General features: G+C 66.3%; 52 protein-coding genes and 1 tRNA gene (1 of these 53 running past the window's edge). 35 read left to right on the forward strand and 18 right to left on the reverse strand.

Going from position 1 to position 55,646, the window contains the following annotated elements:
- Positions 1–489: 489 nt before the first annotated feature.
- The 7 genes from V7Z98_RS16415 to V7Z98_RS16445 all read right to left on the reverse strand — a co-directional run bounded on the left by V7Z98_RS16415 (position 490) and on the right by V7Z98_RS16445 (position 6,762).
- Entirely contained in the window at positions 490–1,461 is a 972-nt protein-coding gene (locus V7Z98_RS16415) for a TerC family protein (protein WP_334159139.1), read from the reverse strand.
- A gap of 30 nt (positions 1,462–1,491) precedes the next feature.
- Positions 1,492–1,752, reverse strand: a complete 261-nt coding sequence (locus V7Z98_RS16420; protein ID WP_334159140.1) for a hypothetical protein — start codon at positions 1,750–1,752, stop codon at positions 1,492–1,494.
- A gap of 322 nt (positions 1,753–2,074) precedes the next feature.
- Complete coding sequence (locus V7Z98_RS16425; RefSeq protein WP_334159141.1) at positions 2,075–2,830, reverse strand: UDP-2,3-diacylglucosamine diphosphatase; 756 nt, start codon at positions 2,828–2,830, stop codon at positions 2,075–2,077.
- Positions 2,831–2,932: 102 nt separating this feature from the next.
- Positions 2,933–3,424 (reverse strand): peptidylprolyl isomerase, encoded by a 492-nt coding sequence (locus V7Z98_RS16430; protein ID WP_293265691.1) that lies wholly within the window; start codon positions 3,422–3,424, stop codon positions 2,933–2,935.
- A gap of 103 nt (positions 3,425–3,527) precedes the next feature.
- The gene (locus V7Z98_RS16435) at positions 3,528–4,112 is read right to left on the reverse strand and encodes a peptidylprolyl isomerase (RefSeq protein WP_293265693.1); all 585 of its coding nucleotides are present in this window, start codon (positions 4,110–4,112) and stop codon (positions 3,528–3,530) included.
- 101 nt (positions 4,113–4,213) lie between these two features.
- The gene (locus tag V7Z98_RS16440; protein ID WP_334159142.1) at positions 4,214–5,545 is read right to left on the reverse strand and encodes a L,D-transpeptidase family protein; all 1,332 of its coding nucleotides are present in this window, start codon (positions 5,543–5,545) and stop codon (positions 4,214–4,216) included.
- Entirely contained in the window at positions 5,545–6,762 is a 1,218-nt protein-coding gene (locus V7Z98_RS16445; protein WP_334159143.1) for a nuclear transport factor 2 family protein, read from the reverse strand. The genes V7Z98_RS16440 and V7Z98_RS16445 overlap by 1 nt, the downstream gene beginning before the upstream one ends.
- 315 nt (positions 6,763–7,077) lie before the next feature.
- Between V7Z98_RS16445 and cysS the strand changes: the two genes are divergently transcribed.
- Positions 7,078–8,466: a cysteine--tRNA ligase gene (cysS, locus tag V7Z98_RS16450; RefSeq protein WP_334159144.1), complete on the forward strand. Its 1,389-nt coding sequence runs from the start codon at positions 7,078–7,080 to the stop codon at positions 8,464–8,466.
- Positions 8,467–8,557: 91 nt separating this feature from the next.
- On the opposite strand, the gene V7Z98_RS16455 is transcribed toward cysS, so the two are convergent.
- Together V7Z98_RS16455 and V7Z98_RS16460 are read right to left on the reverse strand one after the other, a co-directional pair.
- Positions 8,558–9,715, reverse strand: coding sequence for an ABC transporter substrate-binding protein (locus V7Z98_RS16455; protein ID WP_334159146.1), 1,158 nt, complete (start codon positions 9,713–9,715; stop codon positions 8,558–8,560).
- Between the two features lie 279 nt (positions 9,716–9,994).
- Complete coding sequence (locus tag V7Z98_RS16460; protein WP_334159147.1) at positions 9,995–11,134, reverse strand: ABC transporter substrate-binding protein; 1,140 nt, start codon at positions 11,132–11,134, stop codon at positions 9,995–9,997.
- A gap of 236 nt (positions 11,135–11,370) precedes the next feature.
- On the opposite strand from V7Z98_RS16460, the gene V7Z98_RS16465 reads away from it, so the two are divergent.
- The gene (locus tag V7Z98_RS16465) at positions 11,371–12,717 is read left to right on the forward strand and encodes an MgtC/SapB family protein (protein ID WP_334159149.1); all 1,347 of its coding nucleotides are present in this window, start codon (positions 11,371–11,373) and stop codon (positions 12,715–12,717) included.
- Between the two features lie 60 nt (positions 12,718–12,777).
- Here V7Z98_RS16465 and dnaJ read toward each other — a convergent pair whose 3' ends face one another.
- The 3 genes from dnaJ to grpE form a co-directional block, all read right to left on the reverse strand.
- Entirely contained in the window at positions 12,778–13,911 is a 1,134-nt protein-coding gene (gene dnaJ, locus V7Z98_RS16470) for a molecular chaperone DnaJ (protein ID WP_334159150.1), read from the reverse strand.
- Between the two features lie 124 nt (positions 13,912–14,035).
- Positions 14,036–15,976: a molecular chaperone DnaK gene (gene dnaK / locus V7Z98_RS16475; RefSeq protein ID WP_334159152.1), complete on the reverse strand. Its 1,941-nt coding sequence runs from the start codon at positions 15,974–15,976 to the stop codon at positions 14,036–14,038.
- A 132-nt stretch (positions 15,977–16,108) separates the two neighbouring features.
- The gene (gene grpE / locus V7Z98_RS16480; RefSeq protein WP_293265708.1) at positions 16,109–16,678 is read right to left on the reverse strand and encodes a nucleotide exchange factor GrpE; all 570 of its coding nucleotides are present in this window, start codon (positions 16,676–16,678) and stop codon (positions 16,109–16,111) included.
- 226 nt (positions 16,679–16,904) lie between these two features.
- On the opposite strand from grpE, the gene V7Z98_RS16485 reads away from it, so the two are divergent.
- Both V7Z98_RS16485 and V7Z98_RS16490 read left to right on the forward strand, forming a co-directional pair.
- Positions 16,905–18,248: a serine/threonine-protein kinase gene (locus V7Z98_RS16485; RefSeq protein ID WP_334159153.1), complete on the forward strand. Its 1,344-nt coding sequence runs from the start codon at positions 16,905–16,907 to the stop codon at positions 18,246–18,248.
- A gap of 251 nt (positions 18,249–18,499) precedes the next feature.
- On the forward strand, positions 18,500–18,721 hold the full coding sequence (locus tag V7Z98_RS16490; protein WP_334159154.1) for a hypothetical protein: 222 nt from the start codon (positions 18,500–18,502) through the stop codon (positions 18,719–18,721).
- A gap of 65 nt (positions 18,722–18,786) precedes the next feature.
- Here V7Z98_RS16490 and V7Z98_RS16495 read toward each other — a convergent pair whose 3' ends face one another.
- The 4 genes from V7Z98_RS16495 to hrcA form a co-directional block, all read right to left on the reverse strand.
- Positions 18,787–20,406 carry a methyl-accepting chemotaxis protein gene (locus V7Z98_RS16495; protein WP_293265714.1) on the reverse strand — a complete coding sequence of 540 codons (1,620 nt, stop codon included), beginning with the start codon at positions 20,404–20,406 and terminating at the stop codon, positions 18,787–18,789.
- 111 nt (positions 20,407–20,517) lie between these two features.
- Positions 20,518–21,633 (reverse strand): VCBS repeat-containing protein, encoded by a 1,116-nt coding sequence (locus tag V7Z98_RS16500; protein WP_334159156.1) that lies wholly within the window; start codon positions 21,631–21,633, stop codon positions 20,518–20,520.
- 175 nt (positions 21,634–21,808) lie between these two features.
- Complete coding sequence (hemH, locus tag V7Z98_RS16505) at positions 21,809–22,921, reverse strand: ferrochelatase (RefSeq protein WP_334159158.1); 1,113 nt, start codon at positions 22,919–22,921, stop codon at positions 21,809–21,811.
- Positions 22,922–23,003: 82 nt separating this feature from the next.
- Positions 23,004–24,032 carry a heat-inducible transcriptional repressor HrcA gene (hrcA, locus tag V7Z98_RS16510; protein WP_334159159.1) on the reverse strand — a complete coding sequence of 343 codons (1,029 nt, stop codon included), beginning with the start codon at positions 24,030–24,032 and terminating at the stop codon, positions 23,004–23,006.
- Positions 24,033–24,188: 156 nt separating this feature from the next.
- On the opposite strand from hrcA, the gene V7Z98_RS16515 reads away from it, so the two are divergent.
- Both V7Z98_RS16515 and recN read left to right on the forward strand, forming a co-directional pair.
- Positions 24,189–25,133, forward strand: coding sequence for an NAD(+)/NADH kinase (locus V7Z98_RS16515; protein WP_293265722.1), 945 nt, complete (start codon positions 24,189–24,191; stop codon positions 25,131–25,133).
- Positions 25,134–25,185: 52 nt separating this feature from the next.
- A complete protein-coding gene (gene recN / locus V7Z98_RS16520; RefSeq protein WP_334159160.1) occupies positions 25,186–26,847 on the forward strand; it encodes a DNA repair protein RecN in 1,662 nt (553 codons plus the stop codon).
- A 78-nt stretch (positions 26,848–26,925) separates the two neighbouring features.
- On the opposite strand, the gene fur is transcribed toward recN, so the two are convergent.
- Entirely contained in the window at positions 26,926–27,387 is a 462-nt protein-coding gene (fur, locus tag V7Z98_RS16525) for a ferric iron uptake transcriptional regulator (RefSeq protein ID WP_293265726.1), read from the reverse strand.
- A gap of 242 nt (positions 27,388–27,629) precedes the next feature.
- Here fur and V7Z98_RS16530 point away from each other — a divergent pair, with 242 nt between their 5' ends.
- From V7Z98_RS16530 to V7Z98_RS16555, 6 genes are all read left to right on the forward strand, one after another.
- Positions 27,630–28,115 carry an outer membrane protein assembly factor BamE gene (locus tag V7Z98_RS16530; protein WP_293265728.1) on the forward strand — a complete coding sequence of 162 codons (486 nt, stop codon included), beginning with the start codon at positions 27,630–27,632 and terminating at the stop codon, positions 28,113–28,115.
- 110 nt (positions 28,116–28,225) lie between these two features.
- The gene (gene dapB, locus V7Z98_RS16535; protein ID WP_293265730.1) at positions 28,226–29,035 is read left to right on the forward strand and encodes a 4-hydroxy-tetrahydrodipicolinate reductase; all 810 of its coding nucleotides are present in this window, start codon (positions 28,226–28,228) and stop codon (positions 29,033–29,035) included.
- 221 nt (positions 29,036–29,256) lie between these two features.
- Positions 29,257–30,429, forward strand: coding sequence for a glutamine-hydrolyzing carbamoyl-phosphate synthase small subunit (gene carA, locus V7Z98_RS16540; RefSeq protein WP_334159163.1), 1,173 nt, complete (start codon positions 29,257–29,259; stop codon positions 30,427–30,429).
- A gap of 27 nt (positions 30,430–30,456) precedes the next feature.
- Positions 30,457–33,663 (forward strand): carbamoyl-phosphate synthase large subunit, encoded by a 3,207-nt coding sequence (gene carB / locus V7Z98_RS16545; protein ID WP_334159165.1) that lies wholly within the window; start codon positions 30,457–30,459, stop codon positions 33,661–33,663.
- Positions 33,664–33,763: 100 nt separating this feature from the next.
- Positions 33,764–34,240: a transcription elongation factor GreA gene (greA, locus tag V7Z98_RS16550; protein ID WP_293265736.1), complete on the forward strand. Its 477-nt coding sequence runs from the start codon at positions 33,764–33,766 to the stop codon at positions 34,238–34,240.
- 123 nt (positions 34,241–34,363) lie between these two features.
- Positions 34,364–34,840 carry a DUF4149 domain-containing protein gene (locus tag V7Z98_RS16555; RefSeq protein WP_293265738.1) on the forward strand — a complete coding sequence of 159 codons (477 nt, stop codon included), beginning with the start codon at positions 34,364–34,366 and terminating at the stop codon, positions 34,838–34,840.
- Between the two features lie 79 nt (positions 34,841–34,919).
- Here the strand turns inward: V7Z98_RS16555 and V7Z98_RS16560 are convergent, their stop codons facing one another.
- Positions 34,920–35,288 (reverse strand): YhbY family RNA-binding protein, encoded by a 369-nt coding sequence (locus V7Z98_RS16560; RefSeq protein ID WP_334159167.1) that lies wholly within the window; start codon positions 35,286–35,288, stop codon positions 34,920–34,922.
- Between the two features lie 38 nt (positions 35,289–35,326).
- Between V7Z98_RS16560 and rlmE the strand changes: the two genes are divergently transcribed.
- The 23 genes from rlmE to nuoL all read left to right on the forward strand — a co-directional run.
- Complete coding sequence (rlmE, locus tag V7Z98_RS16565; protein ID WP_293265742.1) at positions 35,327–35,947, forward strand: 23S rRNA (uridine(2552)-2'-O)-methyltransferase RlmE; 621 nt, start codon at positions 35,327–35,329, stop codon at positions 35,945–35,947.
- A 152-nt stretch (positions 35,948–36,099) separates the two neighbouring features.
- Positions 36,100–37,980, forward strand: coding sequence for an ATP-dependent zinc metalloprotease FtsH (gene ftsH, locus V7Z98_RS16570; RefSeq protein ID WP_293265744.1), 1,881 nt, complete (start codon positions 36,100–36,102; stop codon positions 37,978–37,980).
- Positions 37,981–38,059: 79 nt separating this feature from the next.
- The gene (gene folP, locus V7Z98_RS16575) at positions 38,060–38,896 is read left to right on the forward strand and encodes a dihydropteroate synthase (protein ID WP_334159168.1); all 837 of its coding nucleotides are present in this window, start codon (positions 38,060–38,062) and stop codon (positions 38,894–38,896) included.
- Between the two features lie 41 nt (positions 38,897–38,937).
- Complete coding sequence (gene glmM, locus V7Z98_RS16580) at positions 38,938–40,326, forward strand: phosphoglucosamine mutase (RefSeq protein WP_334159169.1); 1,389 nt, start codon at positions 38,938–38,940, stop codon at positions 40,324–40,326.
- Between the two features lie 168 nt (positions 40,327–40,494).
- Complete coding sequence (locus V7Z98_RS16585) at positions 40,495–41,493, forward strand: PstS family phosphate ABC transporter substrate-binding protein (RefSeq protein ID WP_334159171.1); 999 nt, start codon at positions 40,495–40,497, stop codon at positions 41,491–41,493.
- Positions 41,494–41,724: 231 nt separating this feature from the next.
- A complete protein-coding gene (gene pstC / locus V7Z98_RS16590; protein ID WP_334159172.1) occupies positions 41,725–42,642 on the forward strand; it encodes a phosphate ABC transporter permease subunit PstC in 918 nt (305 codons plus the stop codon).
- 1 nt (position 42,643) lies between these two features.
- On the forward strand, positions 42,644–43,573 hold the full coding sequence (pstA, locus tag V7Z98_RS16595; RefSeq protein WP_334159174.1) for a phosphate ABC transporter permease PstA: 930 nt from the start codon (positions 42,644–42,646) through the stop codon (positions 43,571–43,573).
- Positions 43,574–43,625: 52 nt separating this feature from the next.
- Positions 43,626–44,396 carry a phosphate ABC transporter ATP-binding protein PstB gene (pstB, locus tag V7Z98_RS16600; RefSeq protein ID WP_334159175.1) on the forward strand — a complete coding sequence of 257 codons (771 nt, stop codon included), beginning with the start codon at positions 43,626–43,628 and terminating at the stop codon, positions 44,394–44,396.
- 185 nt (positions 44,397–44,581) lie between these two features.
- Complete coding sequence (gene tpiA, locus V7Z98_RS16605; protein WP_334159177.1) at positions 44,582–45,331, forward strand: triose-phosphate isomerase; 750 nt, start codon at positions 44,582–44,584, stop codon at positions 45,329–45,331.
- An 18-nt stretch (positions 45,332–45,349) separates the two neighbouring features.
- Positions 45,350–45,721, forward strand: coding sequence for a preprotein translocase subunit SecG (secG, locus tag V7Z98_RS16610; protein WP_334159179.1), 372 nt, complete (start codon positions 45,350–45,352; stop codon positions 45,719–45,721).
- 66 nt (positions 45,722–45,787) lie between these two features.
- Positions 45,788–45,872, forward strand: a tRNA-Leu gene (locus tag V7Z98_RS16615).
- An 89-nt stretch (positions 45,873–45,961) separates the two neighbouring features.
- Positions 45,962–46,318, forward strand: coding sequence for an NADH-quinone oxidoreductase subunit A (locus tag V7Z98_RS16620; protein WP_293265762.1), 357 nt, complete (start codon positions 45,962–45,964; stop codon positions 46,316–46,318).
- 4 nt (positions 46,319–46,322) lie between these two features.
- Positions 46,323–46,799 carry a NuoB/complex I 20 kDa subunit family protein gene (locus tag V7Z98_RS16625; RefSeq protein WP_054622413.1) on the forward strand — a complete coding sequence of 159 codons (477 nt, stop codon included), beginning with the start codon at positions 46,323–46,325 and terminating at the stop codon, positions 46,797–46,799.
- A gap of 14 nt (positions 46,800–46,813) precedes the next feature.
- Positions 46,814–47,425, forward strand: coding sequence for an NADH-quinone oxidoreductase subunit C (locus V7Z98_RS16630; protein ID WP_334159180.1), 612 nt, complete (start codon positions 46,814–46,816; stop codon positions 47,423–47,425).
- Positions 47,426–47,478: 53 nt separating this feature from the next.
- Positions 47,479–48,732, forward strand: coding sequence for an NADH-quinone oxidoreductase subunit D (locus tag V7Z98_RS16635; protein WP_334159182.1), 1,254 nt, complete (start codon positions 47,479–47,481; stop codon positions 48,730–48,732).
- On the forward strand, positions 48,732–49,205 hold the full coding sequence (gene nuoE / locus V7Z98_RS16640; RefSeq protein WP_293265768.1) for an NADH-quinone oxidoreductase subunit NuoE: 474 nt from the start codon (positions 48,732–48,734) through the stop codon (positions 49,203–49,205). Before V7Z98_RS16635 ends, nuoE begins: the two co-directional genes overlap by 1 nt.
- A 29-nt stretch (positions 49,206–49,234) precedes the next feature.
- A complete protein-coding gene (gene nuoF / locus V7Z98_RS16645) occupies positions 49,235–50,554 on the forward strand; it encodes an NADH-quinone oxidoreductase subunit NuoF (protein WP_293265825.1) in 1,320 nt (439 codons plus the stop codon).
- Between the two features lie 65 nt (positions 50,555–50,619).
- On the forward strand, positions 50,620–52,959 hold the full coding sequence (nuoG, locus tag V7Z98_RS16650) for an NADH-quinone oxidoreductase subunit NuoG (RefSeq protein ID WP_334159184.1): 2,340 nt from the start codon (positions 50,620–50,622) through the stop codon (positions 52,957–52,959).
- Positions 52,959–54,008 (forward strand): NADH-quinone oxidoreductase subunit NuoH, encoded by a 1,050-nt coding sequence (gene nuoH / locus V7Z98_RS16655; protein WP_293265772.1) that lies wholly within the window; start codon positions 52,959–52,961, stop codon positions 54,006–54,008. The genes nuoG and nuoH overlap by 1 nt, the downstream gene beginning before the upstream one ends.
- 10 nt (positions 54,009–54,018) lie before the next feature.
- A complete protein-coding gene (gene nuoI, locus V7Z98_RS16660) occupies positions 54,019–54,507 on the forward strand; it encodes an NADH-quinone oxidoreductase subunit NuoI (RefSeq protein ID WP_293265774.1) in 489 nt (162 codons plus the stop codon).
- 15 nt (positions 54,508–54,522) lie between these two features.
- Positions 54,523–55,125: an NADH-quinone oxidoreductase subunit J gene (locus tag V7Z98_RS16665; protein WP_293265776.1), complete on the forward strand. Its 603-nt coding sequence runs from the start codon at positions 54,523–54,525 to the stop codon at positions 55,123–55,125.
- Positions 55,126–55,234: 109 nt separating this feature from the next.
- The gene (gene nuoK, locus V7Z98_RS16670) at positions 55,235–55,540 is read left to right on the forward strand and encodes an NADH-quinone oxidoreductase subunit NuoK (protein WP_293265778.1); all 306 of its coding nucleotides are present in this window, start codon (positions 55,235–55,237) and stop codon (positions 55,538–55,540) included.
- 6 nt (positions 55,541–55,546) lie between these two features.
- Positions 55,547–55,646, forward strand: the 5' end (the start) of a protein-coding gene (nuoL, locus tag V7Z98_RS16675) for an NADH-quinone oxidoreductase subunit L (protein ID WP_293265780.1). Its footprint extends 1,934 nt past the window's final position; only the first 100 of its 2,034 coding nucleotides appear in the window; its start codon is at positions 55,547–55,549; its stop codon lies off the right edge, out of view.

The following is a 55,646-nucleotide window of genomic DNA, read 5'->3' on the forward strand; positions in this document are numbered from 1 at the left end:
TGGCCACTTTCTGTCGCCGGACAGAAAGTGGCTCGCCGTCAGGCGAAACCCGGCGCTTCCAGTCGCAACAGCACTTGGTGAGAGGGCTGGTTTTGAGTGTCGGTGGTCTCGCCAAACGTCAGTGCTGACGTTAGGGCTGTGTTTCGCCCTGACGGCGAGTGACTTTCTTTTGCGTCGCCAAAAGAAAGTCACCAAAGAAAAAGCGACCCCTGCGCCCCCGCCGCCGGGCCGATGAGACTGGCCCGGCGGTGCCCTGCGCTGCTCGCCGTCCCGGGGCGGCTGCGGAACTCGGCCTGCGGCCTCAAACAGTCCTCGCCGACACCTCCCTGGGCCGGCTGCGCTGCTCGGCGGGGGTGAAGGGGGGAGGGGGCCGTGCCGACGTTGAGGTGGTGGTGCTTAGTGGCTCACCGTCAGGCGAAGCACGGCGGTGCCAGTCGCCAAGGCGTGGGGGGAAGGGGCGCTCAGTAAGAGGCCCCCAATCCACGCGGCTCAGTCCCGGTGACCGGAACCGTGTGCCTTGGCTGGAAAGAGCAGGCTGGCGACGATGGACAGCACCAGCAGCAGGCCCACCGCTCCCAGGGAGAGGGCCACCGGCATGTGGAAGAAATCCACGATCAGCATCTTCACGCCGATGAAGGCGAGCACCGCGGCCAGGCCGTACTTGAGCAGGTGGAAGCGGGCGGCCATGTCGGCGAGCAGGAAGTACAGCGCCCGCAGGCCGAGGATGGCGAAGATGTTGGAGGTCATGACGATGAACGGGTCGGTGGTGATGGCGAAGATGGCCGGGATCGAATCCACGGCGAAGATCACGTCGGTGATGCCGATCAGCACCACCACCACGAACAGGGGCGTGAACCAGCGCTCGCCGTTCTTGGTCACCGCCAGCCTGGCGCCGTCGTACTGGGGCAGCAGCTTGAGGTGGCCGCGCATCCAGCGCAGCACCGGGTTTTTCTCCAGGTCCGGCTCGTGCTCGCCGCCGAAGGCCATCTTGGCGCCGGTGAACAGCAGGAAGGCGCCGAACACGTAGAGAATCCAGCTGAACCGGGCGATCAGCCAGGCGCCCACCAGGATCATGATGGCGCGCAGCACCACCGCGCCGATGACGCCCAGGATGAGGGCCTTCTTCTGCTGCTCCGCCGGAACGGCGAAGGCGGTGAACAGCATGAGGAAGACGAAAATGTTGTCCACCGACAGGGATTTTTCGATCAGGTAGCCGGTGAGGAATTCGCCGGCCTTCTGGTTGGCCAGCTCCCGCCCGCCGTGGGTGTCCAGCCAGAACCAGAGGAAGGCGCAGAAGGCCAGGGCCAGGCCCACCCATAGGGCCGACCAGGCCAGGGCTTGCCGGACGGTGACCGCCCGGGCGCCCTTGCGCTCCACGGCCAGCAGGTCCACCAGGATGGCGACAATGACGAAGACGATGAAGCCGCTCCACCACCAGATATTGCCGATGCTTGTTTCCATGATCGGGTTCTCGCGTTTTTGTTGAAAGGGTTACCAGAAGGCGCGGGGATCGTCCACGCGGCGGGCGTTGCCGTCGATGGTGCGGCCCCGAGGGGCGGCGCCGCTGCGGTTGCCGGCTCGGGCGCGGGCCATGGCGGGTTCGAAGGGCGAGGCGGGGGCACCGTGCGGAGCGGCGGCCGGGGCAAGGCGGCGCAGCAGGGCGGCGATCAGTGTGGAGGCAAGTTTGCCGGCCAAGCGCAGGGAGGCGCGGGCGAGGGAGGTGCGCAGGCGGCGCAGGAGGGGGGAGAGCATGGAGCGTCCTTTCGCAAGTGAGTCGGTGCGACCCCCGCCGGCCTGGGATCGGGTGATCCGTGTGGTCAACGAAAAAGACCTTTGCCAGGCGGCAAAGGTCTCGCTTGCGAAAGGCTGGTGGCAGGGCGCTCGGTGCGCCGCGGTCAAGAGCCGGGATTCGCCCGCCGGGCCGGGCGCCTGCGGGACAGGCGCCGTATTGACGACATCGGCGGTACAGCTACTCCCCTTTGTGGGTTGCGGGGCTTACTGTACGGGCCGGCGGCGCAGCGGTCAAGTCCGGGTCAGTTTGCGCGGCGATGGGGCGGGATTGGCGGGATTGGCCTCAGGCGCCCAGTTGCAGCGGGTGGCGGGCCAGGGCTTCGCCGTCCCAGGTCAGGTACTCGCCCCGGGCCGCGCCATCGGCCTCGTGCCAGTCGGCCAGCACCCAGCGTTGGGTGTGGATGCCGTCCACGATGTGGTCGTGGGTGGCGGGGCGGTGGGTGTGGCCGTGGATCACCGTGGCGTAGCCGTGGCTGCGGATGAAGTCGTCGGTGGCGCCCGGGTTCACGTCCATCAGGTACTCGGCGCTGGTGCCGGCCTTTTCCGCCTTGCCGGCCTCGCTCTGGGCGCGCAGCCCCATGGCGATGGCAATGCGCTCCTGCAACGGCTTGGCCAGGAAGGCGGCCTGCCATTGCGGGTTGCGCACCTGGGCGCGGAAGGCCTGGTAGGGCAGGTCGTCGGTGCACAGGGCGTCGCCGTGGGTGAGGACGAACTGCCATTCCGGGGTGGACAGCACGTAGGGATCGGGCAGCAGGGTCACGCCGGTTTCCGCGGCGAAGGCTTCGCCCACCAGAAAGTCCCGGTTGCCGTGGAGGAAGGAGATGGCCAGGCCGGCGTCGCTGGCTGCGCGCAGCCACGCCTTGACTTGGCGGCTGACCGGGTCCACGCCGCCATCGTCGCCGACCCAGGCTTCGAAGAAGTCGCCCAGGATGAACAGGCGCTCGGCCCGCCGCGCCGGGCCGTTCAGGTAGTCGCCGAAGAGGCGGACCAGGCCGGGGGTGGCGGGGGAGAGGTGCAGGTCGGAGATGAAGTGGAGCATGGCGGCGGATGCGGGGTCGGGTAGTTGGGGGTTCGGATGGAAAAACGCTCCCGACCGAGTGCCTCGGGGCGGGAGCGTCGCGCCTTGCGGGAAAGCCGGGGCTTAGACCACTTCGGCCTTGGTGATCACCACGTCTTCCACCGGCACGTCCTGGTGGAAGCCGGAGCGGCCGGTCTTGACGGCCTTGATCTTGTCCACCACGTCGGTGCCTTCGACCACCTTGCCGAACACGGCGTAGCCCCAGCCGTTGGCGTTGGGGGCGGTGTGGTTGAGGAAGTCGTTGTCGGCGACGTTGATGAAGAACTGGGCGGTGGCGGAATGGGGATCGCTGGTGCGAGCCATGGCCAGGGTGTACTTGTCGTTCTTCAGGCCGTTCTGGGCTTCGTTCTGGATCGGGGCCTGGGTGGGCTTTTGCTTCATGCCGGGCTCGAAGCCGCCGCCCTGGATCATGAAGCCGTTGATGACGCGGTGGAAGACGGTGTTGTCGTAGTGGCCGGATTCCACATAGGCGATGAAGTTCTTGGCGGATTCGGGGGCCTTCTCGGCGTCGAGTTCGATGCCGATGACGCCGAAGTTGGTGTGCAGCTTGATCATGGTGGTCCTTTCGGGGTGGGGCGAGCCCGGACCGCTTACGGCCGAGGAGGCATCGCCCCGAGTGGGGTTGGAATTGGTTGGAGCCGGGGGGATCGTTCCGGCGTTATTTCTTGGCCGGCGGGGCGTCTGCGACGGCCGGCAGCACCTTGACCGACTGGATCACCACCGGTTGCAGGGGTACGTCCTGGAAGTAGCCCTTGTTGCCGGTCTGCACCTTGGCGATCTTCTGCACCACGTCCAGGCCCTGGGTCACCTTGCCGAACACGGCGTAGCCCCAACCGTCGCGGCTCGGGTAGTTGAGGGGGGCGTTGTCCACCAGGTTGATGAAGAACTGGGCGGTGGCGGAGTGGGGGTCGTTGGTGCGGGCCATGGCCAGGGTGCCGACGGTGTTTTTCAGGCCGTTTTTGGCCTCGTTCTCGATCGGCGCCCGGGTCGGTTTCTGGTTCATTTCCGGGGTGAAGCCGCCGCCCTGGATCATGAAACCGTCGATGACGCGGTGGAAGATGGTGCCGTTGTAGAAGCCGTCGTTGGCATACTGGACGAAGTTGGCCGTCGATTTGGGTGCCTTGTCGGCGTACAGCTCGGCGACGATCTTGCCCTGGTTGGTCTGGATTTCCACCAGGGGGTTGGCGGCCAGGGCGGCCACGGAAACCAGGGTGGCCGCGAGGCCAAGCAGGATGCGCTTCATTGAGGGTGTTCTCCGGAGAGTGAGAAGGGATGCGGTATCTGGCGCGCCCTGCCGGGAGAGCGAGGCGGGGCGCGGGGTTTGGGGCAGGGAGCGGGCGGCGGTCAGGCCGCGCCTTCGTAGATGATCTTCCAGGCCCCATCCTCGCGGATCCAGTACTGGCGCTTGCGCGAGGCTTGGTTCACGTTGTTGCTGCGGTAGTCCTGGGCGAAGGTCACCACCACCATCTCGTCCTTGCCCGGGTTGCGGAACATGGAGACGTTGGAAATGCCGACCTTGATCCATTCCTTGGCACCGTTGACCTGGCGCTTTTGCTGGGCGAAGGCGGCGTAGTTCTGTCCGTCGCCCTGGAAGCGGCGCGAATAGTGGCGCAGGAAGCGGTCGGTGTCGCGGCTTTCCCAGTCGTTGCGCCAGGATTCGATGGTGCGGTTGAGTTCGGCCCGTTCCTTGGCCCAGTCGTCGATGGAGGTCCATTCGATGGAGGGGCTGATGATCACCGGGGTCAGGCCGATCTGGAGATTCTTGGCCAGCTGGTTGAGGTCGGTGTTGGCCAGCACCACGCAACCGTCGGACGCCTTGGGCGGACGTGAGAAGGTGTCGGACGGCGTGCCGTGCAGCCAGATGCCGTGACCGCTCTTGCCGTTGCGCTTGTCCCACTCGTTCGGGTAGTTGATCGGGAAGGCGCCGCTGCCGTAGAAGTCGCCGATCTTGCGTGGCTCCAGGGACGAGGTGACGTGGTACACGCCGATCGGGGTCTTCTTGTCCCCTTCCTTGCTCTTTTCGGCCCCCAGCTTGCCCTGGGTGATGTAGTAGTCGGCGACGAAGTGGGGGCGGCCGGTCTTGGCGTCGTTCTCGTACAGGTAGAGGCGCGACTTCTGGGTGTCCACCACGATGGCGTAGCGCTGGTCCGACTGCAACTGCAGCAGGTAGCGCGGCACCACGTCGGCATTGGGCTTCTGCCGGTAGGCCTTGAGGCGGGCGATGGCCTCCTCGCGCAGGTCGGCTACCTTTTCCGCCGGGGCGTTGTTCAGGGCGCCGAAGGCGTTGATCGGCCGGCTGCGGGCCAGCAGCAGGTCGCCCTTGATCAGGTTGGCGAGGCGGAAGTTGGGATACTGCTTGAGCAGCACCTCGGTCTGTTCCAGGGCCGTGTCCAGCTTGCGCTGCTCGATGGCGGCGAAGATGCGGTCGAGCATGGGCTCGGGGCCGGAATCGGAATAACTGGGTACCAGCTGGGTCGCCGCGTCCGCCGGCAGGGCCTTGGCCTTGGCGGCGGGCTTGGCCGCGGCCTTCTCGGCACGGGCCGGAGTGGCGTTGGCGGCGTGGAACAGGGCGGGGAGGGCCAGCAGGGCGGCACCCAGGAGGGGCGCCGCCAGGGCGCCTGGGGAGGCCGGGCGCCGGGGGCGAGACATGTTGCGGACTACCGGGGGGGAAAACATCAGCTACCTACGCGCTCCTGCTGGATCAGCCAGCGACTGCCGGATTTGCTCAGGACCAGCACCTTGCTGGCCGACGACTTGAGGTTGGCCGACTTGTAGTTCTGGCGGAAGCGGACCGTGGCCTTGTCGCCCTGGAAGGACACCTTCAGGTCCTCCACGCCGACCTGGATGGTGCCGGGCTTGGTGATGCGGCTGGACCGTTCAGCTTCCCAGTCCTTGCGTTTCTGCCCGCCGGGCACCTGGAAGTCGGGGGCGTAGGCGGCCAGGTAGGCCTTCACGTCCTTGCGGCTCCAGGCGTTGGCCCAGGCCTGGACGGCCTTGTGCACCCCGGCTTCGTCGCCACTGGCCTTGGCCTCGTCGGCCTTCTTCTCTTCGGCCTTGGGCGCGGGCTTGGCTTCGGCGGCCTTTTCAACCTTCTCTGCCTTCTCCGGCTTTTCCGCCGGCGCGGGCTTTTCCACGACCTTGGGCGGCGGCGCCACCGGGGCCGGCGCGGCGGCGGGCTTGGCCGGTTCGGCGCGGGCCACCACGGTGGGGGCTGCGCCGGTGGTGGCGGAAACGGCGGGGGCCGGCGCCGGCGTGGGCGCGGTGGCAGCGGCCGCGGGGCGGCTGCCCGGGCGGCCGGAGACGCTGATCAGTTCCCGGATCAGGGACAGTTTGCTCTGGGCGCCGGTGTTGGACGAATCGATCTGCAGGGCCTTGTCGTAGGCCTGGCTGGCCAGCTTGGCGTAGACGTCGCCCAGGTTCTCGTGGGCGGTGGCGTAGGCCGGATGGGTGCGGATGGCCATTTCCAGGGCAGTGCGGGCCTTGTCGTACTGCTTCTGCTGGGCGTACAGCACCGCCAGGTTGTTGTAGGGCTCGGGCAGTTCCGGGTAATCCTCGGTGAGGCGCTGGAAGACGACGATGGCGTCCGCCGGGCGGTTCAGCTCGGTGAGGATCAGGCCCTTGGTGAAGCGGCCCTGGGCGTCCTTGGGACGGGTGGCGATGTAGGCATCGACGCGCTCCAGGGCCTGGGGGTACTGGCCTTGCTTGATGAGGCGCTGGATCTCCGGTAGCGAATCGGCATTCGCCGGGCCGTTGGCCCATGCCTGCGGCATCGCGACCAGGGAAACGGCCAGGGCGATGGAGGTCAGGAGGGGGCGCAGGGCGGCGGCGGGGCGAAGCGGGGAAAAGCGCTGAAGGCCAGTAGTGGCACGGGTTTGCGAGGAGTGGAGGCGCATCGTTGTGCTATACTCGGCGGGTTTCTCGTTGAATGGCTGCCGCAATCGGCAAACGCCCGGGCGCGACGGTCCGGACGCTCGGAAAATCCGGCTGATTTTACCAAGAAAACGTTCGCCCAGGGCGCCCCGGATTGCTGCGGCACGGCGCCGGCGGCCCCAGTTTTTCCGGCGCTCCGGCAGACCCCGGCGCGCCTGCATGTCGGGCAGGCCCAGGTCGCGTCCATTGTTTCGGCCGCCGTTCCCGGGAAACCTCCCCGACGTGCCCCTCCGTGCTCTCCGTTTTTTTGCTACGCCTGGCTTTGTTAAGGTCCCTCCATGCTGAAAATCTACAACTCCCTCGCCCGTGAAAAGCAGGACTTTCACCCCATCGAACCTGGCAAGGTGAGGATGTACGTGTGCGGCATGACCGTCTATGACTACTGCCACCTGGGCCACGCCCGGGTGCTGGTGGTGTTCGACATGGTGCGGCGCTGGCTGCGCGCGTCGGGCTACGACGTGACCTACGTGCGCAACATCACCGACATCGACGACAAGATCATCAAGCGGGCGGTGGAGAACGGCGAGACCATCCGCCAGCTCACCGACCGCTTCATCGCCTACATGCACGAGGACGCCGACGCCCTGGGGGTGGAGCGTCCCGACCACGAGCCCCGCGCCACCCAGTTCGTGCCCCAGATGCTGTCGATGATCGGCACCCTGGAAGAAAAGGGCCTGGCCTACCAGGCCAGCGGCGGCGACGTGAACTACGCGGTACGCAAGTTTCCCGGCTACGGCAAGCTGTCCGGCAAGTCCCTGGACGATCTGCGCGCCGGTGAACGGGTCGAGGTCCAGGCCGACAGCGGCAAGCACGATCCCCTCGACTTCGTGCTGTGGAAGCACGCCAAGGCCGAGGAACCGGCCGAGGTGAAGTGGGCCTCCCCCTGGGGCGACGGCCGGCCCGGCTGGCACATCGAGTGCTCGGCGATGAGCTCGTCCCTGCTCGGCAATCACATCGACATCCACGGCGGCGGCCAGGACCTCCAGTTCCCCCACCACGAGAACGAGATCGCCCAGAGCGAGGGGGCCCACGGCCACGGCTTCGTCAATTACTGGATTCACAACGGCTTCGTGCGGGTGGACGACGAGAAGATGTCCAAGTCCCTGGGCAACTTCTTCACCATCCGCCAGGTGCTGGAGCAGTACGACCCGGAAGTGGTGCGCTTCTTCATCCTGCGTGCCCACTACCGTAGCCCGCTGAACTATTCCGACGCCCACCTGGACGATGCCCGGGGCGCCCTGACCCGGCTGTACACCGCCCTGCGCGGCGTCGAGGCGGCCGCCGGCGGGGTGGACTGGAACGAGGCCCACGCCCAGCGCTTCAAGGCTGCCCTGGACGACGACTTCGGCACCGCCGAGGCCATGGCCGTCCTGTTCGATCTGGCCAACGAGCTGAACAAGAGCCGGGACCCGGCCACGGCCCGCCAGTTGAAGGGCCTGGGCGCCGTGCTCGGCCTGTTGCAGCGCGATCCGCTGGAGTTCCTGCAAGGCGGCCCGGTGGCCGAGGAAGGCTACGCCGCCGAGCGCATCGAGGCCCTTATCCAGGCCCGTGCCGAGGCCAAGAAGGCGAAGAACTTCGCCGAATCCGACCGTATCCGCGACGAGTTGAAGGCGGCCGGCGTGCTGCTCGAGGACGGCCCCGGCGGCACCACCTGGCGCCGCGCCTGAGGCTGGGCCGCCCGCAACCGGCGGCCGATCCGCAACGAAAAAGGCCCTGCACATGCGGGGCCTTTTTCGTTTGTGCGCCGGGCGGCGGCCGTCACTGGATGAACTGGCCGTCGCCGCGCAGGATCGACAGGTCCACGAAGGCCGAGCCGTTGTGCTGGCCGGGGCGGAAGTCCACGGTGAAATCCCCCAGGTCGAACTGGCGCAGGCTTTCCAGCCCGGCGACGAAGCGGGCGCGGGTGAGGTCCTTGCCGGCGCGGCGCAGTCCTTCCACCAGCACCCGGGCGGCGATGTAGCCTTCGAGGGCGGCGTGGTGGGGCTCGGCGTTGCCCAGGGCATCCCGGTACTGGCGCACCACGCCGCTGCTGCGGCTCCAGGGCGAGGGCACCACCTGGGCGATGACGATGCCAGCAGCACCGCAGCCCAGGTCGCGCCGCAGCAGGGCGGCGCTGGCCACCGACAGGCCGAAGAACTGGGGTGGAGTGCCGGCCTTGCGGTATTCCTTGATCACCGCCGCCGTGCCCTGGCCGGCGGTGGCCAGCACCACCGCCAGCGGATCGGCGGCGCGCAGGGCCGTCACCGTGGGGCGGGCGTCCAGGTTGGTGGGGTCGATGGCGGCGATGGCCACGGGCTTGAGCTTGAAGCGGGCCATGGCCTCGTCGAAGCTCTTCTGCCCGGCCCGGCCGAAGTTGTCGTCCTGGTAGGCCAGGGCGATGCGGGTGATGCCCAGGGTGACCAGGTGCTCGACGATCTTGTGCATTTCCCGCCCGTAGCCGGGGCGCAGGTGGAAGAGCAGGGGATTGGGCCGGGCGCGCAGGGCCTCGGCCCCGCTGTAGGGGGCGATGAAGGGGGCCCCGGCCTTTTCCGCCAGGGGCAGGGCGGCCAGGGTCGAGCCGGTGCCGGCGTAGCCGAACAGGGCGAAGGCCTGGCGCTCCTGGAGCAGCTTGCGGGTGTTGTCCTCGGCCCGCTTCGGGTCGTAGCCGTCGTCCAGGGTCGCCAGCTCGATGCGGCGGCCGAACAGCCCGCCCTGGGCATTGACTTGGTCCAGATAGAGGCGGATGCCCCGGGTGTATTGCTCGCCGTTTTCCGCCATGGGCCCGGACAGGACCACCGATTGGCCGATGACGATGGCCTCGGGGCTCACCCCGGGTTCGGCGTGGAGCGGGCCTTGCGCGGCGGCCAGCAGCAGAAGCGAGGCCGCCGTCAGGCGGCGCAGCGCGCGGGATATTCCCGGGGAACGACCATGGACCATGAATGCCTCCTCTGATTCGGATTTGCCTGCACTCGTTCCGGGCCGTTGGCTTGCTGCCGGCCTAATCGTCCAAGTGCGGATCCGTATGACTTTGTAGTTGCCGCCGGGTCGGGGCGGGCTGGAATGTATGGGAGGCCATAGTTTGCCAAATTCTTAAATGCAGAACAAATTTTGAAATGAGGAATTTTTTGGCGGCTGTTTGGTGGCGTCAGGGCATGAAAAAACCGCCGGGCGGACGTCCGGCGGTTTCGTGGGGGCGAAGGGGGGCGAAGGGGGCGGTCAGCGCAATACCCGGCCGCCGCTGCCGATCACGGTCAGGTCCACATAGCGGGAACCGCCGTGGTCCGCGGGGGAGTAGCTGATCCGGTAGCCGCCCAGGTCGTGGTTGCCCAGGCTTTCCAGGGTGCTCACCAGCTTTTCCCGGGTCAGGTCCTTGCCCTGCTTGCGCAGGGCTTCCACCATCAGCTTGGCGGTGATGTAGGCCTCGATGCCGTAGTAGGAATACTTGGCCTGCTGTTTGCCCACCAGGCGCTGGTATTCGCGTACCACCGGAGTGGCCTCGTTCCACGGGTAGGGCATCACCTGGGAGATGCCGATGCCTCGGGCGTCGTTGCCCAGCTCGTGCACCAGCATGTCGGCGCCCACCGGCGAGAGGGTCATGAACTGGGGATTCTGGTCGATCTTGCGCATCTGGCGCACGAACTCGGCGGTGGGCTTGTACAGGGTCACCATCACCACCGCCTGGGGGGCTGCCTTGGAAATGGTCTGCACGGCCTTGCCCACGTCCACCGAGTTGCGTTCCACGGTGCCCACGGCGGAGGGGGTCAGCTTGTGTTTCTTGAGGGCGGCCACCACGCCGTCCAGGCCGGATTTGCCGAAGCCGTCGTTCTGGTAGAAGACGGCGATGTTGGTCAGCCCCAGGGACACCAGCTGGGTGACGATGGCCTCGGTTTCCTGGGCGTAGCTGGCGCGCACGTTGAACATGTAGCGGTTCACCGGGGTGCGCAGGGAGTCGGCGCCGGAGATGGTGCCGATCAGGGGCACCTTGGCGGCGGAGAACACCTCCATGGCGGCGGTGGTCGGCGACGAGCCGTAGAAGCCGATCAGGGCGAAGACCTTCTTGTCGTCGATCAGGCTGCGGGTGTTGGCCACGGCCCGGTCGGTCTCGTAGCCGTCGTCCAGGGCCACCAGTTCGAGCTTGCGCCCGTTCACCCCGCCGGCCTTGTTCACCTGGTCGAAGTAGGCCGAGATGGTTTCGCGCATTTCCTGGCCGTAGGCGCCGTTGGGGCCGCTGAAGGGAGACGACATGCCGAGCAGGATGGCGTTGTCGGTGACGCCGGTTTCCGCCACCGCGGCCGGTGCGGCCAGGGTGGCGAGCAGACAGCCGGCGAGGGCCGCCGCGGTACGCAGCAGTTTCATGATCTTGTCTCCCGAGTGTAATGGACCGCTAATGAATCCCGGGAGGATGGGCGCGGCAGCTGACGCGAAACTTACAGCCATGGCCACTTCGCCCGGCGTCGGACGAATAGTGGAAAAACCGATCCGGCATGAGCGGGCCAAAAGTGGAACGCGTGCTGAAACATGGTTGTAATATTTTTCGATAGCACGGGAATGATTTTCGGGAGCAAGCAAAACCACAACAAGGAGGAGCGGAGATGCTCGAACAATCCCTGGCGCTGCCCAACGCGGAATGGCCGTACTTCCAGATACTCATCCGCCTGGTGCTCAGCCTGGCCCTGGGGCTGCTGATCGGATTGGAGCGGGAGCGGCGCAAGAAGGAGGCGGGGCTGCGCACCTTCGGCTTCATCTGCCTGCTCGGCGCCCTGGGCGGTTCCTTGGGGCCGGCCTTCGCCCTGGTGATCCTGCTGCTCACCGGCATGTTGGCCGTGTTCCTCAACGTACAGACCCTGCGCGCCGGCCAGGGTACCGAGCTGACCACCTCGGCGGCGATGCTGGTGACGGCGGTGGCGGGCATCCTGTGCGGCCAGGGGCACACCATCTCGCCGGCGGCGGTGATGGTCATCGCCACCGCCCTTCTAGCCTGGAAGGAACGGCTGGCGGGCTTTTCCATGGGGCTCACCGAGAGCGAGCTGCGCTCCGCCCTGTTGCTGGCCATCCTGGCCATCGTCATCTATCCGGCCCTGCCGGTCGGTGCGGTGGGGCCTTGGCACCTGGTGGAGCCCCGGGCGGCCTGGGTGACGGTGATTCTGATCGCCGGCATCGGCTTCGTGAACTACGTGCTGTGGAAGGTCTACGGTACCCGGGGCACCGAGCTCTCGGGTTTTCTCGGTGGGCTGGTGAACAGCAATTTCACGGTGATCGAGCTGTCCTCCCGCATCGGCCAGGGGGCCGAGGCCCTGGTGCCGCCCACCTACCGCAGCATCCTGCTGGCCACCACGGCCATGATTGCGCGCAACGCCAGCCTGCTGCTGATCCTGGCACCCATCACCCTGCTCGGTTCCTTCGCTCCCTTCGCCCTGATGATGGCCACCAGCCTGTTGCTGGTGGTGTGGAGCTACTACCGGCGGGCCCCGGCGGAAGCGGCGGCGGTGGCCGAGATCAACCTGGACCTGCCGTTCTCCCTGCCCCAGGCCCTCAAGTACGGCGCAGTGTTCCTGCTGCTGCACATCGTCGGCGGGGTCACCCAGCGCCAGTTCGGCGACGTGGGCTTCTATTTCGTCAGCGTGGTCGGTGGGCTGATGTCCAGCGCCAGTGCCGTGGCCGCTGCCGCCGCCCTGGCCGCCCAAGGGAGCCTGTCGCCCACGGTAGCGGGGACCGGGGCCGTGCTGGCCTCGTTCACCAGCATCGTCTTCAGCCTTTCCTTCGTGCTGCGCACCCGCAGCCGGGGGCTGATCGGCCGGCTGGCCGGAGCCATGGCCTGCATCGCCCTGGCGGGATTGGCCGGGGTGGCCGCGAGCCAGGCCGTTCAGCCCTGGGTGGCCCAGTGGCTGCCCGACCTGGCCGAACTCCAGGCCCACGGGGCGGCGTCGCCCAAACGGTGACGAAAAAAAACCGGCCTCGAAAGGCCGGTTTTTCGGATGGGCGCGGGACGCCAAAGCGGGTCACTCGCTGAAGAACGCCTTGACCTTGTCCATCCACGACTTGGTGCGCGGATTGTGCTTGTCGCCGCCTTCGCCCATGGTCCCTTCGAACTCCTTGAGCAGTTCCTTCTGCTTGTCGGTCAGGTTCACCGGGGTTTCCACCACCACATGGCACATCAGGTCGCCGTGGGCGTGGCTGCGCACCCCCTTGATGCCCTTGCCGCGCAGGCGGAACACCTTGCCGGTCTGGGTCTCGGCGGGAATCTTGATCTTGGCCGCCCCGTCCAGGGTGGGGATCTCGATTTCGCCGCCCAAGGCCGCGGTGGTGAACGAGATCGGCATTTCGCAATGCAGGTCGTCGTGGTCGCGCTGGAACACCGGGTGGGCCTTGAGGTGGATCTGCACGTACAGATCCCCGGGGGGGCCGCCGTTCACGCCGTGCTCGCCCTCGCCGGACAGGCGGATGCGGTCGCCCTCGTCCACGCCGGCGGGGATTTTCACCGCCAGGGTCTTGTGCTTCTTCACCCGGCCGGCGCCGTGGCAGTCGTTGCACGGATCGGCGATGTAGCGGCCGGTGCCGTGGCACTTCGGGCAGGTCTGCTGGATGGAGAAGAAGCCCTGCTGCAGGCGGACCTGGCCGCTGCCCTGGCAGGTGGGGCAGGTCTGGGGCTGGGTGCCCTTCTTGGCGCCGGAGCCGTGGCAGGTGTCGCATTCCTCCATGGTGGGAATGCGGATCTTGGTCTCGGTGCCGTGGGCGGCCTGCTCCAGGGAGATTTCCAGGTTGTAGCGCAGGTCGGCGCCGCGGTAGATGTTGGAACGGCCACCGCCGCCGCCCCGGCCGCCGCCGAAGATTTCGTCGAAGATGCCGCCGAAGGCATCGCCAAACCCGCCGCCGAAGCTGGCTCCGCCGCCACCCATGCCGGCCTGGGGATCGACCCCGGCGTGGCCATACTGGTCGTAGGCGGCGCGCTTTTGCGCGTCGGAGAGGATTTCGTAGGCCTCCTTGGCCTCCTTGAATTTTTCTTCCGCCGATTTATCGTCCGGGTTGCGGTCCGGATGGTGCTTCATGGCCAGCTTGCGGTAGGCCTTCTTGATCTCGTCGTCGGATGCATCGCGGTTGACGCCGAGGATCTCGTAAAAATCGCGTTTGGACATGGCTTGTCTGGGCGGTCGTTCCGGGCGGCCTGGGCCGGCCGGCAAGGGTGGGGGAGGAACGGCGAAGGGTGAGGGGGAGGGGAAACCCCTCGCGCCTCACCCTCTTCGCCGCTGCGGATCAGGCTTACTTCTTGTCCTTCACCTCGGTGTATTCGGCGTCCACCACGTCGCCTTCCACCGTCTTTTCCTGCTGGGCGCCGGGCTGGGCACCGGCAGCACCTGCGGCACCCGCTTCACCCTGCTGCTGGGCGTACATCTTTTCGCCCAGTTTCTGGGAGGCGGCTGCCAGGGCCTGGGTCTTGGCTTCGATTTCGGCCTGGTCGCCACCCTTGATCGCGCCTTCGACTTCGCCGATGGCCTTCTCGATGGCTTCCTTCTCGCCGGCATCGAGCTTGTCGCCGTACTCGGTGAGGGACTTCTTCACCATGTGCACCATGGAGTCGGCCTGGTTGCGGGCATCCGCCAACTCGTGGGCCTTCTTGTCTTCCTCGGCGTGGGCCTCGGCGTCCTTCACCATGCGCTGGATTTCCTCCTCGGACAGACCCGAGTTGGCCTTGATGGTGATCTTGTTCTCCTTGCCGGTGGCCTTGTCCTTGGCGGACACGTGCAGGATACCGTTGGCGTCGATGTCGAAGGTCACCTCGATCTGCGGCGTACCGCGGGGAGCCGGGGGGATGCCTTCCAGGTTGAACTGGCCCAGGCTCTTGTTGCCGGCGGCCATTTCGCGCTCGCCCTGCAGCACGTGGATGGTCACGGCGCCCTGGTTGTCGTCGGCAGTGGAGAACACCTGGCTGGCCTTGGTCGGGATGGTGGTGTTCTTCTGGATCAGCTTGGTCATGACGCTGCCCAGGGTTTCGATACCCAGGGACAGGGGGGTCACGTCGAGCAGCAGCACGTCCTTGACGTCCCCTTTCAGCACACCGCCCTGGATGGCGGCGCCCACGGCCACGGCCTCGTCCGGGTTCACGTCACGGCGCGGTTCCTGGCCGAAGAACTCCTTCACCTTGTCCTGAACCTTGGGCATGCGGGTCATGCCGCCCACCAGGATCACGTCGTGGATGTCGCTGACCTTGAGGCCCGCATCCTTGAGCGCGGTGGCGCAGGGGGCGATGGTGCGTTCGATCAGGTCGTCCACCAGGGATTCGAGCTTGGCCCGGGTGAGCTTCATGGTCAGGTGCTTCGGGCCGGTGGCCGGGTCGAAGGCGATGAACGGCTCGTTGATCTCGGTCTGCTGGGAGGAGGACAGTTCCTTCTTGGCCTTTTCCGCGGCGGATTTGAGGCGCTGCAGGGCGAGCACGTCCTTGGACAGGTCCACGCCCTGTTCCTTCTTGAACTCGCCGACGATGTAGTCGATCAGGCGCTGGTCGAAGTCTTCGCCGCCCAGGAAGGTGTCGCCATTGGTGGCCAGCACTTCGAACTGCATTTCGCCGTCGATGTCGGCGATCTCGATGATGGAGATGTCGAAGGTGCCGCCGCCCAGGTCATACACGGCGATCTTGGAATCCTTGCCGCCGGCCTTGTCCATGCCGTAGGCCAGGGCGGCCGCGGTGGGCTCGTTGATGATGCGCTTGACTTCCAGGCCGGCGATGCGGCCGGCGTCCTTGGTGGCCTGGCGCTGGCTGTCGTTGAAGTAGGCGGGCACGGTGATGACGGCCTCGGTCACTTCTTCGCCCAGGTAGTCCTCGGCGGTCTTCTTCATCTTGCGCAGCACTTCGGCGGAAATCTGCGGCGGGGCCAGCTTCTGGTCGCGCACTTCGACCCAGGCGTCGCCGTTGTCGGCCTTCATGATCTTGTAGGGCATCAGGTTGATGTCCTTCTGCACTTCCTTCTCTTCGAAGCGGCGGCCGATCAGGCGCTTGACAGCGTACAGGGTGTTCTTGGGGTTGGTGACGGCCTGGCGCTTGGCCGGGTCGCCGCACAGAATCTCGCCTTCCTCGGTGTAGGCGACGATGGAGGGGGTGGTGCGCGCGCCCTCGGAGTTTTCGATGACCTTGGGGGTGCCGCCTTCCATGATGGCGACGCAGGAGTTGGTGGTACCCAGGTCGATACCGATGATCTTGCCCATGTTGCTTCCTTTCAGTGTGGGGCGCGGGCCTGGCGGCAGCGCGCGTTCAATACGAGTCCTTGAACCCTAGATAGGGGCCAGCGGCGGGATTTCAAGCCCGGGCCGGCGAAATTCCGGTGCCGTGCGGCCGGCTCAACCCTGGGCCACGGTCACCATGGCCGGGCGCAGCACCCGGTCGTTGAGCACGTAGCCCTTTTGCAGCACGGTGACCACGGTGTTCGGCTCCTGGTCGGCGGGCACCATGCCCACGGCCTGGTGGCGGTGCGGGTCGAATTTTTCGCCCACCGGGTTCACCTCGGTCACGCCGGCCTTGTCGAAGGCGCTGACCAGCTGCTTGAGGGTCAGCTCCACGCCGGACGCCAGGTTTTCCAGGCTGGCGTTGGCGCCGTTGGCGGCGATGGCCGCTTCCAGGCTGTCCTTCACCGCCACCAGGTCGAGGGAGAATTTCTCCACGGCGAACTTGCCGGCCTTGAGCACTTCCTCGGCGGAGCGGCGGCGGATGTTGTCGGCTTCGGCCACGGCGCGCAGCCAGGCGTCCTGCTTGGCGGCCAGTTCGGTTTCGAGCTCGGCCACCCGGGCGACCAGGGCGGCCGGGTCCAGGGGCTGGGCGGCAGCCTCGGGGGCGGCGCCGGCGGCGTCCACGGCGGAGGAGGAGGTGTCGGCCGCCTGTTGCGGGTCCTGGGGCAGGGGAGTCTCGGACATGGTGCGGTTTCTCCAGACGTCTGAAATGAACAATTGCACTTAGATGGGGCGTCGGCGCTGCCTTTCAAGCCCCGGGCCGGAAAAAAACGGTGGGGCTTCTGCTAGCATGGCCCCTTCTCCCATTTCCCCCATCCACCCATCGCCGCCGGGCCGTCCCGGTGCGTTACGAGGCGCAATCACCGTGGCAGGCGCAGCCAGACAGCCAAAGAATATCGGTCGCTACGAAGTGCTCCGCGAACTGGGCAAGGGGGCCACCGCTACCGTCTACCTGGCCCGGGACCCGCAGGACGGCCGGGAGGTGGCGATCAAGTACGTGCGCTTCGGCGCCAACGGCGGCGCGGCCCTATCCCGCCGGCTGCTCAAGCTGTTCAAGACCGAGCACGGGGTCGGCCAGCGCCTCGACCATCCCAACATCGTCAAGATCTACGAGGCGGTGGTGGACACCGACGGCCCCACGCCCCTGGCCTACCTGGTGATGGAGTTCGTGGACGGCGCGGCCCTGGACCAGCACATCCACATCGACCGGCTGCTGCCCTTCCACAAGGTGGTGGGGCTGATCTTCAAGTGCTGCCTGGCCCTGGACCACGCTGCCCGGCACGGGGTGGTGCATCGGGACATCAAGCCGGCCAACATCTTGATCGACAAAGAGGGCAACCCGAAGATCACCGACTTCGGCCTGGCCCTCAACCTGCAAAAGAACAAGGACCGGGATTCCACCTTCGTCATGGGGGTGGGCTCCCCCGCCTACATGTCGCCGGAGCAGGTCAAGGGCTACCCGCTCAACCACAAGACCGACCTGTATTCCCTGGGCGTGCTGCTCTTCCAGCTGCTCACCGGGCGCCTGCCCTTCCGCGCCGACAACCCGGCCTCCCTGGTCTACAAGATCGTGAACATGGAGCCGCCCTCGGTGTGCGCCCTCAATCCGGCGATTCCCGCCGGCATGGACCCGATCCTCAAGAAGGCTCTGGAAAAAGACCTCTACAACCGCTACCGCAGCGGCGCCGATTTCGCCAAGGACCTGTCCACGGTGCGCTACCAGATCGTGGACGACGAGGACGACGTGGCCGAGCGCGACCGGCGGCGTTTCGCCGCCTTGCGCGGCCTGTCCTTCTTCCGCCGCTTCGAGGACGTGGAGCTGTGGGAAATCCTGCGCATCTCGACCTGGCAGGAGGTGCCGGCCAAGATCGCCCTGATCCGGGAGCTGACCCTGGACAAGACCTTCGGCGTGGTCGTCTCCGGCCAGGTGGAAGTGTCGTACCAGGGGCGCAGCCTGGCCCGCCTGGGCAGCGGCGAGGTGGTGGGCGAAATGGCCTACCTGGACCCGGAGCAGGGGCCCCGCAGCGCCACGGTGGTGACCCTGGAGCCGACGGTCTTCCTCGAAATCAGCCCGGCGGCCATGGCGCTTTCCTCCGACGAATTGCAGGAGCGCTTCCACCGCACCATCACCGGCATCCTGATCGGCCGGCTGCGCCAGGCCAACAAGTCCCTGGCCAAGCTCGGCGCGGCGGCGGTGCCCGGCAGCGCTCCCGTTCCCAAGGCCCCGCCGGGGGGCTTGGCCCTGCTCGACTGATCGACCGAGGTGTGCGGCGGCGCACCGGAAGTGCCCCGCTGCCTTCCGCCGTCGAGCCCAATCGCCGTTGCGCCGTCACGCCGCCATAAGGCTGTAACACCGGAGCAAAACAATGCCGCTAGAGTTTTCCGGCGGCATTTCCGTTGCCGAGGCACCGCGCCGCGGCCCTCCGGATTGCCACACTGGGTCGACCCGGGCGGGCCGGCCATTTCCACGTCGTTCCCACGTCGCCGAGGTCGCCTGTTCCTCCCATGCAAACGCCGATCCGCCGCAAGGGCAAGCTGGCCTTTCTCGCCATTCTCTGGCTGGCGGTGTTTCTGCTCGCCCTGGTCCTGAGTCTGGCCCTCGACCTGGCGGAGCAGGCCCTGCCTCTGAACCCGGTAGTCCGCACCGGGGTGTCCACGGGGATCATCGTGCTGACCTTGAACCTGTTCCTGGTGCCCAGGCTGCGCGCCCTGTTCGGCGAGAGGTAACGGCGAGGGGGGAAAAGCGAAGGGCGCCCGCGGGCGCCCTTCGTCGTTTTGGCCGACGGTCCGGATCAGGTGCGGAAGCGGCCCACCGCGCCTTGCAGCGAATCGGCCAGCCCTTCCAGGGCCTGGGCGGCCTGGGCGGTTTCTTCCACGGCGCCGTTGTTCTCCTCGGCCATGGCGGCGATGGCGGCGATGTTCTCCGCCACTTCACCGCTGACCCGGCGCTGCTGCTCGGTGGCGGCGGCAATGGCATCCAGGCCGTGGCCCACTTCGGTGACCGAGCCGTTGGTGGCCTGGAGGATGCCGGCGACACCTTCCACCGAGTTCTGGCTGGCCGCCAGGTTGGTCAGGCCGGATTCGATGGCGGTGCGCACCTGGACCGACTGGGCCGACAGGCTGTCGGTGATGGCGTCGATCTCACTGGCCGAACGGGACGACTTCTCGGCCAGCTTGCGCACCTCGTCGGCCACCACGGCGAAGCCGCGGCCGGCCTCGCCGGCCCGGGCGGCCTCGATGGCGGCGTTGAGCGCCAGCAGGTTGGTCTGCTCGGCAATGTCCTTCACCTCCTGGGTCATGCGGGTGATGGCCTCGGTGCTGCGCACGAACTCGGTGACGGTGTCGGCCATGGTGCGCACGTTGTGCTCCACGCCCTTCATTTCGCCGAGCAGCTGGTTCAGGCTGCGGTTGCCTTCCTCGGCCCGGGCCAGGCTCTCCTGGGATTGCTGCTGGACGTGGCCGGCGCTCTGGGAAATGGACGAGATGCTTTCCACCAGTTGGTCCACCGCGCTGGCGGCATGGACCGACTGCTCGTTCTGGCGGTGGGAACTGGCCGCCACCCGGCCGGCCGAGTTGGAGAGATCGTGGGCCTTGGCGGACACCTGGGCGGCGGAGGTGCTGACCTGGCGCACCAGCCCGGCGAAGTTTTCCATGAGCTGGTTGAAGACCCCGGCGGCCTCGCCGATCTCGTCCTTGCCCTTGACCCGCAGACGGCGGGTCAGGTCGCCGTCGCCCTCGGCGATGTCGCGCAGGCCCCGGGTGAGCTGGCCGATCGGCTCGGTGACGAAGTGGCGGGTGAACAGGTAGATCACCACCAGCAGGCCGAGCACCACGGCCACGGCGGTGGCGGCGATCTTGACGCCGAAGGTGTTGACCGCCGCATCCACGTCGGAAAGGGAGACCTTCATGCTGACCACGCCGAGCACGGTGCCCTCGGGCACCTGGTGGCACATGATGCAGTTCTTGCCCAGGTAGTTGGTGGAGGCCAGGGTCGGGTTCACCACCCGCAAGTAGCGGCCGTCGCCGTCGTCGCCCACGGCGACGAAGGGCTTGCCGCTGCCCATCACCTGCTTCTCGACCTCATCGAGGGGGCGGGTGGATTTTGTGTCGGGGCCGAACACCTTGGAGACGGCGTCGCCGCGGATCACGTGCAGGTCCTTGATCACCGAGAGCTGCTTGATCTGGTCGAGAAAGACCTCGCGCTGGGCCACGGTGCCGGTGATCATCATGCCGGTCAGGCCGGCCATGGTCATTTCGTGAATGCTCTTGGCGAAGCCTTCCGCCTGGTTGACTGCGGTTTCGCGGGTGACGGCGGTTTCCCACACGATCATTCCGCTCCAGGCGGCCACCAGCACTAGCCAGATGGCCGCGGTGAGACGGACCCAGATGCTCCAATCGGCAATACGCTTCATGACACCCGTTACCTCCCTTGGGCTCGCCCTTGTCGGGGCGGCCTTGTTTTAGTAGGCCGGTGGGACGGATCGGGCCTTGTCCCCCGGCATGGGCGCGCTGCCCGTTTTGGCTCAGGCGGCGACGTCAACCTGTTGAATTGTGCCAGCCGCTCCCGACTCGTGCAAAAACACGCCGGTGGCCCGGATCTGGGCCTGGAGCTGATTGTTCTTGTCCTTGAGGGAAAACGGGGTGGCCTGGCCGGTCACCGACAGGGCGCCGATCCCTTGCTCGGCCAGGGTTTTGAACACCGGGCCGTCGGGCCCCAGGGTCCAGGTGCCGAGGTGCGCGAAGGCCGGGTCGGCCTCGTCGATCCAGCCGTTTCCGTCGGTATCCAAGGCCGCCAGTTCGGTGAAGCCGTCGCCGGTGCTGGGGCCGAAAAGCTCCCGGCCGTCGTTCACCTTGCCGTCGCCGTTGCGGTCGAACACGAGGAAGCCGCTGCCGCTGGAGACGAACGGCAGGCTCCCTTTCTGTCCGTCGCCGTACAGGTCGAAATCGATGCGCAGATCGGAGAGCTGGGCGGCCTGCCCGTTGAAGTTGAGCACCAGCGGGTCCCGCAGCTTGGCGTCCCCCAGACGCAGGCGGGCGTTGTAGGTGGCCTGGAACTCCCGGCTCATGGTCAGGTTGGCGCTGAAGTTGATTTCCTGGCCGTCGGCGGTGCGCACCGTGCCTTGGGCGGAGAACGAGGTGGTCTCGCTCTCGTAGACGCTTTCCGAGTAGTCGTACTCCACGCCGTAGCCCTGTTTCGGCGCGGCTTGCTCCGGCGGCGGCGCCTGGGAGGCGGCTGCCTGGGCGCTGGGGGGCAGGGCGGCGGCCTTGAGGTCGCCCAGTTCCCGGGTGCCGACCAGGTGGATCGTCTCGCCGGTGAGCATTTCCACCACGGCCTTGAGGATGCGCAGGCGCGGGTCCAGGTTCTCGTCGTCGGAAAGGTCGATGCCGGATGAGACGGACGAGGCGCTTTGCCCGGAGGCCTCCTTGGCGGACTTGGCCGCGTTGTCCTTTGCCTGGTCATGCTTCAGGGCGTCCAGCGCCGCGCTGGAAATATTCACCCGCGGCTGGGCGCCCTGGCTGCCGTCGGAAAAGTCGGGGCGCTGGTCGCCGATCCAGGCGCGCAGGTTCTCGCTGACATTGTGGCGGCTTTGGGAGGCATGGCTGGAGCGTTGCTCCAGCTGGGTCTGGGTAATGTGCATGGGGAGCTCCGCGAAGGCTACCCCTGTATTAACGGCACCAGCGGCCAAGGCTGAACCGTGCCGCAAACCCTTTATTGGCGCGGGTTTCCAGATGGCATGCCTGGAAACCCGCGCCAGTGCTTGTTCTTCGCGGATGATATTTGGAACGCCGCGCCCCTGGCGGCGTTCCGGCCGGTCAGGCCTTGGCGCCGAGGAGGCGCGCCCGTGCCACCGATTCGGCCAGGCCCTGATCGTCCCGGGGTGTCCGGGTAGGCCAGCCTGCCAGTTGGGCCTCGGCCAGGTCGGCCAGGGCGGCGATCCAGTCGGGTCGCTCGTTGAGGCAGGGCAGGTAGTGGAAGACCTGGCCGCCGGCATTGAGGAAGTCGGCCTTCACCTCCTGGGCGATCTCCTCCAGGGTCTCCAGGCAGTCGGCGACGAAGCCCGGGCACAGCACGTCCACCCGGACGACCCCTTCCTTGGGCAGGGCGGCCAGGGTCGGGGCAGTGTAGGGCTGGAGCCATTCGGCCTTGCCGAAGCGGGACTGAAAGGTGGTCAGCGCCTGATGCTCGGGCAGGTCCAGGGCCCGGGCCAGCAGCCGGGCGGTCTTGTGGCACTCGCAGTGGTAGGGGTCGCCCAGGTCTAGGGAGCGCCGCGGCACGCCGTGAAAGCTCATCACCAACCGGTAGGTCTTGTCATTGGCGGCGGGCTTGCCGTGGGCCTGCCAGTGCTCGCGCACGCTGGCGGCCAGGGCGGCGATATAGCCCGGGTCGTCGGCAAAGCTGCGCTGGCTGCGGACCTCGGGCTGGTTGCGCAGGCCGGCGAGCCACTGGCCGGCCTGGTCGAGCACGGTGGCGGTGGTGCTGGCCGAATACTGGGGGTAGGCGGGCAGCAGCAGGATGCGGGTGTGGTTGTCGGCTTTCAGCCGGTCGAGCACCTCGGGCAGGGCCGGGCTACCGTAGCGCATCGCCCAGGTGACGGTGACCCGGTGGCCCCGCTCGCCGAGCAGGCCCTGGAGCAGTTTGGCCTGGCGCTCGGTGTGCACCTTGAGGGGCGAGCCTTCCGGGGTCCAGATGGTGGCGTACTTGGCGGCGGAGTGCTTGGGCCGGGTGTTGAGGATGATGCCGTTGAGGATCGGCCACCACACCGCCGTGGGGATTTCCACCACCCGGGGGTCGGAGAGGAATTCCTTGAGATAGCGGCGCACCGCTTCGGGAGTGGGGGAGTCGGGTGAGCCGAGGTTGACCAGCACCACGGCGGTCTGAGGCGGGGTGCCGTGCTGGAACGGCGGTTCGGGCTGGAAGCGGGGCATGGGTCCTGAGACGGTGTGTCGCTGTCGCGTTGTTCTTGTGGGGCGCCGGGGGGAGGTTTGGACCCACCGCCCCGGCGCGGGATCAGGCCGTGGCCTGGTAGGTGAGGGCGGAGGAGAGCAGTCGGGCGGTGATGTCCACGATCGGGATGACCCGCTCGTAGGCCATGCGGGTCGGGCCGATCACCCCCACCGAGCCGATCACTTGGCCGTTGGCCTCGTAGGGGGCGGTGACCACGCTGCACTCGTCCAGGGGGGCGATGCCCGATTCGTTGCCGATGTAGATCTGCACCCCGTCGGCCTTGTTCGACAGGTCGAGCAGGCGCACCAGTCCGGTCTTGTGCTCGAACAGGTCGAACAGTTCGCGCAGGCGGCGCACGTTGGACGACAGGTCGTCCACGTCGAGCAGGTTGCGCTCGCCTGAGATCACGTAGCGATCGCCGCTCTCGTGCATGGCCTGGTCGCCCACCGCCAGCACCGCGCTCATCAGCGCCTGGAGATCGCTCTTCAGCTCGCGCAGTTCGGCGTCGAGGCGGTTGCGCACCTGGTCGAAATCCAGGCCGGCGCAGTGCTGGTTGAAGTAGTTGGCGGCGGTGACCAGTTCCGCCGGGGTGTAGGCGGCCTCGGTGAACAGGATGCGGTTCTGCACCTCGCCGTCGGCGGTGACCAGGATCAGCAGGATGCGTTTTTCCGACAGGGCGAGGAATTCGATCTGCTTGATGCGCGGCGCCTGGCGGCGCGGCGCCACCACCACCCCGGCGAAGTGAGACAGGTCGGAGAGGATGCGCGAGGCCGAGGCCAGCAGCTGCTGGGGCTGGCTCGGGTCGAGCTGGTGCTCCAGGACGGCGATCTGCCCTTTTTCCAGGGGGCGCACGGTGAGCAGGGAATCGACGAACAGCCGGTAGCCCCGGGGCGTCGGTATCCGGCCGGCGGAGGTGTGGGGGCTGGCGACGAAGCCGGCCTCCTCCAGGTCGGCCATCACGTTGCGGACCGTGGCGGGGGACAGGTCGAGGCCGGAATACCGGGACAGGGCGCGGGAGCCGATGGGCTCGCCTTCGGCGATGTACCGTTCGACCAGGGTCTTGAGTAGGATGCGGGCGCGTTCGTCGAGCATGGCCTGCTATGTTACCGAAAAGGATCAAAACGAAAATGCCGGCGCCGCGGAGCGCGATGCCCCCGGCGCCGCCCGGAGCGGCACCCGGGCCGGGCACGGACAGTGCCAGCACGGGGGAAGCCCGGCGCCGGCATGGTTTTGTGGTTTAATTTTGCCATGCCACAGTCGTTCAGTACTCCCCGCACCATCGCCCTCATCGGCCGGTACCACAGCCCCGAGGTGGCCGACACCCTGCTGGCCCTCGCCCAGGCGCTGTCCGACCGGGGCGTCAAGGTTCTGGTGGAAGCCGATACCGCCGACAACATCGCCGGCTTCGGCGCCGCCAGCGGCCATGGCTTGGCCAACCACCACACCCTGGGCGGCCTGGCGGCCTTCGACGCAGTGGATTTCACGGTGATCGGCTACCGGGCCGACGTGGCCATCGTCGTCGGCGGCGACGGCACCATGCTCAACGCCGCCCGCCAGCTGGCCCGCTACCGGGTGCCCCTGGTGGGGGTGAACCAGGGCCGGCTCGGCTTCATGACCGACATCGCCCGTTCCGACATGCTTTCGTGCCTGGACGACCTGCTCGAAGGGCGCTTCATCCCGGAAAGCCGGCTGCTGCTCGGCGGCGAGGTGGTGCGCGGCGGCGAGGTGGTGGCCGCCAACGTGGCGCTCAACGACGTGGTGGTGGACAAGGGGGCCATCTCCCGGCTCATCGAATTCGAGTTGTTCATCGACGGCGAGTTCATTTACAGCCTGCGCGCCGACGGCCTGATCGTCTCCACCCCCACCGGCTCCACCGCCTACTCCCTGTCGGCCAACGGGCCGATCCTGCACCCCACCCTGGGCGGCATCGCCCTGGTGCCCCTGTGCCCCCATGCCCTGACCAACCGGCCGATCACCATCCCGGAAACCAAGGCCATCGAAATCCGCATCCTCTCCGCCGACGACTCCCGGGTGCACTTCGACGGCCAGGTCACCCAGACCCTGTGCCGCTACGACAGCGTGCGCCTGTTCCGCTCCGAGCACAGCGTCTGCTTCCTGCACCCGCCGGGCTACAGCTACTTCGCCATGCTGCGCCAGAAGCTGCAGTGGAGCGAAAAGCCCAAGGGCACCTGACCCCGGCTGCTTCTCCGACCACTCCTCACTTTACTGCGCCTCCTCGCCCCTTATGCTGCAGCGCCTGACCATCCGCGATTTCGTCATCGTCGACCGCCTCGAACTGGAGTTCGCCCAGGGGTTCGGCGCTTTCACCGGGGAAACCGGGGCCGGCAAGTCGATCCTGGTGGATGCCCTCGCCTTCGTCCTTGGCGAGCGGGCCGACAGCGGCCTGGTGCGCGCCGGCGCCGCCCGGGCCGAGGTGACGGCGGCTTTCGACGTCGCCGCCCTGCCCGGCGTGGGCGAGTGGTTGGCGGAGCAGGACCTGGCTGCCCCCGAGGACGGCGAGCTGCTGCTGCGCCGGGTGCTCGAAGCCGGCGGCCGCTCCCGGGCCTACATCAACGGCAGTCCGGCCACCTTGCAGCAATTGAAGGCGGTGGCCGAGGACCTGGTGGACATCCACGGCCAGCACGCCCATCAATCCCTGCTGCGCGGTGACGCCCAGCGCGCCCTGCTCGACGGCCAGGCCGGCCTGCGCGACGACGTGCGCGCCGTGGGCGAGGCCTGGCGCGCCTGGCAGGAGGCCCGGATGCTGTTCGACGAGGCCGAGCGCAACGGCGCCCAACTGGCCGAAGAGCGGGAGCGCCTGGCCTGGGAGGTGCAGGAACTGGAATCCCTGGGACTGGCCGGCGACGAATGGGAAAGCCTCAACCTGGAGCACAAGCGCTTGGCCCACGCCGCCAGCCTGATCGACGGGGCGCGCTATTCCCTGAACGTGCTGACCGACGCCGAGGGCGCCTGCGAGGAACAGCTGGACGGGGCCCTCACCCGGCTGGACGACCTGAGCAGCTTCGACCCGGGCCTTGCCGCGGTGGCCGAACTGCTGCGCTCGGCCCAAACCGAACTGGTGGAGGCGGTTTCGGAACTACGCCGCTACGCCGACCGGGTCGAGCTCGATCCGGACCGGCTGGCGGAAGCCGAGCGGCGCATCGACGCCGTGCTGTCCTGCGCCCGCAAGTACCGGGAAACCCCGGAAACCCTGCCGGCTCGCCTGGAATCGGCCCGCCAGCGCCTCGCCCAGCTGGGGGAGGCTTCGGACCTGGAAGCCCTGGCGGCCCGGGTGGCGGCGGCCGAATCCCGCTACCGCGGCCTGGCCCAGGCGTTGTCCAAGAAGCGCGCCAAGGCGGCGGAAGCCCTGGGTAAGGAGGTCTCGGCGGTGATGCAGGAACTGGCCCTGTCCGGTGGCAAGTTCCAGATCGGGCTGGTGCCTCTCGAAGACGGCAGCGCCCATGGCCTGGAGCAGGTGGAATTCCGCATCGCCGGCCTGTCCGGCAGTGCCGCCAAGCCCCTGGCCAAGGTGGCCTCCGGCGGCGAACTGTCGCGCATCAGCCTGGCCATCCAGGTGGTCACCACCCGCCAGGCCAAGGTACCCACCCTGGTCTTCGACGAGGTGGACGTGGGCATCGGCGGCGGCGTGGCCGAGGTGGTGGGGCGCCTGCTGCACCGCCTGGGCCAGGACCGGCAGGTGCTGTGCGTCACCCACCTGCCCCAGGTGGCGGCCCGGGCTGATCACCAGTGGCAGGTGGCCAAATCCCAGAAGGGCGGCGAGGTGCTCAGCCGGGTGCTGTCCCTGGACGCTCCGGGCCGGGTCGAGGAAATCGCCCGGATGCTGGGCGGGGTGGAGATCACCGCCACCACCCGGCGCCACGCCGAGGAGATGCTGGCGGCGGGGTGAGGGCGGTCCGGCCGAGACAAAAGAAAAACGCCGCAGCAATGCGGCGTTTTTTCATGGGGAGGCGCGGTGGGCGGCAGGCTATTCGGTGCCGCGCTGGAACTTCTCGTCCTCGGCTTGCTTGCCCGGACAGTCGGGCTTGGTGCATTCCACGTACAGATACAGGGCGTGGTCCTGGAGCGCGTAGCCGCGTTCCGCGGCGATCTTCTGCTGGCGGCGCTCGATTTCCTCGTCGAAGAATTCCTCGACCTTGCCGCAGTTCACGCACACCAGGTGGTCGTGGTGGCGCCCGGCGTTCAGCTCGAACACCGCCTTGCCGGATTCGAAATGGTGGCGCTCCAGAATGCCGGCCTGCTCGAACTGGGTCAGCACCCGGTAGACCGTGGCCAGGCCGATATCCATGTCCTCGGCGATGAGCAGGCGGTATACGTCCTCGGCGGTCAGGTGGCGCACGCTGCTCTTCTCGAACAGTTCGAGAATCTTCATGCGCGGGAAGGTTGCCTTGAGGCCGATGCTCTTGAGGCTCTGGGACGAGGAATTCATGGGCAATCTCGGGGGGAGTGATTTCAGAGTGGGGGAGCAGGGACGGCCGGTTTGCCGGCGGGCGGACCGTCAGGGGGCGGACGCGGACGTGGCGCGTTCTCCTTTTGGGCTATGATATACCGTTTCGGTGCCCCGGGAAAAAGCCGGGTGCCAGTGTTTTCGGGTGATTCCGGGCGATTCGGGCGAAAAACGCCAGTTCCTTCCGGAGTGCCGCCACCTTTTTTCGCCATATCAGGTCTTTCATGTCCCGACTCGTGCTTTGCGGTCTGTGCGCCGTTTCCGTCGCTCTGGCAGCCTGCTCTCCGCCCAAGCTGATCAACGAATACAAGATCGACGTGCAGCAGGGCAATGCCCTGACCCAGGACCAGGTCGCCCAATTGCGCCCCGGGCTGACCAAGGATCAGGTGCGCTATGTGCTGGGCACGCCCCTGCTTTCCGATGCCTTCCACGCCGACCGCTGGGACTACGTGTACCGCATGCAGAAAGGCGGCGCCAAGGAAGTGGATGCCCGCCGCCTGACCGTCTATTTCCAGGACGGCAAGCTGGCCCGGGTGGCTGGCGACGTGGTGGCCAAGAACGCCCAGGGCGAGGCTGCCGGACTGGACACGCCTGAGGAGAAGACCCGGGTGATCGATCTCGGTTCCCTGCCCGCCGACGGTAAACCCCTGCCGCCGGCCGAGGGTGAGCGCGGCTTCTTCGGCCGCATGCTGGAAAAGATCGGCCTGTAAGGCCCCGGGCCGGAGGCGCGCCTGAGCCGTCGGGCGCAGCCCCCCTTATCCCCCATTACCGGGCCGGAGCCGCTGCTGGAACTCCGGCCTTTCGTTTCAAAGGATCAGCCATGACCAACCGTCTCAACATCGCCGTGGCCGGCGCTTCCGGCCGCATGGGCAAGATGCTCATCGAAGCCACCCTCAACGACGGCGAGGCCGTCCTCACTGCCGCCCTGGACCGGGCCGGCAGCTCGGGCGTCGGCAAGAATGCCGGCGAGCTGGTGGGCCTGACCTCCGACGTGGTGGTGACCTCCGACCTGCGCGCGGGCCTGGCCCGCTCCGGCTGCCTGATCGACTTCACCCGCCCCGAGGGCACCCTGGAGCACCTGGCCCTGTGCCGCGAGCTGGGCGTGGCCATGGTGATCGGTACCACCGGCTTCGATGAGGCGGGCAAGGCGGCCATCGCCGAGGCGGCCAAGGACATCCCCATCGTCTTCGCGCCGAACATGGCCGTGGGCGTGAACGTGGTTTTCAAGCTGCTCGAAACCGCCGCCCGCATCCTCAACCAGGGCTACGACATCGAGATCGTCGAGGCCCACCACCGCCACAAGGTGGACGCCCCGTCCGGCACCGCCCTGCGCATGGGCGAGGTGGTGGCCGCCGGCGTCGGCCGCGATCTCAAGGAGTGCGCCATCTACGGCCGCGAGGGCGTCACCGGCGAGCGCGACCCGTCCACCATCGGCTTTGCCACGGTGCGCGGCGGCGACATCGTTGGCGACCACGTGGTGATGTTCTGCGGCACCGGTGAGCGCGTCGAGATTGCCCACAAAGCCGGCAGCCGCATGCCCTATGCCCTGGGCTCGCTGCGCGCCGCCCGTTTCCTGGCGTCGCGCCAGAACGGCCTGTACGACATGCAGGACGTGCTCGGCCTGCGCTGAGCGGGCCCGCCCGCCGAGGGCGCCCACCGACGCACGGAAATGGTGCGCTGGCCCGGTCCGGAAATGCCCGGGGAAGGATGGGGCAAAGGGCTCGTGGCGCCTGCGGATTTGCCCGGGGAGGGGGTGATCCGCTATAATAGAAGGGTTTAGCAAATTCAATCGCCGAGGCGGGAGGGACCACCAGTCCGTCCCGCTTCGCGTATCTAGTTCTGGAGTTTTTCGTGTCGCCCTCCACGACCCAAGCTGCCTCCCCCCTGCTTCCCCCCTATCCGCCCGCCGTCCTGGTGCTGGCCGACGGCACCGTGTTCCGCGGCTACTCCATCGGCGCCGAAGGTTCCACCTCCGGCGAGGTGGTCTTCAACACTGCACTCACCGGCTATCAGGAAATCCTCACCGATCCGTCCTACTGCCGCCAGATCGTCACCCTGACCTATCCGCATATCGGCAACGTCGGCTGTAACGCCGGGGATTTCGAGTCCCGCGCTAACTTCGCTGCCGGCCTGGTGATCCGCGATCTGCCGGTGCGTGCCGAGAACTGGCGCCTCGAAGAGACCCTGCCCGACTACCTGAAGAAGCATGGCATCGTTGCCATCGCCGGCATCGATACCCGCAAGCTGACCCGCATCCTGCGCGAGAAGGGTGCCCAGGCCGGCGCCGTCGTCGCCGGGGTGGCCGACGAGGCCCGCGCCCTGGCGGAAGCCAAGGCCTTCCCGGGTCTGGCCGGCATGGACTTGGCCAAGGTGGTGTCGGTGGAGTCGTCCTACGAGTGGAACGAGGGCGAATGGACCCTCAAGGGCTTCAGCGCTCCCGCCGCGCCGCGCTTCAACGTGGTGGCCTACGACTTCGGCATCAAGCGCAACATCCTGCGCATGCTGGCGTCCCGGGGCTGCAAGGTCACCGTGGTGCCGGCCCAGACCCCGGCTTCCGAGGTGTTCAAGCTCAACCCGGACGGCGTGTTCCTGTCCAACGGCCCCGGCGATCCGGAGCCCTGCGACTACGCCATTACCGCCATTCAGGAAATCCTGGCCAAGCGCATCCCCACCTACGGCATCTGCCTGGGCCACCAGCTGCTCGGCCTGGCCTCCGGCGCCAAGACCATGAAGATGAAGTTCGGCCACCACGGCGCGAACCATCCGGTCAAGGACGTGGAGACCGGCCAGGTGCTGATCACCAGCCAAAACCACGGTTTCGCCGTGGATGGCGATACCCTGCCGGCCAACGTCAAGGTGACCCACGTCTCCCTGTTCGACGGCTCCCTGCAAGGCATCGCCCGCACCGACGTGCCGGCCTTCTCGTTCCAGGGACACCCTGAGGCGAGCCCGGGCCCCCACGACGTGGCCTACCTTTTCGACCGCTTCGTGCGGATGATGGAAGAACACCAAGCGGCCCGCTAAGGCGCCGCGAGCAGACAAGGCGTACCCATGCCGAAGCGTACAGACATCAAGAGCATCCTCATCATCGGCGCCGGCCCGATCGTCATCGGCCAGGCGTGCGAATTCGACTACTCCGGCGCCCAGGCCTGCAAGGCCCTGCGGCAGGAGGGCTACAAGGTCATCCTGGTGAACTCCAACCCGGCCACCATCATGACCGACCCGGAGATGGCCGACGTCACCTACATCGAGCCGATCACCTGGCAGGTGGTGGCCAAGATCATCGAGAAAGAGCGTCCCGACGCCCTGCTGCCCACCATGGGCGGCCAGACTGCGCTCAACTGCGCCCTCGACCTGGCCAAGCACGGCGTGCTGGACAAGTTCGGCGTGGAAATGATCGGTGCCTCCAAGGAAGCCATCGACAAGGCCGAGGACCGGGAGAAGTTCAAGGCCGCCATGACCAAGATCGGTCTCGGCTCCGCCCGTTCCGCCGTGGCCCACTCCATGGAAGAGGCCTACCAGGTCCAGGCGATGATCGGCTTCCCGGCCATCATCCGCCCGTCCTTCACCCTGGGTGGCACCGGCGGCGGCATCGCCTACAACATGGAAGAGTTCGAGACCATCTGCAAGCGCGGCCTCGAAGCTTCCCCCACCAGCGAACTGCTGATCGAGGAATCCCTGATTGGCTGGAAAGAGTTCGAGATGGAGGTGGTGCGCGACCACAAGGACAACTGCATCATCGTCTGCGCCATCGAAAACCTGGACCCGATGGGGGTGCACACCGGCGACTCGATCACCGTCGCCCCGGCCCAGACCCTGACGGACAAGGAATACCAGATCATGCGTAACGCCTCGATCGCGGTGCTGCGCGAGATCGGGGTGGATACGGGTGGTTCCAACGTCCAGTTCTCGATCAGCCCGTTCGACGGCCGCATGATCGTCATCGAGATGAACCCCCGGGTGTCCCGTTCCTCGGCCCTGGCGTCCAAGGCCACCGGCTTCCCCATCGCCAAGGTGGCGGCCAAGCTGGCCGTCGGCTACACCCTGGACGAGCTGGCCAACGAGATCACCGGCGGCAAGACCCCGGCCTCGTTCGAGCCCTCGATCGACTACGTGGTCACCAAGGTGCCCCGTTTCGCCTTCGAGAAGTTCCCCACCGCCGATTCCCGCCTGACCACCCAGATGAAGTCGGTGGGCGAGGTGATGGCCATCGGTCGCACCTTCCAGGAATCACTGCAAAAGGCCCTGCGCGGCCTGGAAGTGGGCGTGGACGGCTTCGACGAGAAGACCTCCGACCGGGAAGAGATCGAAAAGCAGCTGGCCGAGGCCGGTCCGGACCGCCTGTGGTACGTGGCCGATGCCTTCCGCGCCGGCCTGTCCCTGGAGGACATCCAGCGCCTGACCCACATCGACCCCTGGTTCCTGGCCCAGATCGAAGATCTGTACCTGAAGGCCAAGTCCCTGGAAGGTCGTACCCTGGAATCCCTGTCCAAGGATGAACTGCTGGCCCTCAAGCGCGCCGGCTTCGCCGACAAGCGCTTGGCCAAGCTGCTCGGCACCACCCAGACCGCCGTGCGCGAATACCGCCACGCCCAGTCGGTGCGTCCGGTGTTCAAGCGCGTTGATACCTGCGCCGCCGAGTTCGCCACCAACACCGCCTACATGTACTCGACCTACGAGGAAGAGTGCGAGGCGGCGCCCACCGACAAGAAGAAGATCATGGTCCTGGGCGGCGGTCCGAACCGCATCGGCCAGGGCATCGAGTTCGACTACTGCTGCGTGCACGCCGCCATGGCCATGCGCGAAGACGGGTACGAGACCATCATGGTCAACTGCAACCCGGAAACCGTGTCCACCGACTACGACACCTCCGACCGCCTGTACTTCGAGCCGCTGACGCTCGAAGACGTGCTGGAGATCGTCAATGTCGAAAAGCCGGTGGGCGTGATCGTCCAGTACGGCGGCCAGACCCCGCTGAAGCTGGCCCGGGACCTGGAAGCCAACGGCGTGCCCATCATCGGCACCAGCCCGGACATGATCGACGCCGCCGAGGACCGGGAGCGCTTCCAGAAACTGCTCAACGACCTGGGCCTGCGCCAGCCGCCCAACCGCACCGCCCGCAACGAGACCGACGCCCTGCGCCTGGCCGCCGAGATCGGCTATCCGTTGGTGGTCCGCCCCTCCTACGTGCTGGGCGGCCGGGCCATGGAGATCGTGCACCAGCAAGCCGACCTGGAGCGCTACATGCGCGAGGCGGTCAAGGTGTCCAACGATTCGCCGGTGCTGCTCGATCGCTTCCTCAACGATGCCATCGAAGTGGACGTGGATGCCCTGTCCGACGGTAAGGAAGTGATCATCGGCGGCGTCATGGAACACATCGAGCAGGCCGGGGTGCACTCCGGCGACTCGGCCTGTTCCCTGCCGCCCTACTCGATCTCCCCGGCCCTGGTGGACGAGCTGCGCCGTCAGACCATCGCCATGGCCAAGGCCCTCAACGTCTGTGGCCTGATGAACGTCCAGTTCGCCATCCAGGGCGAGACGGTCTACGTGCTGGAAGTAAACCCCCGGGCCTCGCGCACCGTGCCCTTCGTCTCCAAGGCCACCGGCCTGCAGCTGGCCAAGATCGCCGCCCGCTGCATGGCCGGCCAGAGCCTGGCCAGCCAGGGCGTGACCAAGGAAGTGATCCCGCCGTACTTCTCGGTGAAGGAAGCGGTGTTCCCCTTCGCCAAGTTCCCCGGCGTCGACACCCTGCTCGGACCCGAGATGAAGTCCACCGGCGAGGTGATGGGCGTGGGCGAGACCTTCGCCGAAGCCTTCGTCAAGAGCCAGCTGGCCGCCGGCGTCAAGCTGCCGGCCTCCGGCAAGGTGTTCATCAGCGTCAAGGATTCGGACAAGACCAAGGCCGTCGATGTGGCCAAGGACCTGGCCTCCTGCGGCTTCACCATCCTCGCCACCCGCGGCACCGCGGCGGCGATCGGGGCCGCCGGCGTACCGGTGACCGTGGTGAACAAGGTGGCCGAGGGCCGTCCCCACATCGTGGACATGATCAAGAACAACGAGATCAGCCTGATCATCAACACTGCCGACGAAAAGCGGCAGGCGATCACCGACTCCCGTTCGATCCGCACCTCCGGCCTGGCGGCGCGGGTGACCATGTACACCACCATCTGGGGCGCCGAAGCGGCGGCCGAGGGGATGAAGAACCGGGGCGACCTGGTGGTTTATCCCATCCAGACGCTGCACAGCCAGATCCACTAATCCCTCAGAAAACCGCCGGGGTCGCCCGTTCTCGGGCGCCGGCGGTTTTGCTTTACCTGATTTACCTAATCGACCAAGACCGATCTATCGGGGAATTCCCATGAGCAAGATACCGCTGACCGTGGCCGGGGCCGAGAAGCTGCGCACCGAATTGCACCACCTCAAGACCGTCGAACGCCCGGCCGTGATCCAGGCCATTTCCGAGGCCCGCGCCCAGGGCGACCTGTCGGAAAACGCCGAGTACGACGCCGCCAAGGAAAAACAGGGCTTCATCGAAGGCCGCATCCAGGAACTGGAAGGCAAGCTGGGTAACGCCCAGATCATCGACCCCAAGCTGCTCGACGCCGACGGCCGTTGCGTGTTCGGTTCCACCGTGGAACTGGAGGACCAGGATTCCGGCGACCAGGTGACCTACCAGATCGTCGGCGAGGACGAGGCCGACATCAAGGAGCGCAAGATTTCCGTGTCTTCGCCCCTGGCCCGCGCCGTGATTGGCAAGTACGCCGGCGACGTGGCCCAGGTCCAGGCGCCGGGCGGCATGCGCGAGTACGAGATTCTCGACGTCCGCTACGAATAAACGCCAGTGCCTACCCCGCAGGGGGCTGCCCGGAAACCCGCGCCTGGCGCGGACTTTCAGACAGCCCCGCTGCGGATCGAGCATCGACGCGCCTTTTCACGACCTCATCGCAACCTCATCGCCATGCCTGCCGCCAAGAACCTGCTGACCACCGTGACCGAGAGCCTGCACGCCGCAGCCCTGGTGCTGTGGGTCGGCAGCCTGTGGACGTTGGGTTACCTGGTGGCGCCCCTGCTGTTCTCCAGCCTCTCCGACCGGACCCTGGCGGGCAACCTGGCCGGCCGCATGTTCCAGGCCGGCGGCTGGCTGGGGCTGGCCTGCTTCGTCCTGCTGGCGCTGCTGATGTTCGGCCGGGACGGCCTGGCGACCCTGCGCCGCCTGGATTTCTGGCTGCTCGTGCTGATGGCCCTTGTCGCCGCCGCCAATCTGTTCGGCATCCAGCCCCTGATGGCGACCATGAAGGCCGATGCCTGGCCCCGGGACGTGATGCAGTCGGTGATGCGCGAGCGCTTTGCCGCCTGGCACGGCGTGTCGAGCATCCTCTATCTGCTCCAGAGCCTGTGCGGGCTGGTGCTGGTGGCCCGGCTGGTGCGGCGCTAGCCGTAGCCGTTGCAGCCATGAAAAAAGCCGCCCGCGGGCGGCTTTTCGGTTGCCGGGAGGGCACACTCCCGAATTCCCGTCACTCCTTCTCGGAGCTACCCTGGAAGCTGCGCTTGGTGCGGCGCGCTTCGCGGCGGCCACGGCGGCGCCCCGGAGCGGCGGCATTGCCCTCGTCCTCTGGGGCGGGGCGGTACAGCACCAGCAGCTTGCCGATGTGCTGGATCGGGGCGGCATTGAGGCGCTCGCACAGTTCGGCGAGGAACGCTTCGCGCTCTTCCCGGTCGTCGTTGTAGACCCGCACCTTGATCAGTTCGTGGGCCTTCAGGGCGACATCGGCTTCGTGCGCCACGGCGTCGGTCAGGCCCTTCTGGGCGATCGACACCACCGGGTGGAGCTCGTGGGCGCGGGCCCGAAGCGCCCGGCGTTGGGCGGCGGTAATGACCAGCATTGGTAAGTAAACCTCAGAAAAAGCACGGATTTTAGCGAATGGCACGATCCAAGACCAGCAGCGCCTGGCTCAACGAGCACGTCCACGACCATTGGGTGCAGCGCGCCAAGGCCGAGGGCTACCGGGCCCGGGCCGCTTTCAAATTGCTCGAGATCGACGAGAAGGACCGGCTGCTGCGCCCCGGCGAGGTGGTCGTGGACCTGGGGGCGGCGCCGGGCAGCTGGAGTCAGGTGGCCGCCGCCAAGGTGGGGGCCAAGGGCAAGGTGTTCGCCCTGGACCTGCTCGATATCGAGCCTTTGCCCGGGGTGCGCTTCCTCCAGGGCGACTTCCGCGAGGAAGCGGTGCTGACCGAGCTGGAACAGCGCCTGGAAGGGGCCAAGGTGGGGGTGGTGCTGTCGGACATGGCCCCCAACACCTCGGGCATGGCCTCCATCGACCAGCCGCGCATGATGTACCTGGTGGAACTGGCCCTGGATTTTGCCCGCCAGCACTTGAAACCCGATGGCGCCTTCCTGGTCAAATGTTTTCAGGGCGAGGGCTACCCGGAGTATCTCAAGGCGATGCGCGACACTTTCGCCACGGTGGCGACTCGCAAGCCCAAGGCGTCCCGAGACCGCAGCGTGGAGATTTACCTGCTGGGCAAGGGGCTGAAGCGCTAGGGATCGCGTGAAAAAGTGTGTGGAAACAGCGGCGAGCGCGGCGAAAAGGGTCGCTTTTTTCACACAGTCTGTCACGGTCACGCGGGGCGGGCATGGTTTAGAATGCGGAATCCCACAGGAGGACGCCGGCAGCGGCGCTTAAAGGAGTCACCTTGAACAACATGTTCAAAAATCTGGCGATCTGGGTGGTGATCGGTCTCGTGCTGATGACCGTCTTCAACCAGTTCAATGGCCGTCAGGTCGCCCAAAACTCGATGGACTACTCCCAGTTCATCGAGGAAGTGAAGCAGGGCCGCATCACCAAGGTGGTGATCGAGGGCCGCAATCTGAAGGCCACCACCTCGGAAGGCAAGAAGATCACCACCTTCGCGCCCCCCGATCTGTGGCTGGTGTCCGACCTGCTCAAGAACGGCGTGAAGGTCGAAGCCAAACCCGAGGAAGAGCCCTCGGTGCTGATGAACATCTTCGTCAGCTGGTTCCCCATGCTGCTCCTGATCGGCGTCTGGGTGTTCTTCATGCGCCAGATGCAGGGCGGCGGCAAGGGGGGCGCATTCTCCTTCGGCAAGTCCAAGGCACGCATGCTCGACGAGGCCAGCAACTCGATTACCTTCGCCGACGTGGCCGGCTGCGACGAAGCAAAGGAAGAAGTCTCCGAACTGGTCGAGTTCCTGCGCGATCCCTCCAAGTTCCAGAAGCTCGGCGGTCGCATTCCCAAGGGCGTGCTGATGGTGGGCAGCCCGGGTACCGGTAAAACCCTGCTGGCCAAGGCCATCGCTGGCGAGGCCAAGGTGCCGTTCTTCTCGATCTCCGGTTCCGACTTCGTCGAAATGTTCGTCGGCGTGGGCGCCGCCCGGGTGCGCGACATGTTCGAGCAGGCCAAGAAGCACGCCCCCTGCATCATCTTCATCGACGAAATCGACGCCGTCGGCCGCCACCGTGGCGCCGGCCTGGGCGGCGGCAACGACGAGCGGGAACAGACCCTCAACCAGTTGCTGGTGGAGATGGACGGCTTCGAAGGCCACTCCGGCATCATCGTCATCGCCGCCTCCAACCGTCCCGACATCCTCGACCCGGCCCTGATGCGCCCGGGCCGCTTCGACCGCCAGGTGGTGGTGCCCCTGCCCGACATCCGCGGCCGCGAGGAAATCCTCAAGGTGCACATGCGCAAGGTGCCGGTGGCCGCCGACATCAAGGCCGACATCATCGCCCGCGGCACCCCCGGCTTCTCCGGCGCCGACCTGGCCAACCTGGTCAACGAGGCCGCCCTGTTCGCCGCCCGCGCCAACAAGCGCCTGGTGGACATGGACGACTTCGAGAAGGCCAAGGACAAGATCATGATGGGCGCCGAGCGCCGCAGCATGGTGATGACCGAGGAAGAGAAGAAGAACACCGCCTACCACGAGTCCGGCCACGCGGTGGTGGCGAAGATGCTGCCCAAGTCCGATCCGGTGCACAAGGTCACCATCATCCCTCGCGGCCGCGCCCTGGGTGTGACCATGCAACTGCCGGAACAGGACCGCTACGCCTACGACCGGGGCTACCTGCTCGACCGCATCGCCGTGCTGTTCGGCGGCCGCATCGCCGAAGAGCTGTTCATGGACCAGATGACTACCGGCGCCTCGAACGACTTCGAGCGGGCGACCCAGATGGCCCGGGACATGGTGACCCGCTACGGCATGTCCGACGCCCTGGGGCCCATGGTCTACGGCGAGAACGAGGGCGAGGTCTTCCTCGGCCGTTCCATCACCACCCACAAGAACGTTTCCGAGGCCACCCTGCAAAAGGTGGATGGGGAAATCCGCCGCATCATCGATGAGCAGTACGCCCTGGCGCGCCGCCTGCTCGACGAGAACCGGGACAAGGTCCACGCCATGGCCAATGCCCTGCTCGAGTACGAGACCATCGACGCCGACCAGATCGACGACATTATGGCCGGCAAGCCGCCCCGTCCGCCGCGCCGGCCGAGCACCACGCCGGCCTCGTCTAAGGACGATTCGCCGGGGGCCGCCCCCAGCGCCGCCGCCACGGCCTGACCGGGTCGGCGGGCCTGCTTCGCCACGGGCCGGGAGTCATCCCGGCCCGTTTTGTTTTGCCCCGAGTTTGCTTTCTGCCATGAACCACCTGCACTGCGCCGCCTACCGTCTGCCCCTGGACCGCCCCCTGGTCATGGGCATCGTCAACCTCACGCCCGATTCGTTCACCGGCGACGGCCTAGCGGGAGGAGGGGACGTGGTGGCGCGGGCTATCGAGCACGCCAGGGCCCAGTGGGAAGCCGGCGCGGACATCCTCGACCTGGGGGCCGAATCCACCCGCCCCGGCGCCATCGCCACGCCGCTCCAGGAGGAGCTGGACCGGCTGCTGCCGTTGCTCGAAGCCATTGCCGGCTGGGGTGTGCCGGTCTCCATCGACACCTACAAGCCGGAAGTGATGCGCGCCGCCATCGCCGCCGGTGCGGCCATGATCAACGACATCTGCGGTCTGACCCGGCCCGGCGCCCTGGAGGCGGTGGCCGCGTCCGACGTGGGGGTGTGCCTGATGCACATGCAGGGCGAGCCCGGCACCATGCAGGTGGCGCCTCAATACCGGGACGTGGTGGCGGAAGTGGGCGACTTTCTGGCCGGGCGCGTGGACGCCTGCCGGGCCGCCGGCATCGACGATGCGCGCATCGTCCTCGACCCGGGCTTCGGCTTCGGCAAGACCCTGGAGCACAACCTGGCCCTGCTGCGCGACCTGCCCGCCACCTCGCCCGAGGGGCTGCCCATTCTGGCCGGCATGTCGCGCAAGACCATGATTGGGCAGATCACCGGCCGGCCGGTGGCCGAGCGCCTGCCCGGCAGCCTGGCTGCCGCCTTGCTGGCGGCCGACGGCGGCGCGAAAATCATCCGTGTTCACGACGTGGCGGCCACCCGGGACGTACTGTCCGTCTGGCAGGCCGTCCGCCAGCAATAAGGGCCCCGGGCCCCATCCAACAACAGCGAGGGAGTCTTTCCATGAGCCGCAAATACTTCGGCACCGACGGCGTGCGCGGTCGCGTCGGCACTTTCCCCATCACCCCGGACTTCGTCATGCGCCTGGGCTATGCTGCCGGCCAGGCCCTGCGCGAGCGCTGGGAGGGCGGCAAGGCCGGTGCCGAGCGCCCGGCGGTGCTGATCGGCAAGGACACCCGAATCTCCGGCTACATGCTCGAAGCCGCCCTGGAAGCGGGCTTTTCCGCCGCCGGGGTCGACACCTGCCTGACCGGTCCGCTGCCGACCCCGGCCATCGCCTATCTGACCCGGGCCCTGCGCCTCCAGGCCGGCGTAGTCATCTCGGCCTCCCACAATCCCTACTACGACAACGGGATTAAGTTCTTCTCCGCCTACGGCACCAAGTTTCCGGACGAAGTGGAGCAGAACATCGAAACCCGTCTGGAAGCAGCCGACGGCCCCCTGTCCTGCGTCCCGTCCGCCCAGTTGGGTCGGGCGCGGCGCATCGACGACGCGGCGGGGCGCTACATCGAGTTCTGCAAGAGCACCTTTCCCAACGACCTGGACCTGCGCGGTCTGAAGATCGTGGTGGACTGCGCCCACGGCGCCGGCTACCACGTGGCGCCGCCGGTGCTGCACGAACTGGGGGCGGAGGTGGTGGCGGTGGGGGCAACCCCCAACGGCCTCAACATCAACGACGGTGTTGGCGCCACGGCCCCGCGCAGCCTGGCCGAGGCGGTGCTGGCCAACCGCGCCGACCTGGGGGTGGCCCTGGACGGCGACGGCGACCGGCTGCTGATGGTCGATGCCCAGGGCAACGGCTACGACGGCGACCAGCTGCTCTACGCCATCGTGCGCAGCCGCCTGCAGCAAGGGCCCGTGGCCGGCGTGGCCGGCACGCTGATGTCCAACCTGGCCCTGGAGCACGCCCTGCAGGCGCTGGAAATCCCCTTCGTGCGCACCAAGGTGGGCGACCGCTACGTGGTGGAAGCCCTCAACCAGCGCGGCTGGCTCTTCGGCGGCGAAAACTCGGGCCACATCCTGTGCCTCGACCGCCATTCCACCGGCGACGGCCTGGTGTCGGCCCTCCAGGTGCTGGCTGCTCTGCGCCAGCAGGGGGGCACTCTGGCCGAACTGCTGGGGGGCTTGACCCTTTATCCCCAGGTACTGGTGAACGTGCGCTTCGCCAAGGGCACCGCCTGGCAAGGCAACTCGGGCATCGAGGCGGCCCAGCGGGCCGTGGAGGCGGAATTGAACGGCCAGGGCCGGGTGCTGCTGCGCGCTTCGGGCACTGAGCCTTTGCTGCGGGTGATGGTCGAAGGCCGGGATGCGGCCCAGGTCGAGCGCCTAGCCCACCAATTGGCCGATGCGGTGCGCGACGCGGTTGGGGGCGAGGAACTGGCGGCTCATTGACCCTGTAACGTAAAAAGAGAAGAGGGGATGGGCGGCGGGAGTACGCTGGAGTCACGGCGGGGGTATGGTCGTGTCACGGCGCTGTAACAATCCGCCCCTAGACTGCCCGGCGCCGTGGCGCCCATGCCATTGCGCTGAGCCGTTCAGGCGCCCCGGGAGACGTTCCGCATGAAACTGGTCCAATTCGCTGCCATTCTCGGCATTGTCGTCGCCGGTGGCGCGAGCCTCGGTGCCGCCCATGCCCAGTCCGCCATCGTCCGGGTGGACGGCTCGTCCACGGTGTATCCGATCACCGAGGCCGTGGCCGAGGATTTCCAGAAGACCAGAAGGAACGCCGTGCGGGTGACCGTGGGTATTTCCGGCACCGGCGGCGGGTTCAAGAAATTCTGCCGCGGCGATATCGACGTTGCCGACGCCTCCCGCCCGATCCTGCGCAAGGAGATGGACGCCTGCCGGGAAAACGGCGTGTCCTACTACGAGCTGCCGATCGCCTATGACGCCCTGACCGTCATCGTCAATCCGCACAACACCTTTGCCTCGACCCTGACCGTGGCCGACCTGCGCAAGATCTGGGAGCCCGCCGCCCAGGGGCGGATCACCAACTGGAACCAGGTGAACCCGGCCTTTCCCGACATGCCCCTCAAGCTTTACGGCGCCGGGGCCGATTCGGGCACCTTCGACTATTTCACCGAAGCCGTGGTGGGCAAGGCCAAGGCTTCCCGGGGCGACTACACCGCTTCCGAGGACGACAACGTGTTGGTCCAGGGCGTGGCCCGCGACAAGGGGGGGCTGGGCTACTTCGGCTTCTCGTATTACCTGGAAAACCAGAAGAAGCTGAAAGCCGTGGCGATCGACGGCGGCAAGGGCAGCGTGCTGCCGTCCCACCAGACCGTGGAAGATGGCACCTACGTCCCCCTGTCGCGCCCCGTCTTCATCTACGTGAGCGCCAAGTCCCTGGACAAGCCCGAGGTGAAGGAATTCGTGGCGTTCTACTTGAAGCATGCCTCCAAGCTGGTCCGGGAAGTGAAGTACGTGGCCCTGCCCGGCAAGGTCTATGACGCCAACGTGGAGCGCCTGGCCAGGAAGAAGGTGGGCACCGTGTTCGGCGGGGAGGAGGCCGTGGGCCTCCGGATCGAGGACCTGGTGCGCCGCGAAGCCCGGCTCTGAGGCGGTGTCGTCTCGTTCCTGCGTGTTGCCGCGTGTTGCCATCCCACGGCTTGCCGGCCATCGGGGCGGGCGAATCCGCATGAACGGCCTAGCTGCCGCAATCTGTCCCGGGAAATGGGGGGGAGTAGGCTATGGCCGTCCGGTCCGGGCTATCCCTGAATCCGCCTTCCTTTCATAATCCCGGGCTTGCCCATTTCACCGACCGTTCCCACGGAAGAATTCCCACCGGCCATGCCCCAGGACCACGTCAGCGACCGCCTTGCCAGGCGGCGCACCCGCCACCTGCGCGAGACCGTCATCGAGCTGCTGCTGCTGGCCGCCGCCCTGGTGTCGGTCGCCACGACCGTGGGCATCGTCTTCACCCTGGTCCGGGAGTCGCTGGTCTTCTTCGAGCACGTGCCGCTGTGGGATTTTTTGACCGATACCCAGTGGACCCCGCTGTTCGACGATGCCCACTTCGGCATCCTGCCCCTGGTGTCCGGCACCCTGGTCAGCTCGGGGGTGGCCTTGCTGGTGGCGATACCGCTGGGCACGCTCATCGCCATCTACCTGTCCGAGTTCGCCCCGTTCCGGGTGCGCGAGATCGCCAAGCCCTTCCTTGAGTTGCTGGGGGGCGTGCCGACCATCGTCTACGGCTATTTCGCCCTGCTGTTCGTCACGCCGCTCCTGCAACGGTTCATCCCCGACCTGCCCGGCTTTAACCTGCTGTCTGCCGGCCTGGTGATGGGCATCATGATCGTCCCCTACGTCAGCTCGGTGGCCGAGGACGCTATGCGCGCCGTGCCCATGGACCTGCGCGAGGGCTCCTATGCCATGGGGGCGACCCGTTTTCAGACGGCGGTGAAGGTGGTGGCCCCGGCAGCCGTCTCCGGCCTGGCCGCCGCTTACGTCCTGGGCGTTTCACGGGCCGTGGGCGAGACCATGATTCTGGCCGTGGCCGCGGGCATGCAGCCCAACCTGACCTGGAATCCGCTGGAGCCGGCGGAAACCATCACCGCCTACATCGTCCAGGTGGCCCTGGGCGACCTGCCTCACGACTCCGTGGGTTACCAGACCATCTTTGCCGCCGGCCTGTGCCTGCTGCTGATCACCCTGTGCTTCAACGTGGTCGGTCACCTGATGCGCAAGAAATTCCGCGAGGCCTACTGAGATGGGTGGCGTTGCCGAAAACCTGCAGGAGATCCGGGCGGCCATCGCCCGCCACAAACGCTGGGACCTGCTCTTCGCCTTGCTGGGGCTGGCGTCCCTGATGATCGGGGTGCTGACCTTCACCGCCCTGTTCGGCCAGATGGTGATCGCCGGCGCCGACCGGCTGAGCCCGGACTTCTTCCTCAACTTCCCGTCCCGCCGGCCCGAGCAGGCGGGCATCCTCTCGGCCTGGGTGGGGTCCGCCCTGGTGATGGCGGTGACCGCCCTGGTGGCGGTGCCCGTCGGAGTGGCATCGGGCGTCTACCTGGAAGAGTACGCGCCGAAGAATCTGCTCACCGACATCATCGAGATCAACGTCACCAACCTGGCCGGCGTGCCTTCCATCATCTACGGCCTGCTCGCCCTGGGCATCTTCGTCTACCAGTTCGGCCTCGGCCAGAGCATCCTGACGGCCGGCCTGACCCTGGCCCTGTTGATCCTGCCGGTAGTCATCGTCGCCACCCGGGAGGCGATCCGTGCCATTCCCGTCTCCATCCGCGAGGGAGCCTACGCCTGCGGCGCCACCCGCTGGCAAGTGGTGCGCGACCACACCCTGCCATACTCGTCGGCGGGCATCCTCACCGGCGTGATCATTGGCATGGCCCGCGCCATTGGCGAAACCGCCCCGATCATCACCATCGGCGCGCTCACCTTCATCGCCTTCCTGCCGCCGGCGCCCTTTGCCGGCGAGCCGCCCGCCGGCCTGTTCGACTGGCTGGCCTCGCCCTTCACCGTGCTGCCGATCCAGATGTTCAACTGGACCTCGCGGCCCGAGGAGGCCTTCCACCAGAACGCCGCGGCGGCAGGCCTGGTGCTGGTGTTGATGACCGTGGCGATGAATGGCCTGGCCATCTGGCTGCGTTACCGCCTACGCCAGAGCATCAAGTGGTGAGCTGCCCCCCGCCGCCCTACGACACGACCGACGACCGTTCAGGATTGCAACGATGACCACCCCCGCGATCAAGGCCGAGGCCCGGGATCTCAACTTCTACTACGGCGCCTTCCATGCCCTCAAGGGCCTCAGCATGCCGGTCTACGACAAGAAGGTGACGGCCCTGATCGGCCCTTCCGGCTGCGGCAAGTCCACCTTTCTGCGCTGCTTCAACCGCATGCACGACCTTTATCCGGGCAACCGCTACCAGGGGGCGATCGACTTCTATCCCGACCGGACCAACCTGCTGACGGAAAAGGTCGATCCCATCGAGGTGCGCATGCGCATCGGCATGGTGTTCCAGAAGCCCAATCCTTTTCCCAAGTCGATCTACGACAACGTGGCCTACGGCTTGCGCGTACGCGGCGAGAAGAGCCGCACCCTGATCGACGACAAGATCGAAGAGGCACTGCGCGGGGCGGCCTTGTGGGACGAGGTAAAGGACCGCCTCGACGACCCTGCCTTTCACCTGTCCGGCGGCCAGCAGCAGCGCCTGTGCATCGCCCGCGCCCTGGCCACCGACCCCGAGATGCTGCTGTTCGACGAGCCCACCTCGGCCCTCGACCCGATCGCCACCGCCAGCATCGAGGAACTGCTGACGGCGCTGAAGGAAAGGGTCGCCATTTTGATCGTCACCCACAACATGCAGCAGGCGGCCCGGGTGTCCGACTACACCGCCTACATGTACCTGGGCGAGCTGATCGAGTTTGGCGTCACCGATGAAATTTTCATCAAACCGAGGAAGAAACAGACCGAGGACTACATTACCGGGCGATTCGGCTGATTTCCGCCCTTTGGCGGAAATCCCGCACGGGCAAGGGTTTGCCGCTGGTGGCGCGGTTCTGCGCAGGGGGCTTGGATTGACCGGTCGCGCGTAAGTAAGCTAACATTTGAAAGTTTTGTGGGACCCCGAGGATGTGCAGGGCCAAAAGCCGGCGAGCGGGGTTTTCAGGTTCAACCAGAGTCTTTATGCGTACCAAGCTCGTTGTTGGCAACTGGAAGATGAACGGCTCCCTGGACGGGAACCGGCGGTTGCTCGGTGCGGTGCGCGAAGGGCTGCCGCGCGGCGTCGAATGCGCGGTGTGCCCGCCCTTTCCCTACCTTGCCCAGGTGCAGGCCGAATTGAGCGGCTCCCGGGTCATGTGGGGGGCGCAAACGGTCAGCGAGCACGCGGCCGGGGCGTACACGGGCGAGGTTGGTCTGACCATGATCAAGGAATTCGGCTGTCGTTACGTCATCCTTGGCCACTCCGAGCGGCGCGCCCTCTATGGGGAGTCCGACGCCCAGGTGGCCGAGAAGTTCGCGGCGACGGTGGCTGTCGGGCTCGTGCCTATCCTCTGCGTCGGTGAGACGTTGCAGGAGCGTGAGGCCGGTGAAACGGCGCAGGTGATCGCGCGGCAGTTGCAGGTTGTGCTAGACCGGGTCGGCGCTGCCGCGTTTGCCTCGGCGGTGGTGGCCTACGAGCCCGTCTGGGCGATCGGCACTGGCCGGACGGCCACGCCGGAGCAGGCTCAAGCCGTGCATGCGGCCATCCGCGGGCAGGTGGCGGAATCCGATGCGGCAGTGGCTGCCAAGCTGCCGCTGCTCTACGGCGGCAGTGTCAAGCCGGAGAATGCGGCGACGTTGTTTGCCGAGCAGGACATCGACGGTGCGCTGGTCGGTGGTGCGGCCCTGGTGGCCGAGGATTTTCTGGCGATTTGCCGGGCAGCGGCCCGGTAAGGCGTCAAAAGGATAACAATGGGTTTCTGGGTTTCGTTGATCGTCGTTGTTCATATCCTGGTGGGTGTGTCCGTCATCGGGCTGGTGCTGATGCAGCACGGCAAGGGGGCCGACATGGGGGCTGCTTTTGGCAGCGGTGCGTCCGGCAGCCTGTTCGGTGCGTCCGGTTCGGCCAACTTCCTCTCCCGCACCACGGCGGTCCTCGCTGCAGTGTTTTTCTCGACGAGCCTTGCGCTCGCTTACGTTGCTTTCAGCAAGCCGAAAGGGGTTGATAGCGTAACGAAGAGTGTTGTAGAATCTGCCTCTTCTTCCGCTCCTGCCGAAGCCGGCGCTGCACCTGGATCGACGCCGGCGAGTGGTGAGTCAAAAGCAAAAGATATCCCTCGATAAATTTGGGGTTTATCGCTTCGCTGACTGAGTTTTATCCCTTGAAAGTCAGCGAAACGCTTCAGTAGTGCCGACGTGGTGAAATTGGTAGACACGCTATCTTGAGGGGGTAGTGGCGAAAGCCGTGCGAGTTCGAGTCTCGCCGTCGGCACCAGCAGATCGTCGAGCTCCGCATTTTCACAAATGTGAGGTGTGCGGGGCTCTTTTACAAAACGGTCGTTAGACGTCACGTGGCAGCGGATCATGCTGGAAAATTACCTCCCGGTACTTCTTTTCATCTTTGTGGGCATCGCCTTCGGCATCCTGCCCATCCTCGCCGGCTGGCTGTTGGCTCCCAACAAGCCCGATAGCGAAAAGCTCTCTCCCTACGAGTGCGGTTTTGAGGCGTTCGAGGACGCGCGCATGAAGTTCGACGTGCGCTACTACCTCGTGGCCATTCTCTTCATCCTGTTCGACCTGGAAATTGCCTTCCTCTTTCCCTGGGCCATCGTGCTCAAGGAGATCGGCGTGTTCGGGTTCGTGGCGATGATGATTTTCCTGGGAATTCTGGTGGTCGGCTTCATCTACGAGTGGATGAAGGGCGCCCTGGAGTGGGAGTAAGCGCATGGGTATCGAAGGCGTTCTGCAAGAAGGGTTTGTCACCACCACCGCGGACAAGCTCATCAACTATGTCCGTACCGGGTCCCTGTGGCCGATGACCTTCGGTCTGGCCTGCTGCGCCGTGGAAATGATCCACGCCGGCTGTTCCCGCTACGACCTAGACCGTTTCGGCATCATCTTCCGCCCGAGTCCCCGCCAGTCCGACGTGATGATCGTCGCCGGTACCCTGACCAACAAGATGGGGGCGGCGCTGCGCAAGGTCTATGACCAGATGCCTGAGCCCCGCTGGGTCATCTCCATGGGTTCCTGCGCCAACGGCGGCGGCTACTACCACTATTCCTACTCGGTCGTACGCGGCTGCGACCGCATCGTGCCGGTGGACATCTACGTTCCGGGCTGTCCCCCGACCGCCGAGGCCTTGCTCTACGGCATCATCCAGCTGCAGAACAAGATCCGCCGCACCAACACCATCGCCCGCTGATACAGGTCCCCATCATGTCTGCAAAGCTCGAAACCCTGAGCCAGAACCTGCAAAGCCAGCTGGGCGAGCGGCTCAAATCCCTGAAGATCGCCCTGGGCGAGGTTACCATCGAAGTGGCCGCCGCCGATTACCTGGGCGTGATGCAAGAACTCCGCGACACTCCGGCCCTCGGCTTCGAAGAGCTGATCGACCTGTGCGGCCTGGATTACCTGGGCTACGCCGACGGCCGCGAGGATGTGCCGGGCAAAGGTAAGCGCTTCGCCGTGGTCTCCCATCTCCTGTCGGTCGCCAACAACTGGCGCCTGCGCGTGCGCACCTTCGCCGAGGACGATGGCTTCCCGGTGGTGGCCTCCGTGGTCAATGTCTGGAACGGCGCTAACTGGTTCGAGCGCGAAGCCTTCGACCTATTCGGCATCGTCTTCCCCGGCCATCCCGACCTGCGCCGCATCCTCACCGACTACGGCTTCATCGGCTATCCCTTCCGCAAGGACTTCCCGGTCTCTGGCTACGTGGAAATGCGCTACGACCCGGAAGAGGGGCGTGTCGTCTATCAGCCGGTCACCATCGAGCCGCGCGAGAACACGCCGCGCATCGTCCGCGAAGAGAGCTACGGCGACGCGGCCTGAGCCCCTGGGGCCTGGTCAACGCATACACCCGCAACACGAACGGATTCGCAACCATGGCGGAAATTCGTAACTACACGATGAACTTCGGTCCCCAGCACCCGGCCGCCCACGGCGTGCTGCGTCTGGTGCTGGAGCTGGACGGCGAAGTGGTCCAGCGGGCCGACCCCCATATCGGGCTGCTGCACCGCGCTACCGAGAAGCTGGCCGAGCAGAAGACCTGGATCCAGTCGGTGCCCTACATGGACCGCCTGGACTACGTGTCCACCATGTGCAACGAGCACGCCTACTGCATGGCCGTGGAAAAGCTCCTGGGCGTGGAAGTCCCCGAGCGCGGCCAGTACATCCGGGTGATGTTCGACGAGGTCACCCGGATTCTCAACCACCTGCTGTGGATCGGCTGTCACGGCCTCGACGTGGGCGCCATGGCCATGGCCCTGTACTGTTTCCGCGAGCGGGAAGACCTGATGGACTGCTACGAAGCGGTCTCCGGTGCTCGCCTGCACGCGGCCTACTACCGTCCGGGCGGCGTGTACCGCGACCTGCCGGACGCCATGCCCCAGTACCAGGAATCCCGCTGGAAGAAGGCCGACGAGGTGAAGAAGCTCAACGAGGCCCGTTCCGGCTCGCTGCTCGACTTCCTCGACGACTTCACCCAGCGCTTCCCGAAGATTCTCGACGAATACCACACCCTGCTCACCGACAACCGGATCTGGAAGCAGCGTCTGGTGGACGTGGGCATCGTCTCCCCCGAGCGCGCCATGCAACTGGGCTTCACCGGCGCCATGCTGCGTGGCTCTGGCATCGCCTGGGACCTGCGCAAGAAGCAGCCCTACGAAGTCTATGACCGCCTCGATTTCGACATCCCGGTGGGCAAGAACGGCGACTGCTACGACCGCTACCTGGTGCGCATGGAAGAAATGTCCCAGTCCAACCGGATCATTTGCCAGTGCATCGACTGGCTGCGCAAGAATCCGGGGCCGGTCATCTCCGACAATCACAAGATCGCGCCGCCGTCCCGGGAAGGGATGAAGTCGAACATGGAAGAGCTGATCCACCACTTCAAGCTCTTCACCGAAGGCATGCACGTCCCCGAGGGCGAGGCCTACGCGGCCATCGAGCACCCGAAGGGCGAGTTCGGCATCTACTTCGTCTCCGACGGCGCCAACAAGCCGTTCCGCATGAAGATTCGCGCCCCTGGCTACGCCCACCTGGCCGCCATGGACGAGATGGCCCGTGGCCACATGATCGCCGACGTGGTGACGATCATCGGCACCCAAGACATCGTGTTTGGTGAGATTGACCGCTGATGCTTTCCCAAGACTCCCTCACCCAGATCGACCGCGAGGTCGCCAAGTATCCGGCGGATCAGAAGCAATCTGCCGTGATGGCCGCCCTGGCCATTGCCCAGGCTGAGAAGGGCTGGCTGGCTCCGGAGACGATCGAGTTCGTCGCCACCTACCTGGAAATGCCGCCCATCGCGGCCATGGAAGTGGCGACCTTCTACAACATGTACGACCTCAAGCCGGTCGGCAAGTACAAGGTCACGGTGTGCACCAACCTGCCGTGCGCCCTGTCCGGCGGCTACCACGCGGCGGACTACTTGAAGCAGAAGCTTGGCATCGGCTTCAATGAGACCACCGCCGACGGCAAGATCACCCTCAAGGAGGGCGAGTGCATGGGTGCCTGCGGCGACGCGCCGGTGATGCTGGTGAACAACCGCTCGATGTGCAGCCACATGCTGCCTGAGCAGATCGACAAACTGCTGTCGGAGCTCGAATAATGGCCATCCTGGGTGCAATCAATCCCACCATGACCGCCGGCTGGTCGCCGGTGGCCGACCGTTACGCCGACGACAAGGGCTGGTCCCTAGCCGACTACGTGGCCCGGGGCGGTTACTCCTCGCTGAAGAAGATTCTGGCGGAAAAGGCGCCTCAGGATCAGGTCATCAACGAGGTCAAGAAGTCCGTCCTGCGCGGCCGTGGCGGCGCCGGCTTCCCCACCGGTCTCAAGTGGAGCTTCATGCCCCGCTCCTTCCCCGGTGACAAGTACGTCGTCTGCAACTCGGACGAGGGCGAGCCCGGCACCTTCAAAGACCGCGACATCCTGCGTCTCGACCCCCACTCGGTGATCGAGGGCATGGCCATCGCCGCCTACGCCATGGGTGCCACCCGTGGCTACAACTACATCCACGGCGAGGTCTGGGAAGTCTACAAGCGCTTCGAGGACGCCCTGGCCGAGGCCCGGGCCGCCGGCCTGATCGGCCAGAACATCCAGGGCTCGGGCTTCAACTTCGAACTGTTCGCCCACCACGGCTACGGCGCCTACATCTGCGGCGAAGAAACCGCCCTGCTCGAATCGATCGAAGGCAAGAAGGGCCAGCCCCGCTTCAAGCCGCCGTTCCCGGCGTCCTTCGGCCTGTACGGCAAGCCGACCACCATCAACAACACCGAGACCTTCGCCTCCATCCCGTTCATCATGCGCATGGGCGGCGAGCAGTTCCTCGGTCTGGGCAAGGAAAACAACGGCGGCACCAAGCTGTTCTCCGTGTCCGGACACGTGGAGCGTCCCGGCAACTACGAGATTCCCCTGGGCACCCCCTTCTCCACGCTGCTCGAAATGTGCGGCGGGATGCGCGGCGGACGCAAGCTCAAGGCGGTGATCCCCGGCGGCTCGTCCTCTCCGGTCCTGCCGGCCAGCATCATGATGGACTGCACCATGGACTACGACTCGATCTCCAAGGCCGGGTCGATGCTCGGTTCCGGCGCAGTGATCGTCATGGACGAGACCACCTGCATGGTCAAGGCCCTGGAGCGCCTGTCCTTCTTCTACTACGAAGAGTCCTGCGGCCAGTGCACGCCCTGCCGCGAAGGCACCGGCTGGCTCTACAAGGTGGTGCACCGCATCGAGAACGGCCAGGGCCGTCCTGAGGATCTGGACCTGCTCAACAGCGTCACCGGCAACATCATGGGCCGCACCATCTGCGCCCTGGGCGACGCCGCGTCGATGCCGGTGCAAAGCTTCATCAAGCACTTCCGGGACGAGTTCCTGCACCACATCGAGCACAAGTCCTGCCTCGTGCCCACGGATGTGCAGTGGGCGGGCAGCGGCTTCCACCGCAAGCCGGCCTGAAAGGCACCCGATCCGCAGCATCCCCGAGAACTCAGGTAGGGAACAGGTAGGAATAAGGTAGCGACATGCTAGAAATCGAAATCGACGGCAAGAAGGTAGAAGTACCCGACGGCAGCACGATCATGGATGCGGCCCATCAGGTTGGGAGCTACATCCCCCACTTCTGCTATCACAAGAAGCTGTCCATTGCCGCCAACTGCCGGATGTGTCTGGTGCAGGTGGAAAAGGCGCCCAAGCCGCTGCCGGCCTGCGCCACGCCCGTGACCAACGGCATGAAGGTCTTCACCCATTCCGACCTGGCGGTCAAGGCCCAGAAGGGGGTGATGGAGTTCCTGCTCATCAACCACCCGCTGGATTGCCCGATCTGCGACCAGGGCGGCGAGTGCCAGCTCCAGGATTTGTCGGTGGGCTACGGCGGCGTGAAGAGCCGCTACACCGAAGAGAAGCGGGTGGTGTTCCACAAGAACGTGGGGCCCCTCATCTCCATGGAGGAGATGTCCCGCTGCATCCACTGCACCCGCTGCGTGCGCTTCGGCCAGGAAATCGCCGGAGTGATGGAACTGGGCATGACCAACCGGAACATGCACTCGGAAATCACCGCCTTCGTCGGCAAGACCGTCGATTCCGAGCTGTCCGGCAACATGATCGACCTGTGCCCGGTCGGCGCGCTTACCTCCAAGCCGTTCCGTTATGCTGCCCGGACCTGGGAACTGCAACGCCGCAAGTCGGTGTCGCCCCACGATTCCGTCGGCGCTAACCTACAAATCCAAGTCAAGCACAACGAAGTCAAGCGCGTCCTGCCCCGTGAAAACGAGGACGTGAACGAGTGCTGGATTTCCGACAAGGACCGTTTCTCCTACGAAGCCCTCAACTCCGCCGAACGGCTGACCAAGCCGATGGTCAAGCAGGGCGGCGAATGGAAGGAGACGGACTGGAACGTGGCCCTCGACTACGTGGCCCATGGTCTGAAGGACATCGCCCGCAACGCCGGTGGCGAGGCCCTGGGCTTCCTGGTGTCGCCCCACGCCACCCTGGAAGAACTGGCCCTGGCCCGCAAGCTGGCCGCTGGCCTGGGCTGTGGCAACGTCGATTTCCGTCTGCGCCAGAACGATTTCTCCGCCGACGGCAAGGAAGCCGGCGCCCCCTGGCTGGGCATGAAACTGACCGAGCTCGGTGAGCTCGACGCCGCCTTGGTGGTCGGCAGCTTCCTGCGCAAGGATCACCCCCTGATCGCCCAGCGCCTGCGTCAGGGCGCCAAGAAGGGCACCCAGGTGTCCATGCTGCACGTGGCCGGCGACGACAACCTGATCGAACTCACCGCCCAGCGCGTCGTGGCCCCGGCCGAACTGGTAAGTGCCCTGGCCGCCGTGGTCAAGGCCGCCGCCGAAGCCAAGGGCGTGGCCGTGCCCGTCGGGCTGGAAGCCGTGGCCGTGTGCGACGGCGCCAAGGCCATCGCCGCGACCCTCGTCACTGGCGAGAAGAAAGCGATCTTCCTCGGCAACACCGCCCGCCAGCATCCCCAGGCCGCCCAGCTGCAACTGCTGGCCCTGGAACTGGGCAAGCTCACCGGCGCCACCGTCGGCATCCTCGGCGAGGCCGCCAACAGCGTCGGCGGCTACCTCGCGGGCGCCACCCCGACCGGCCTCAACGCCCGCCAGATGGTCGAGCAGCCCCGTCAGGGCTACGTCCTGATCGGCGCCGAGCCCGAGTTCGACTTCGCCGATGGGCAGAAGACCGTGGCTGCCCTCAAGCAGGCCAAGATGGTGGTCCTGATGTCCGCCTTCCAGCACCGTCCGGCCCTTGACTACGCCGACGCCATGCTGGCGATTGCGCCCTACACCGAAACTTCCGGCACCTTCGTCAATACCGAAGGCCGGGTGCAGAGCTTCAACGGCGTGGTGCGCCCCCTGGGCGACGCCCGTCCGGCCTGGAAGGTGCTGCGTGTACTGGGCAACGTCCTCAATCTGCAAGGCTTCGACTACGAGACCTCCGAAGCCGTGCGCGACGAGGTGTTGGGCGCTGGTGCCGAGTTCGCCGCCGCCGGCAAGCTGTCCAACGCCCTCAACGGCGTGGCGCTGAACCTGGCCTCCGGCGAAGTTCCGGCCTTGCAGCGCATCGCCGACGTGCCCATCCACTTCGCCGACCCCCTGGCCCGCCGCGCCCCGGCCCTGCAATCGACCGTCGATGGCAAGGCTCCGACGGCCCGCGCCGCCGCGGCCACCCTGGCTGCCCTGGGCATCGCTGCCGGCGATTCGGTCAAGGTGAAGCAGGGCGATGGCGTGGCCGTGCTGGTGGCCAAAGCTGACGAAACCGTGCCCGCCGGTTGCCTGCGCGTTGCCGCCGGCCATGCCAGCACCGCTGGCCTGGGCAACCTGTTCGGTGCCATTTCCGTGGAGCGTGCGTAATGGAAGCGCTGACCCAATTCCTGCAAGGCGTCTTCGGCGCCAGCTTCCCCGGCGTATGGGCCCTGATCAAGATCGTCGTGATCCTGATCCCCCTGATGCTGTGCGTGGCCTACCTGACCTACGCCGAGCGTAAGGTGATCGGCTTCATGCACGTGCGTTTGGGCCCCAACCGGGTCGGCCCCCTCGGCCTGATCCAGCCCCTGGCCGATGCCGGCAAGCTGCTGTTCAAGGAAATCATCATCCCCTCCGGCGCGAACAAGGCCCTGTTCCTGCTCGCTCCGATGCTCTCCATCATGCCGGCCCTAGCGGCCTGGGCGGTGATTCCCTTCGTCGATGGCGCGGTGTTGGCCAACATCGACGCGGGCCTGCTCTACGTGATGGCGATCACCTCCCTAGGGGTGTACGGCATCATCCTCGCCGGCTGGGCCTCCAACTCCAAGTACGCCTTCCTCGGCGCCCTGCGTTCTGCGGCCCAGATGGTGTCCTACGAAATCGCCATGGGCTTCGCCCTGGTGACCGTGCTGCTGGTGTCCCAGAGCCTCAACCTGACCGACATCGTCCGCGTGCAGCAGAAGGGCGTTTTCGCCGACATGGGCCTGTCGTTCCTGTCCTGGAACTGGCTGCCCCTGCTGCCGATGTTCGTGGTCTACATGATCGCCGGCGTGGCCGAAACCAACCGGGCCCCGTTCGACGTGGCCGAAGGCGAGTCCGAGATCGTCGCCGGCTTCCACGTCGAGTACTCGGGCATGGCCTTCGCGGTGTTCTTCCTTGCCGAATACGCCAACATGATCCTGGTGTCGGCCCTGACCGTCATCATGTTCCTCGGCGGCTGGTCGTCCCCGGTGGCGTTCCTGCCCGACGGGTTCTTCTGGCTGGCGGCCAAGATTGCGTTCATCCTGCTGTTCTTCCTGTGGTTCCGGGCGACGTTCCCCCGCTACCGCTACGACCAGATCATGCGTCTCGGCTGGAAGGTGTTCATTCCGCTGACCATCATCTGGCTGGTGGTGGTGGCAGGCTGGATGGTCTCTCCCTGGAACATCTGGAAGTAAGGAGTCGGCCATGGGTGCCATGAAAGAAGTGTTCAACAGCCTGCTCCTCAAGGAGCTGCTGAAAGGTCTGGCGGTCACCGGGCGTTATTTCTTCGCCCGCAAGATCACCGTCCAGTATCCCGAAGAAAAGACGCCGCAGAGCTTCCGCTTCCGCGGCCTCCACGCCCTGCGCCGCTACCCCAACGGGGAAGAGCGCTGCATCGCCTGCAAGCTGTGCGAGGCGGTGTGCCCGGCGATGGCGATCACCATCGAGTCCGACCAGCGGGACGACGGCACGCGCCGCACCACCCGCTACGACATCGACCTGACCAAGTGCATCTTCTGCGGCTTCTGCGAAGAGGCCTGCCCGGTCGATGCCATCGTCGAGACCCGCATTTTCGAGTACCACGGCGAAAAGCGCGGCGACCTCTACTACACCAAGCAAATGCTGCTCGCCAATGGCGACCGCTACGAGGCCCAGATCGCGAAAGATCGCGAGATGGACGCCAAGTATCGCTGACCGGGACGACTCCGAATGGAATTCAAGACCTTCGTCTTCTACCTGTTTTCCACGATCCTCGTGCTGGCCAGCCTGCGCGTGATCACAGCCCGCAACCCGGTGCATGCCGCCCTGTTCCTGGTGCTGGCCTTCTTCACTGCATCCGGCATCTGGATGCTGCTGCAGGCCGAGTTCCTAGCCATCTCCCTGGTGCTGGTGTACGTCGGCGCGGTGATGGTGCTGTTCCTGTTCGTGGTGATGATGCTCGACGTCAACCTCGAAAAGCTCAAGAAGGGCTTCTGGAGCTACCTGCCCCTGGGTGCCCTGGTCGGCCTGCTGATGATGGCCGAGATGGGTGTGGTCCTCGGTGGCCAGTACATGGGCGTGATGGATGCACCGCTGCCCCAGGGCGTCGCTGCCGTGTCCAACACCAAGGAACTGGGCCGGGTCATCTACACCGATTACGTCTATCCGTTCGAACTCGCCGCCGTGATTCTGCTGCTGGCGATCGTCGCGGCCATCGCGCTGACCCACCGCGGCCTGAAGAAGACCAAGTACGCCGATCCTGCCAAGCAGGTCCGCGTCAAGGCTTCCGATCGCCTGCGCGTGCTGCAGATGCCGGCGGAAAAAGCCGAATAAGAAATACCCGAGTTGTCGGCCGGCGCCCTTGCGGGCGCCGGTTCCAAGAAAGAACATCCCGGCCGGGCTTTTCCCCGGTCCGGTAGTAAGAAGGACGAAGGGAGTCACCTTGCTCACGCTTGCCCATTTCCTGATCCTCGGCGCGGTCCTGTTCGCGATCGCCGTCGTGGGCATCTTCCTCAACCGGAAGAACCTGCTGGTTCTGCTCATGGCCATCGAGCTCATGCTGCTGGCGGTGAATACCAACTTCATCGCCTTCTCGCACTACCTGCAGGATCTTTCCGGCCAGGTCTTCGTCTTCTTCATCCTCACCGTGGCCGCCGCCGAATCCGCCATTGGCCTGGCGATCCTGGTGGTGCTCTTCCGCAACCTCTCCACCATCGATGTGGAAGAGCTCGACAGCCTCAAGGGTTAAGCGCAAATGGACAAGATGAGTCTCTATCTCGCGATTCCCCTCGCACCGCTCGCGGGGGCAATCATTGCCGGCCTGTTCTGCCGCATCATTCCGCGCACCCTGGCCC

Source organism: Oryzomicrobium sp. (genome assembly GCF_036820405.1).
Classification (GTDB): Bacteria; Pseudomonadota; Gammaproteobacteria; order Burkholderiales; family Rhodocyclaceae; genus Oryzomicrobium.

What these genes read in the sequence shown, in the direction of transcription:
- V7Z98_RS16415 (WP_334159139.1), bottom strand. Translation starts at nt 1,461, where the DNA reads ATGGAAACAAGCATCGGCAATATCTGGTGGTGGAGCGGCTTCATCGTC.
- V7Z98_RS16420 (WP_334159140.1), bottom strand. Translation starts at nt 1,752, where the DNA reads ATGCTCTCCCCCCTCCTGCGCCGCCTGCGCACCTCCCTCGCCCGCGCC.
- V7Z98_RS16425 (WP_334159141.1), bottom strand. Translation starts at nt 2,830, where the DNA reads ATGCTCCACTTCATCTCCGACCTGCACCTCTCCCCCGCCACCCCCGGC.
- V7Z98_RS16430 (WP_293265691.1), bottom strand. Translation starts at nt 3,424, where the DNA reads ATGATCAAGCTGCACACCAACTTCGGCGTCATCGGCATCGAACTCGAC.
- V7Z98_RS16435 (WP_293265693.1), bottom strand. Translation starts at nt 4,112, where the DNA reads ATGAAGCGCATCCTGCTTGGCCTCGCGGCCACCCTGGTTTCCGTGGCC.
- V7Z98_RS16440 (WP_334159142.1), bottom strand. Translation starts at nt 5,545, where the DNA reads ATGTTTTCCCCCCCGGTAGTCCGCAACATGTCTCGCCCCCGGCGCCCG.
- V7Z98_RS16445 (WP_334159143.1), bottom strand. Translation starts at nt 6,762, where the DNA reads ATGCGCCTCCACTCCTCGCAAACCCGTGCCACTACTGGCCTTCAGCGC.
- cysS (WP_334159144.1), top strand. Translation starts at nt 7,078, where the DNA reads ATGCTGAAAATCTACAACTCCCTCGCCCGTGAAAAGCAGGACTTTCAC.
- V7Z98_RS16455 (WP_334159146.1), bottom strand. Translation starts at nt 9,715, where the DNA reads ATGGTCCATGGTCGTTCCCCGGGAATATCCCGCGCGCTGCGCCGCCTG.
- V7Z98_RS16460 (WP_334159147.1), bottom strand. Translation starts at nt 11,134, where the DNA reads ATGAAACTGCTGCGTACCGCGGCGGCCCTCGCCGGCTGTCTGCTCGCC.
- V7Z98_RS16465 (WP_334159149.1), top strand. Translation starts at nt 11,371, where the DNA reads ATGCTCGAACAATCCCTGGCGCTGCCCAACGCGGAATGGCCGTACTTC.
- dnaJ (WP_334159150.1), bottom strand. Translation starts at nt 13,911, where the DNA reads ATGTCCAAACGCGATTTTTACGAGATCCTCGGCGTCAACCGCGATGCA.
- dnaK (WP_334159152.1), bottom strand. Translation starts at nt 15,976, where the DNA reads ATGGGCAAGATCATCGGTATCGACCTGGGTACCACCAACTCCTGCGTC.
- grpE (WP_293265708.1), bottom strand. Translation starts at nt 16,678, where the DNA reads ATGTCCGAGACTCCCCTGCCCCAGGACCCGCAACAGGCGGCCGACACC.
- V7Z98_RS16490 (WP_334159154.1), top strand. Translation starts at nt 18,500, where the DNA reads ATGCAAACGCCGATCCGCCGCAAGGGCAAGCTGGCCTTTCTCGCCATT.
- V7Z98_RS16495 (WP_293265714.1), bottom strand. Translation starts at nt 20,406, where the DNA reads ATGAAGCGTATTGCCGATTGGAGCATCTGGGTCCGTCTCACCGCGGCC.
- V7Z98_RS16500 (WP_334159156.1), bottom strand. Translation starts at nt 21,633, where the DNA reads ATGCACATTACCCAGACCCAGCTGGAGCAACGCTCCAGCCATGCCTCC.
- hemH (WP_334159158.1), bottom strand. Translation starts at nt 22,921, where the DNA reads ATGCCCCGCTTCCAGCCCGAACCGCCGTTCCAGCACGGCACCCCGCCT.
- hrcA (WP_334159159.1), bottom strand. Translation starts at nt 24,032, where the DNA reads ATGCTCGACGAACGCGCCCGCATCCTACTCAAGACCCTGGTCGAACGG.
- V7Z98_RS16515 (WP_293265722.1), top strand. Translation starts at nt 24,189, where the DNA reads ATGCCACAGTCGTTCAGTACTCCCCGCACCATCGCCCTCATCGGCCGG.
- recN (WP_334159160.1), top strand. Translation starts at nt 25,186, where the DNA reads ATGCTGCAGCGCCTGACCATCCGCGATTTCGTCATCGTCGACCGCCTC.
- fur (WP_293265726.1), bottom strand. Translation starts at nt 27,387, where the DNA reads ATGAATTCCTCGTCCCAGAGCCTCAAGAGCATCGGCCTCAAGGCAACC.
- V7Z98_RS16530 (WP_293265728.1), top strand. Translation starts at nt 27,630, where the DNA reads ATGTCCCGACTCGTGCTTTGCGGTCTGTGCGCCGTTTCCGTCGCTCTG.
- dapB (WP_293265730.1), top strand. Translation starts at nt 28,226, where the DNA reads ATGACCAACCGTCTCAACATCGCCGTGGCCGGCGCTTCCGGCCGCATG.
- carB (WP_334159165.1), top strand. Translation starts at nt 30,457, where the DNA reads ATGCCGAAGCGTACAGACATCAAGAGCATCCTCATCATCGGCGCCGGC.
- greA (WP_293265736.1), top strand. Translation starts at nt 33,764, where the DNA reads ATGAGCAAGATACCGCTGACCGTGGCCGGGGCCGAGAAGCTGCGCACC.
- V7Z98_RS16555 (WP_293265738.1), top strand. Translation starts at nt 34,364, where the DNA reads ATGCCTGCCGCCAAGAACCTGCTGACCACCGTGACCGAGAGCCTGCAC.
- V7Z98_RS16560 (WP_334159167.1), bottom strand. Translation starts at nt 35,288, where the DNA reads ATGCTGGTCATTACCGCCGCCCAACGCCGGGCGCTTCGGGCCCGCGCC.
- rlmE (WP_293265742.1), top strand. Translation starts at nt 35,327, where the DNA reads ATGGCACGATCCAAGACCAGCAGCGCCTGGCTCAACGAGCACGTCCAC.
- folP (WP_334159168.1), top strand. Translation starts at nt 38,060, where the DNA reads ATGAACCACCTGCACTGCGCCGCCTACCGTCTGCCCCTGGACCGCCCC.
- glmM (WP_334159169.1), top strand. Translation starts at nt 38,938, where the DNA reads ATGAGCCGCAAATACTTCGGCACCGACGGCGTGCGCGGTCGCGTCGGC.
- V7Z98_RS16585 (WP_334159171.1), top strand. Translation starts at nt 40,495, where the DNA reads ATGAAACTGGTCCAATTCGCTGCCATTCTCGGCATTGTCGTCGCCGGT.
- pstC (WP_334159172.1), top strand. Translation starts at nt 41,725, where the DNA reads ATGCCCCAGGACCACGTCAGCGACCGCCTTGCCAGGCGGCGCACCCGC.
- pstA (WP_334159174.1), top strand. Translation starts at nt 42,644, where the DNA reads ATGGGTGGCGTTGCCGAAAACCTGCAGGAGATCCGGGCGGCCATCGCC.
- pstB (WP_334159175.1), top strand. Translation starts at nt 43,626, where the DNA reads ATGACCACCCCCGCGATCAAGGCCGAGGCCCGGGATCTCAACTTCTAC.
- tpiA (WP_334159177.1), top strand. Translation starts at nt 44,582, where the DNA reads ATGCGTACCAAGCTCGTTGTTGGCAACTGGAAGATGAACGGCTCCCTG.
- secG (WP_334159179.1), top strand. Translation starts at nt 45,350, where the DNA reads ATGGGTTTCTGGGTTTCGTTGATCGTCGTTGTTCATATCCTGGTGGGT.
- V7Z98_RS16620 (WP_293265762.1), top strand. Translation starts at nt 45,962, where the DNA reads ATGCTGGAAAATTACCTCCCGGTACTTCTTTTCATCTTTGTGGGCATC.
- V7Z98_RS16625 (WP_054622413.1), top strand. Translation starts at nt 46,323, where the DNA reads ATGGGTATCGAAGGCGTTCTGCAAGAAGGGTTTGTCACCACCACCGCG.
- V7Z98_RS16630 (WP_334159180.1), top strand. Translation starts at nt 46,814, where the DNA reads ATGTCTGCAAAGCTCGAAACCCTGAGCCAGAACCTGCAAAGCCAGCTG.
- V7Z98_RS16635 (WP_334159182.1), top strand. Translation starts at nt 47,479, where the DNA reads ATGGCGGAAATTCGTAACTACACGATGAACTTCGGTCCCCAGCACCCG.
- nuoE (WP_293265768.1), top strand. Translation starts at nt 48,732, where the DNA reads ATGCTTTCCCAAGACTCCCTCACCCAGATCGACCGCGAGGTCGCCAAG.
- nuoF (WP_293265825.1), top strand. Translation starts at nt 49,235, where the DNA reads ATGACCGCCGGCTGGTCGCCGGTGGCCGACCGTTACGCCGACGACAAG.
- nuoG (WP_334159184.1), top strand. Translation starts at nt 50,620, where the DNA reads ATGCTAGAAATCGAAATCGACGGCAAGAAGGTAGAAGTACCCGACGGC.
- nuoH (WP_293265772.1), top strand. Translation starts at nt 52,959, where the DNA reads ATGGAAGCGCTGACCCAATTCCTGCAAGGCGTCTTCGGCGCCAGCTTC.
- nuoI (WP_293265774.1), top strand. Translation starts at nt 54,019, where the DNA reads ATGGGTGCCATGAAAGAAGTGTTCAACAGCCTGCTCCTCAAGGAGCTG.
- V7Z98_RS16665 (WP_293265776.1), top strand. Translation starts at nt 54,523, where the DNA reads ATGGAATTCAAGACCTTCGTCTTCTACCTGTTTTCCACGATCCTCGTG.